Origin of the sequence: Sphaerisporangium album, from assembly GCF_003323745.1 — a bacterium.
Lineage (GTDB): Bacteria > Actinomycetota > Actinomycetes > Streptosporangiales > Streptosporangiaceae > Sphaerisporangium > Sphaerisporangium album.
Genome location: NZ_QOIL01000020.1, coordinates 77,668 through 135,338 on the forward strand (window position 1 = coordinate 77,668; position 57,671 = coordinate 135,338).

The 57,671-nt window shown below is 72.7% G+C and carries 45 protein-coding genes, 1 tRNA gene and 1 pseudogene (2 of these 47 only partly in view); 18 read left to right on the forward strand and 29 right to left on the reverse strand.

The window, feature by feature from the left end; genetic code table 11:
* From DQ384_RS29955 to DQ384_RS29975, 6 genes and pseudogenes are all read right to left on the reverse strand, one after another.
* On the reverse strand, positions 1-1,413 hold the 5' portion of the coding sequence (locus DQ384_RS29955; protein WP_114032237.1) for a non-ribosomal peptide synthetase. It extends 2,700 nt beyond the left edge of the window; 1,413 of the gene's 4,113 nt are visible here — the first part of the coding sequence; it begins with the start codon at positions 1,411-1,413; its stop codon lies off the left edge, out of view.
* On the reverse strand, positions 1,410-2,708 hold the full coding sequence (locus DQ384_RS29960) for a MupA/Atu3671 family FMN-dependent luciferase-like monooxygenase (protein ID WP_220183217.1): 1,299 nt from the start codon (positions 2,706-2,708) through the stop codon (positions 1,410-1,412). The genes DQ384_RS29955 and DQ384_RS29960 overlap by 4 nt, the downstream gene beginning before the upstream one ends.
* Positions 2,701-7,422: a type I polyketide synthase gene (locus DQ384_RS29965; RefSeq protein WP_114032238.1), complete on the reverse strand. Its 4,722-nt coding sequence runs from the start codon at positions 7,420-7,422 to the stop codon at positions 2,701-2,703. Before DQ384_RS29965 ends, DQ384_RS29960 begins: the two co-directional genes overlap by 8 nt.
* Positions 7,419-7,982, reverse strand: a complete 564-nt coding sequence (locus DQ384_RS44295; protein WP_425451532.1) for an AMP-binding enzyme — start codon at positions 7,980-7,982, stop codon at positions 7,419-7,421. The genes DQ384_RS29965 and DQ384_RS44295 overlap by 4 nt, the downstream gene beginning before the upstream one ends.
* Positions 7,965-9,158 (reverse strand): annotated as a pseudogene (locus tag DQ384_RS44300) (amino acid adenylation domain-containing protein); the annotation flags it as partial. The gene DQ384_RS44295 and the pseudogene DQ384_RS44300, both read right to left, overlap by 18 nt.
* Before the next feature lie 73 nt (positions 9,159-9,231).
* Positions 9,232-10,863, reverse strand: coding sequence for a condensation domain-containing protein (locus DQ384_RS29975; protein WP_114032240.1), 1,632 nt, complete (start codon positions 10,861-10,863; stop codon positions 9,232-9,234).
* Between the two features lie 479 nt (positions 10,864-11,342).
* Between DQ384_RS29975 and DQ384_RS29980 the strand changes: the two genes are divergently transcribed.
* From DQ384_RS29980 to DQ384_RS30015, 8 genes are all read left to right on the forward strand, one after another.
* On the forward strand, positions 11,343-11,546 hold the full coding sequence (locus tag DQ384_RS29980) for an MbtH family protein (RefSeq protein ID WP_114032241.1): 204 nt from the start codon (positions 11,343-11,345) through the stop codon (positions 11,544-11,546).
* Positions 11,547-12,056: 510 nt separating this feature from the next.
* Positions 12,057-12,350: a cupin domain-containing protein gene (locus DQ384_RS29985; protein ID WP_181871494.1), complete on the forward strand. Its 294-nt coding sequence runs from the start codon at positions 12,057-12,059 to the stop codon at positions 12,348-12,350.
* Positions 12,351-12,360: 10 nt separating this feature from the next.
* Positions 12,361-12,891 (forward strand): type 2 periplasmic-binding domain-containing protein, encoded by a 531-nt coding sequence (locus tag DQ384_RS29990; protein ID WP_114032243.1) that lies wholly within the window; start codon positions 12,361-12,363, stop codon positions 12,889-12,891.
* A 1-nt stretch (position 12,892) separates the two neighbouring features.
* The gene (locus DQ384_RS29995; RefSeq protein ID WP_114032244.1) at positions 12,893-13,768 is read left to right on the forward strand and encodes a branched-chain amino acid transaminase; all 876 of its coding nucleotides are present in this window, start codon (positions 12,893-12,895) and stop codon (positions 13,766-13,768) included.
* A gap of 17 nt (positions 13,769-13,785) precedes the next feature.
* Positions 13,786-14,490 (forward strand): RraA family protein, encoded by a 705-nt coding sequence (locus tag DQ384_RS30000; protein WP_181871495.1) that lies wholly within the window; start codon positions 13,786-13,788, stop codon positions 14,488-14,490.
* A 3-nt stretch (positions 14,491-14,493) separates the two neighbouring features.
* Entirely contained in the window at positions 14,494-17,841 is a 3,348-nt protein-coding gene (locus DQ384_RS30005) for a non-ribosomal peptide synthetase (RefSeq protein WP_114032246.1), read from the forward strand.
* 38 nt (positions 17,842-17,879) lie between these two features.
* Entirely contained in the window at positions 17,880-19,433 is a 1,554-nt protein-coding gene (locus DQ384_RS30010; protein ID WP_114032247.1) for an AMP-binding protein, read from the forward strand.
* On the forward strand, positions 19,430-20,431 hold the full coding sequence (locus DQ384_RS30015) for an NAD-dependent epimerase/dehydratase family protein (protein WP_114032248.1): 1,002 nt from the start codon (positions 19,430-19,432) through the stop codon (positions 20,429-20,431). The genes DQ384_RS30010 and DQ384_RS30015 overlap by 4 nt, the downstream gene beginning before the upstream one ends.
* Here the strand turns inward: DQ384_RS30015 and DQ384_RS30020 are convergent.
* The 4 genes from DQ384_RS30020 to pgsA are packed head-to-tail and all read right to left on the reverse strand — an operon-like array spanning position 20,419 to position 23,676.
* Positions 20,419-20,955, reverse strand: coding sequence for a hypothetical protein (locus tag DQ384_RS30020; RefSeq protein WP_114032313.1), 537 nt, complete (start codon positions 20,953-20,955; stop codon positions 20,419-20,421). The two genes, DQ384_RS30015 and DQ384_RS30020, sit on opposite strands and share 13 nt — an antisense overlap.
* 5 nt (positions 20,956-20,960) lie before the next feature.
* The gene (locus DQ384_RS30025; RefSeq protein WP_114032249.1) at positions 20,961-22,106 is read right to left on the reverse strand and encodes a glycosyltransferase family 4 protein; all 1,146 of its coding nucleotides are present in this window, start codon (positions 22,104-22,106) and stop codon (positions 20,961-20,963) included.
* Positions 22,107-22,113: 7 nt separating this feature from the next.
* A complete protein-coding gene (locus DQ384_RS30030; RefSeq protein ID WP_245966881.1) occupies positions 22,114-23,016 on the reverse strand; it encodes a phosphatidylinositol mannoside acyltransferase in 903 nt (300 codons plus the stop codon).
* A 60-nt stretch (positions 23,017-23,076) separates the two neighbouring features.
* Complete coding sequence (gene pgsA, locus DQ384_RS30035) at positions 23,077-23,676, reverse strand: phosphatidylinositol phosphate synthase (protein ID WP_114032251.1); 600 nt, start codon at positions 23,674-23,676, stop codon at positions 23,077-23,079.
* Positions 23,677-23,984: 308 nt separating this feature from the next.
* Between pgsA and DQ384_RS30040 the strand changes: the two genes are divergently transcribed.
* The 3 genes from DQ384_RS30040 to DQ384_RS30055 all read left to right on the forward strand — a co-directional run bounded on the left by DQ384_RS30040 (position 23,985) and on the right by DQ384_RS30055 (position 30,737).
* On the forward strand, positions 23,985-26,144 hold the full coding sequence (locus DQ384_RS30040) for an elongation factor G-like protein EF-G2 (RefSeq protein WP_114032252.1): 2,160 nt from the start codon (positions 23,985-23,987) through the stop codon (positions 26,142-26,144).
* Between the two features lie 548 nt (positions 26,145-26,692).
* Positions 26,693-28,285, forward strand: a complete 1,593-nt coding sequence (locus tag DQ384_RS30045; protein WP_114032253.1) for a glycoside hydrolase family 10-like protein — start codon at positions 26,693-26,695, stop codon at positions 28,283-28,285.
* A gap of 280 nt (positions 28,286-28,565) precedes the next feature.
* Complete coding sequence (locus DQ384_RS30055) at positions 28,566-30,737, forward strand: alkaline phosphatase family protein (protein ID WP_147268940.1); 2,172 nt, start codon at positions 28,566-28,568, stop codon at positions 30,735-30,737.
* A 141-nt stretch (positions 30,738-30,878) separates the two neighbouring features.
* Here DQ384_RS30055 and DQ384_RS30060 read toward each other — a convergent pair whose 3' ends face one another.
* The 3 genes from DQ384_RS30060 to DQ384_RS30070 form a co-directional block, all read right to left on the reverse strand.
* Positions 30,879-31,424: an HIT family protein gene (locus DQ384_RS30060; RefSeq protein WP_425451529.1), complete on the reverse strand. Its 546-nt coding sequence runs from the start codon at positions 31,422-31,424 to the stop codon at positions 30,879-30,881.
* Between the two features lie 253 nt (positions 31,425-31,677).
* Positions 31,678-33,645 carry a threonine--tRNA ligase gene (thrS, locus tag DQ384_RS30065; protein WP_114032257.1) on the reverse strand — a complete coding sequence of 656 codons (1,968 nt, stop codon included), beginning with the start codon at positions 33,643-33,645 and terminating at the stop codon, positions 31,678-31,680.
* Positions 33,646-33,729: 84 nt separating this feature from the next.
* Positions 33,730-34,344 carry a glycoside hydrolase family 25 protein gene (locus tag DQ384_RS30070; RefSeq protein WP_147268941.1) on the reverse strand — a complete coding sequence of 205 codons (615 nt, stop codon included), beginning with the start codon at positions 34,342-34,344 and terminating at the stop codon, positions 33,730-33,732.
* 138 nt (positions 34,345-34,482) lie between these two features.
* On the opposite strand from DQ384_RS30070, the gene DQ384_RS30075 reads away from it, so the two are divergent.
* The 5 genes from DQ384_RS30075 (at position 34,483) to DQ384_RS30095 (ending at position 39,717) form a co-directional block, all read left to right on the forward strand.
* A complete protein-coding gene (locus DQ384_RS30075) occupies positions 34,483-36,135 on the forward strand; it encodes a bis-aminopropyl spermidine synthase family protein (protein WP_114032259.1) in 1,653 nt (550 codons plus the stop codon).
* Between the two features lie 28 nt (positions 36,136-36,163).
* On the forward strand, positions 36,164-36,430 hold the full coding sequence (locus tag DQ384_RS30080) for a DUF1876 domain-containing protein (RefSeq protein WP_114032260.1): 267 nt from the start codon (positions 36,164-36,166) through the stop codon (positions 36,428-36,430).
* Between the two features lie 240 nt (positions 36,431-36,670).
* Positions 36,671-37,093: an Hsp20/alpha crystallin family protein gene (locus DQ384_RS30085; protein WP_114032261.1), complete on the forward strand. Its 423-nt coding sequence runs from the start codon at positions 36,671-36,673 to the stop codon at positions 37,091-37,093.
* 160 nt (positions 37,094-37,253) lie between these two features.
* Positions 37,254-37,904: a response regulator transcription factor gene (locus tag DQ384_RS30090; RefSeq protein WP_114032262.1), complete on the forward strand. Its 651-nt coding sequence runs from the start codon at positions 37,254-37,256 to the stop codon at positions 37,902-37,904.
* A gap of 106 nt (positions 37,905-38,010) precedes the next feature.
* Positions 38,011-39,717, forward strand: a complete 1,707-nt coding sequence (locus DQ384_RS30095) for a sensor histidine kinase (protein ID WP_114032263.1) — start codon at positions 38,011-38,013, stop codon at positions 39,715-39,717.
* Here the strand turns inward: DQ384_RS30095 and DQ384_RS30100 are convergent.
* From DQ384_RS30100 to DQ384_RS30120, 5 genes are all read right to left on the reverse strand, one after another.
* Positions 39,708-40,574, reverse strand: coding sequence for a universal stress protein (locus DQ384_RS30100; RefSeq protein ID WP_114032264.1), 867 nt, complete (start codon positions 40,572-40,574; stop codon positions 39,708-39,710). The genes DQ384_RS30095 and DQ384_RS30100 overlap by 10 nt on opposite strands.
* Positions 40,575-40,617: 43 nt before the next feature.
* The gene (locus DQ384_RS30105) at positions 40,618-41,283 is read right to left on the reverse strand and encodes a CBS domain-containing protein (protein ID WP_114032265.1); all 666 of its coding nucleotides are present in this window, start codon (positions 41,281-41,283) and stop codon (positions 40,618-40,620) included.
* A gap of 134 nt (positions 41,284-41,417) precedes the next feature.
* Positions 41,418-42,593, reverse strand: a complete 1,176-nt coding sequence (locus DQ384_RS30110; RefSeq protein ID WP_114032266.1) for a zinc-dependent alcohol dehydrogenase — start codon at positions 42,591-42,593, stop codon at positions 41,418-41,420.
* The gene (locus DQ384_RS43235) at positions 42,590-43,009 is read right to left on the reverse strand and encodes a hypothetical protein (RefSeq protein ID WP_245966882.1); all 420 of its coding nucleotides are present in this window, start codon (positions 43,007-43,009) and stop codon (positions 42,590-42,592) included. Before DQ384_RS43235 ends, DQ384_RS30110 begins: the two co-directional genes overlap by 4 nt.
* Before the next feature lie 1,056 nt (positions 43,010-44,065).
* Entirely contained in the window at positions 44,066-44,398 is a 333-nt protein-coding gene (locus DQ384_RS30120; RefSeq protein ID WP_114032268.1) for a histone-like nucleoid-structuring protein Lsr2, read from the reverse strand.
* A 452-nt stretch (positions 44,399-44,850) separates the two neighbouring features.
* Between DQ384_RS30120 and DQ384_RS30125 the strand changes: the two genes are divergently transcribed.
* Positions 44,851-45,714 carry an NAD(+)/NADH kinase gene (locus DQ384_RS30125; RefSeq protein ID WP_114032314.1) on the forward strand — a complete coding sequence of 288 codons (864 nt, stop codon included), beginning with the start codon at positions 44,851-44,853 and terminating at the stop codon, positions 45,712-45,714.
* A gap of 75 nt (positions 45,715-45,789) precedes the next feature.
* Here the strand turns inward: DQ384_RS30125 and DQ384_RS30130 are convergent, their stop codons facing one another.
* From DQ384_RS30130 to DQ384_RS30175, 10 genes are all read right to left on the reverse strand, one after another.
* Positions 45,790-46,764, reverse strand: coding sequence for an alpha/beta hydrolase fold domain-containing protein (locus tag DQ384_RS30130; RefSeq protein ID WP_114032269.1), 975 nt, complete (start codon positions 46,762-46,764; stop codon positions 45,790-45,792).
* Positions 46,765-46,988: 224 nt separating this feature from the next.
* Entirely contained in the window at positions 46,989-47,621 is a 633-nt protein-coding gene (locus DQ384_RS30135; protein ID WP_220183219.1) for a DUF3618 domain-containing protein, read from the reverse strand.
* Positions 47,618-48,043 (reverse strand): phage holin family protein, encoded by a 426-nt coding sequence (locus DQ384_RS30140; RefSeq protein WP_114032270.1) that lies wholly within the window; start codon positions 48,041-48,043, stop codon positions 47,618-47,620. Before DQ384_RS30140 ends, DQ384_RS30135 begins: the two co-directional genes overlap by 4 nt.
* Entirely contained in the window at positions 48,040-48,621 is a 582-nt protein-coding gene (locus tag DQ384_RS30145; RefSeq protein ID WP_245966883.1) for a hypothetical protein, read from the reverse strand. Before DQ384_RS30145 ends, DQ384_RS30140 begins: the two co-directional genes overlap by 4 nt.
* A gap of 102 nt (positions 48,622-48,723) precedes the next feature.
* The gene (locus DQ384_RS30150; RefSeq protein WP_114032271.1) at positions 48,724-49,212 is read right to left on the reverse strand and encodes an SPW repeat protein; all 489 of its coding nucleotides are present in this window, start codon (positions 49,210-49,212) and stop codon (positions 48,724-48,726) included.
* Positions 49,213-49,415: 203 nt separating this feature from the next.
* The gene (locus DQ384_RS30155) at positions 49,416-52,322 is read right to left on the reverse strand and encodes a ricin-type beta-trefoil lectin domain protein (RefSeq protein WP_114032272.1); all 2,907 of its coding nucleotides are present in this window, start codon (positions 52,320-52,322) and stop codon (positions 49,416-49,418) included.
* A 116-nt stretch (positions 52,323-52,438) separates the two neighbouring features.
* Positions 52,439-53,587 (reverse strand): 3-keto-alpha-glucoside-1,2-lyase-like domain-containing protein, encoded by a 1,149-nt coding sequence (locus DQ384_RS30160; protein ID WP_114032273.1) that lies wholly within the window; start codon positions 53,585-53,587, stop codon positions 52,439-52,441.
* Between the two features lie 559 nt (positions 53,588-54,146).
* On the reverse strand, positions 54,147-54,506 hold the full coding sequence (locus DQ384_RS30165) for a PRC-barrel domain containing protein (RefSeq protein WP_114032274.1): 360 nt from the start codon (positions 54,504-54,506) through the stop codon (positions 54,147-54,149).
* 379 nt (positions 54,507-54,885) lie between these two features.
* A complete protein-coding gene (locus DQ384_RS30170) occupies positions 54,886-55,791 on the reverse strand; it encodes a helix-turn-helix domain-containing protein (protein ID WP_245966884.1) in 906 nt (301 codons plus the stop codon).
* Positions 55,792-56,217: 426 nt separating this feature from the next.
* Positions 56,218-56,289 (reverse strand) — tRNA-Val (locus DQ384_RS30175).
* Between the two features lie 459 nt (positions 56,290-56,748).
* Between DQ384_RS30175 and DQ384_RS30180 the strand changes: the two genes are divergently transcribed.
* Complete coding sequence (locus DQ384_RS30180) at positions 56,749-57,162, forward strand: SsgA family sporulation/cell division regulator (RefSeq protein ID WP_114032276.1); 414 nt, start codon at positions 56,749-56,751, stop codon at positions 57,160-57,162.
* A gap of 42 nt (positions 57,163-57,204) precedes the next feature.
* On the opposite strand, the gene DQ384_RS30185 is transcribed toward DQ384_RS30180, so the two are convergent.
* Positions 57,205-57,671: the 3' portion of a DUF305 domain-containing protein gene (locus DQ384_RS30185; protein WP_245966885.1), read on the reverse strand. It continues 184 nt past the right edge of the window; only the last 467 of its 651 coding nucleotides appear in the window; its start codon lies beyond the right edge, outside the window; the stop codon is at positions 57,205-57,207.

Below are 57,671 nucleotides of genomic sequence, written 5' to 3' on the forward strand. Positions count from 1 at the left end.
CAGCAGCCGCTCCAGCTGCCGGCTCATCCGGGCGATCGTGCTCGGGTCGAACAGGTCGGTGTTGTACTCCAGCATGCCGAAGAAGCGGTCCTGCCCCAGCGACCGGTCGTCGAAGAAGCCGAGCGTCACGTCGTCCTTGGCGGTGAAGTTGTCCAGCATGAGCTCTTCGACCTCCAGGCCCTCCATCGGCGCGGCGTCCTCGTGCAGGAAGTCCACGTAGATGAACGACGTCTGGTAGACCGGGGTGCGGCTCGGGTCCCGTTCGACGTCGAGCTCGTCGAGCAGGGTGCCGAACGGGATGTCGTTGTGGTCGAAGGCGCCCACCATGGTCGTGCGGGCGGCCCTGAGCAGCTCCGCGACGGTCATGCCGCGGTCGATCGTCGTGCGGAGCGGAAGCATGGTGAGGAAGTAGCCGACCATCGGCTCGGTCTCCGGCCGGGCCCGGGTGGAGGACGTGGTGCCGACCACGATGTCGCGCTGGCCGGTCAGCCGGTGCAGCAGGAGCTGCCAGGCGGCCAGCAGGGCGACGTTGACCGTCACCTCCTCGCGCCGGGCGAGGTCGCGGATCGCCTGGGTCAGCCCGGCCGGCAGCCGGAACTGGTGGCGGGCGCCGTGGAAGGTCTGCACCGGCGGGCGAGGCCGGTCGGTGGGGAGCTCCAGCACCAGCTCGGCGCCCTCCAGCCGCTTCTTCCAGTACGGAAGGTGCTTGCCCAGCACCTCTTCGCGCATCCACCGCGGCTGCCACTCGGCGTAGTCGGGGTAGTGGATCTCGATGGCGGGCAGCCGGGGCTCGCGGCCGGTCGCGTACGCCGAGTACAGCTCGGCGATCTCCGCGTTGAAGATGCCCATGGACGAGCGGTCCCAGACGAGGTGGTCCACCGTGCCGGCCAGGACGTGCTCGCGCTCGTCCATGCGGAACAGCGCGACGCGCAGTAGGGGGCCGTGGACGATGTCGAACGGCGTGCGCACCTCCTCGGTGGCCAGCCGCAGCATCTCCTCCTCCCGGAGGGCGGCCGGGACGCCACGCAGGTCCTCGTGCCAGACGGCCACCGACAGGCATTCGTGCACGACCTGCACCGGGGTCAGGCCGTCCAGCTCGAAGGTGGTGCGCATCGCCTCGTGCCGCGCCACGAACGCGTCCACCGCCCGTCGCAGCGCGGCGGTGTCGAGCGGGCCACGCAGGCGCGAGGCGAAGAACACGTTGTAAGCCGGGTCCGCGGGGTCGAACTGGTGGATGAGCCAGATGCGCTCCTGGTCCACGGTGAGCCGGGCACGGCGGGGGTCGCTTCGCCTGGGGATCGAGCTCTGGGCGGCGGGGGGCGGGCTCAGGTCGCGCATCCGCTTGTCCAGCAGGGCGCGCTGGGCGGGGCTCAGCCGGGCCAGCCGCTCCGACAGCTCCGTCGGCTCCGTCACTCCCGGCCTCCTCGCGGCCTGGCCCGGTAGCGGTCCTTGAGCTCGCACAGGTGGTCCAGGCCCTTGAGCACCACCTCGGGCTCCAGCCCGAAGTCGACCAGGCACGCGACCTCGTCGGCGCCGAGGTCCACCAGGTCCTCGATCAGCGCCTCGCAGCGGCCGGGGGTCCCGAGCAGAGCCAGCGTGTCGAAGTAGCGCTCGAAGGTGGCGGCGAGCATGACGTCGCGCTCGGCCTCGTCCAGCTTGGAGAACTGGCTGTCGAAGGTGTCCTGCTGGGCGAGGAAGGTCTTGAGGTAGCCGGTCAGCGGGCCGCGCACCTGTTCCTTGACCTCGGCGTCGTCGGAGCCGAGGAAGGTGTGCACCATGACGGTCACCCGTCCGCGCCCGGGGTCGTGCCCGGCCGCGCGCAGCGCCTCCCGATACGCCTGGATCTTCTCGCGCAGGTCGGCCGGCCGCTGCGCCACCAGGCCGGTCAGGACGTTGGCGCCGATGCGCCCCGCGCCGGTGAAGGTCTCCACGCTGCCCTGCGCCGAGATCCACATCGGCAGCCGGGGCTGGAGCGGGCGCGGCAGCGTGCGGACCGGCTGCGTCGTCCCGTCCGCCCGGGACAGCTCGACCGTCTGCCCCGCCCACAGGCGCTGGACGACCTCGATCGCCGCGAACATGTCCTCCTTGCGCCGCGCGTAGCTCTCGTGGCCGCCGGGGGCCAGGATGAAGTCGTTGGGGTGCCAGCCGGAGGCGGCGGAGATGGCGGCCCTTCCCCCCGACAGGTTGTCGACCACCGCCCATTCCTCGGCGACGCGGACGGGGTGGTGCAGCGGCAGGACCGCGCTGCCGGCCCGGATCTGCACCCGCTCGGTCAGGACGGCGATCGCCGCCGCCAGCACCGACGGGTTGGGGTAGAGGCCGCCGAAGTCCACGAAATGGCGTTCTGGCACCCAGATGCCCGAGAAGCCGTGCCGGTCCGCGTACCGGGCGCTCTCCAGCAGCAGCTCGTACTTGCCCGGCCCCTGGACCGAGCCGTCCCCGGAGAAGAAGAACAGGCTGAAGTCCATCGCGCTGGTGTCCCGGCGGGTCCTGCGCGGCGCGGCGGGCGCCCGGCCCGCGTCCCCGCCGCCGGGCGCGTCGGCCAGGGAGGCGGGGGGTTTGAGGTTGCGCTCGCGCATCGCCTGTTCCAGGACCGCGCGCCGGCTCGGCGTCAGCGAGGACATCCGGGACCGGAGCCGGCTCACGTCCGTCTCACCGGACTCGGCGGACTGGGCGGACTGGGTGGGCTCGTCGGACTCGCTAGACATGGTCCCCCTTCAACTTGGCCTCCGCCTCTTCGAGCGACAGGCTCTCGACCTCTCTCAGCAGCGCCTCGAACTCGTCCAGGCCGATGCTCTCGGCCTGGTGCGCGCGGATGGCGGCGGCCAGGCCCGGCACCGTCGGAGCCTCGAAGACCGCGCTCATGGGGATGTCGCCGTACACCTGGCGCAGGCGCGACACGATCTGGATGGCGAACAGGGAGTTGCCACCGAGGGCGTAGAAGTCCTCCTCCGGGCCGATGCTCGGCACGCCCAGCAGGTCACGCCAGACGGACGCGACGTTCTGGGCGACCTCGTCGCCGGGCCAGGTGTCCGCCGGGTCCCAGCCGGTGTCCGGCCCGCGGCCCGCGCCGTGGGATCCCAGGGAGTCGGTGAACGCCGTCGCCGTCAGCCTGGACCCATCGGCGAGGACGTCCTGGAAGTCGACGGTGGAGACGACCACCTGCGGGAGCCCCGAAGCGAGCACGGAGCGGGCCACCGCCAGGCCGTCGGCGGCCGGGATGCCCTGCTCGCGGCGCAGGCGCTCGTACTGCTCGCGCACCTCGGGCAGGCCGGCCATCTGCTCCTCCAGCCAGTCGTCCCATTCCCACTGGCCCCAGTCGACGGCGACCATGTGACGGCCCCGCGCCGCACCCGCCTGGGCGAAGGCGTCGAGGAACGCGGCGGCGGCGCAGTTGTCGGCCTGGCCGAACCCGCCGACGACGCCGGTGGTCGAGGAGTCCAGCAGCAGGAAGTCGAGGTCTTCACCGTCGAGCAGCTCCCCGAGCAGCAGGGTCGACCGCACGCGGTTCGCCAGGACGGGCTCGAAGCGGTCGCGGGTCTTGAGCGCGACCATGCCCGAGCCCCGCGCGCCGGGCATGTGGAACACCCCGCGGATCCGGCCCAGCCGGGAGCGGGCCTCGGCGACGGCGCGGGCCGCCTCCGCCGGGTCCGACAGATCCGCGTCGAGGTAGGTGACTGCGTCGCCGGAGACCAGCGCGGACAGGCGGGCGATCCCGGCCCGCGTGCGCGCGTCGGTGGCGCCGTCGTCCCAGGTGTCGCGGGCGGGGAAGCCCTGGTCGCCGACCATGACGAGGCGGGCGCCCGAGGCGGCCAGGTGCTCGGCGAAGGCCAGCCCGGTCTCGCCCGAGGCCCCGGTGACGAGGTACCCCCCGTCGCGCCGCCAAACCGTCCCGGCGGGCACGGGGCCGAGCTCGACCGGCGCGAAGGCCCGCCTCCATCGCCGGCCGCCGCGGTAGGCGACCAGGGCGTCGCCGCGCGGTCCGGTCAGCTCGGCGGCGAGCCGCTCGGCCAGCGCCCGCAGGCCCGCGTCGTCGGCGGGGACGGTGACGTCCACGGCGCCGCACGTCAGGGCCGCGTACTCCTGGGGCAGCACGGTCACCGCGCCGTACACGGTCGCGCGCTCGGGCAGCCGCACCGGCGAGCCGGCCACGTCGTGCAGGTCGTCGGTCAGCACGTCCACGCGCACGGGCCGGTCGTCCCCGTTCTCGCCGAGCGCCTGGACCAGGGCGACCATGCTGTGGAAGCCGCGCTCCTGACTCTCCTGGTAACGCCGCACGACGTCCTCCGCGCGGCCACGGTCGCCGGCACGATCTCCGGGCGTGTGGTCGCGCGCGGTGGCCGACGCGGGGCCCGCGACGCTCCAGGCGTGCAGGACACGAGCGGGGACGAAGCCGTCCCCCCGCAGCTCCCGCAGGACGCGGCTCAGGTGCTCCGGGCGCGCGGGGTCGGCGCGGAAGACGTCCTCGGCGAGGCGGGCGTAGTCGCGTCCCATGCGCACCGTGGTGACGGCGTGCCCGCGCCCGCGCAACACCTCGGTCAGCCGCCCGGCGAGCCCGGCCTCGTCCGCCAGGACGAGCCACGCGGCCGGTTCCCCGGCCTGGTGGGCGGCCGGTTCCCCCGGCTTCGGCGGCGCGGAGGGGTGCCAGACCGGGGCGTACGTCCAACGGGAAGGGGCGCGCCGGGAGGAGCCCGCGCCGCTCGCGGCGGCGCCGGGCCGGGGAAGCAGGTGGCGGCGGCGCTGGAAGGAGTAGCCGGGCAGCGGCACCCTGCGGCGGGGCTCGTCCCCGTGGAACGCCCGCCAGTCGACGCTCACGCCGCGCCGCCACAGGGCCGCCAGTCCTTCCAGCACGGCCCGGTCCTCGGCCGCCTCGCCTCCTGGGCGCGGCATCAGCGTCACGGTGGTCCCCCGGGCGCCCGCGCCGGCGCGGTGGGCGTCCCGCGCCTGGTGGGGCTGATCGGCCTGGTGGGCGCGGTGGGCGCGGGCCAGCCCGGCGAGCGCGCTGCCCGGGCCGGTCTCGACCAGGACGGCGTCGGCGCCCTGCCCGGCGAGGGTGGCGAGGCCGTCGGAGAAGCGCACCGGCCGCCGGGTGTGGGACACCCAGTACTCCGGGTCGGTGGCCTGCCCGGCGGTGATCCAGGTGCCGGTCACGTTGGACACGAAGGGGATCCGCGGCGCGCCGAGCCGCACGCTCCGGAAGACCTCGGCCAGGCCGGGCAGCGCCGGCTCCACCAGCGAGGTGTGGAAGGCGTGGGAGGTCTCCAGCTCGCGGACGGCGACACCCCGGCCCTCCAGAACGCGGCGGGCCTCGGCGATCTCCTCCGGGCCGCCGGCGACCACGCACGCGGCGGGCGCGTTCACCGCGGCCACCTGCGCCAGGCCGCCGAGGGCCTCGCGTGCCGCGGACTCCTCCAGCGGGACCGACAGCATGCGCCCCGGCGGCAGGTCGTGCATCAGGCGGGCGCGGGCGGCGACCAGGCGCGCCGCGTCCTCCAGGGTGAACACCCCGGCCAGGCAGGCCGCGACGTACTCGCCCAGGCTGTGCCCGATCATCGCCGAGGGGCGCACGCCCCAGGACATGAGCAGCCGCGCCAGCGCGTGGCCGACGCTGAAGACGGCGGGCTGGGTGTGGAGCGTGTCGCGCAGCCGCTCGCGGGCATCGGCTCCGTCTCCGAAGGCCACTTCCCTGACGTCCCGGCCGAGGTGCGGGCGCAGCAGTTCGGCGCACTCGTCCATGGCCTCGCGGAAGACCGGCTCGGTGCGGTAAAGCCGCGCCCCCATGCCGGGGTGCTGGCTGCCCTGCCCCGGGAACATGAACACCACCGGCGGCGGCGTCTCGTGATGATCGGGCGGCGGGGGGACGGCTCCTCCGGACGGCTCCAGGGCGGCGACGGCGCCCGCGCGGTCACGGCACACGACCGCGCGGCGGTGCGCGAAGGCGGTCCGGCCGACCTGGAGCGTGTAGGCGACGTCCGCGAGCGCGGGCCCGCCGTCCCGCAGTTCGCGGGCGAGCAGCGCGGCCGCGTCCTCGGCGGCGGGCGCGGTCCGCGCGGAGACGGGCAGGATGTGCCAGCTCCTGCGCGGAACGTCCCGCGGCGGCGTCACCGGGGGCGCGGCCTCCAGCACGACGTGGGCGTTGGTGCCGCCGACCCCGAAGGCGCTCACCCCGGCGCGCGGCGGGTGGGCGGCCTCCGGCCAGGGTATCCCCTCGGCGTTGACGCGGAAGGGCGTCTTCTCCAGGCCCAGCTCCGGGTTGGGCGTGCGGAAGTGCGGCGCGGGCGGGACGAAGCGGTGTTCGAGCGCCAGCGCCGTCTTGATCAGCCCGGCCACCCCGGCGGCCGCGTCCAGGTGGCCGATGTTGGCCTTCACCGACCCGAGCAGGCACGACCCGGCGGGTACGTCAGGGCCGAAGGCCTCGGTGAGCGCCCGCACCTCGATCGGGTCGCCGAGCGGGGTGGCCGTGCCGTGCGCCTCGACGTACTGGATGGTGGCGGGGTCGACCCCCGCGACCGCGAGCGCCTCGGCGATCACCTCGGCCTGGCCCTCCGGCGAGGGCGCGGTGAAGCCGACCTTGGCCGAGCCGTCGTTGTTGACCGCCGTGCCGCGGATGACGGCGTGGATGTGATCGCCGTCCGCGAGCGCGTCCTCCAGCCGTTTGAGGACGACCAGGCCCACGCCGTCGCCCGAGACGGTGCCGGAGGCGGAGGCGTCGAACGGGCGGCAATGGCCGTCGGCCGAGAGGATCGCGCCCTCCTCGTACCGGTAGCCGCGCGGTTCCAGCTCGCGCACGGCGGCCCCGCCCGCCAGCGCCAGGTCGGACTCGCGGGCGAGCAGGCTCTGCACGGCGAGATGGACCGCCACCAGGGACGAGGAGCAGGCGCTCAGCACGGTGAAGCTGGGCCCGGTCAGGCCGAGCTTGTACGACACCCGCAGCGCCGGCATGCCCGGGTCGTTGCCGATCGCCCTCTGGAGCTCGTCGGAGACCTCGGCGGACCCGGCGCCGGCCACCCGCTCAAGCAGGTAGGTGCTCGACGAGACGCCGACGAACACCCCGGTGCGCGCGCCGGACTCGCGCGGCGGGTACCCGGCGCGCTCCAGGGCGTGCCAGGCGGTCTCCAGCAGCAGCCGGTGCTGGGGGTCCATCAGCTCGGCCTCGGTGCGGGGGACGCCGAAGAACTCGGCGTCGAAGAGGTCGAACCCCTCCACCGGGCGGCCCGCCGGGACGTACGCGGGGTCGTCCAGCAGCCGCTCGGGCACCCCGGCCTCGGCGAGTTCCTCCCGCGTGTAGCGGGTGACCGCCTCCTTGCCCGCGAGCAGATCGGCCCACAGCTCGTCCACGCCGGCCGCGCCGGGGAAGCGCCCGCTCATGCCGATGATGGCGACGCTGTGGCCGGGCGGCCCGGCGTCCGGTTCGTAGGTCATGGGCTCTCCCCTGTGCGCGTCTCCTCCAGCGCCGCGGCGAACTCCCGCACCGTCGGGCCGTCGAACAGCAGCCGGAGCGACGCGGGGACGCCGAGCCGCTCCCGTGCGGCGATCACGACCTGGGCGGCGAGCATCGACTGGCCGCCCAGCTCGAAGAAGTCGTCGTCGAGCCCGACCTGGTCCACCGGCAGCGCCTCGGCCCAGATGTCGGCCAGCGCCTTCTCCATGGGCTTGGCCGGGGCGGCGAAGGCCACGTCCAGGTCCGGCCGCGCGGCGCCGGGCGCGGGCAGGGCGGCCCGGTCGACCTTGCCGTTGGCGGTCAGCGGCAGCCGGTCCAGCGGGACGTACAGGCTGGGCAGCATGTACTCGGGCAGGGTGCGCCGCAGGTGGCCGCGCAGCGCGGACGGCCCGGGCGGCTCGCCGCCGGCGGCCACCCAGTACGCGACCAGGCGCGGCTCCCCGGCCTCGTCGCGGCCCACGACGACCACGGCCTCGCGGACCGCCGGGTGCCGGGTAAGGGCCGCCTCGATCTCCCCCGGCTCGACGCGGTGGCCACGGATCTTGACCTGGTGGTCGAGCCGTCCCAGGTACTCGTGGTCGCCGTCCGAGTGCCGCCGCGCCCGGTCGCCCGACCGGTACGTGCGGGACCCGGGCACCGGCGAGGACGGGTCGGGCACGAAACGCTCGGCCGTGAGGCCCGGCCTGCCCAGGTAGCCGCGCGCGACGCCCGCGCCCCCGACGTGGAGCTCGCCGGGCTCACCGGCGGCCGCGTCCCGGTCGCCGTCGAGCAGGCGCATCGTCCAGCCGGGGATTGCCTCGCCGATCATGCTGCCCGGCGCGGTGTCCGGATCGCCCGCGGTCATCCGCCGGTAGGTCGAGTGGACGGTCGTCTCGGTGATGCCGTACATGTTCACCAGCACCGGCCGGTCGTCCGGGTGCCGCGCGAACCAGGGGCGCAGCGTCGCGGGGGGCAGCGCCTCGCCCGCGAAGACGACCAGGCGCAGTGCCGGGCCGACGCGGGCGCCGGAGCGTTCCGCGAACCGGACGAGCTGGCGGAACGCGGCCGGGGTCTGGTTGAGGACGGTGACCCCCTCCCGGCCCAGCAGCGCGTGGAAGTCCTCGGGCGAGCGGCGGACGTGGTCGGGGACGACGACGAGCCGGCCGCCGTGCAGCAGCGCGCCCCACATCTCCCAGACCGAGACGTCGAAGGCCGCCGGCGCGAACAGCGACCACACGTCGTCAGGGCCGAAGCCGAACAGGTCGCGGGTGCCGCGCAGCAGGCCGGTGAGGTTGCGGTGCTCGACCATCACGCCCTTGGGCGCGCCGGTCGAGCCGCTGGTGTAGATGACGTAGGCGAGGTTGTCCGGACCGGTTCCGGTGCCGTCCGGGGCGGTCACCGGGTACGCGGACAGGTCGGGCCCGCCGCCGCCGAGGTCCACGACGTGCCGGGCGTCCAGGGGGCGGAGGGCGTCGTCGGTGAGCAGGACGCCCGCGCCCGCGTCGGAGATCATGTACGCCAGCCGGTCGTCCGGGCTCGCCGGGTCGAGGGGGACGTACGCGCCGCCCGCCCTGAGCACCGCCAGCAGCGCGACGACCAGCCGCGGCGTGCGCCGCAGCAGCACGGCGACCGGGACCTCGGGGCCGACGCCGAGCGCGCGCAGGTGGTGGGCCAGCCGCGCCGACTCGCGGTCCAGCTCCGCGTAGGTCAGCGGCTCGCCCTCGCCGGTCACCGCCACGGCCTCGCCGCGGACCGCCGCCTGGCGGGCGAACCACGCGTGGATGGTCCCGGGGCCGCCGCCGGGCAGTGCGTCAACGGTCAACGTACGCGCTCCTCTCGGTACGGGGGACGCCTGAGCCGATGGCCGCCAGGCGTGAGAGCGGCGTGTCCGGGTCCGCGGCGGCGCCGGCCAGGGTCGCCTCGTAGGCGGCCAGCAACGCGGCCGGGGTCCGCGGCTCGAAGAGGTCGGTGTCGTACTCCAGCGTCAGCGCCAGCCCCTCGCCGCTCTCCTCGGCGTACAGGCTCAGGTCGTACTTGGCGGTGCCCTGCGGCCCCTGGCGATCGAGCACGGCCCGTTCCAGGCCGGCGAAGGCGAGGGGCGGCGGCTCTTTCAGATAGCTGAACATCACCCGGAAGACGGGCGCGAAGCCGCGGCGGCGGCCTGGCGGCACCAGCGCCTCGACCAGCTTGTCGAAGGGGAGGTCCTGGTGGGCCGACGCGTCGACGACGGCGGCGCGCACGCGGGCGGTCACGTCCCGGAAGCCGGGGTCCCCCGCGAGGCCGACGCGCACCGGGACCATGTTGATCAGGCACCCGACCATGTCCTGCAGCTCGGGGCGGGTGCGCCCGGCGACGGGGCTGCCGACGGTGACGTCGGTGACGCCCGCCCAGCCGGCGAGGAGCACCGCGAAGCCCGCCAGCGTGGTCATGGCGGGCGTCGCCCGCTCGCGTGCGCCGAAGCCGCGCAGGCGGCGGACCAGCGCGGGATCGATCGCGCGGGTGGCGAGGGCCCCGCGGTACCGCGGGGCCGCCGGGCGCGGGCGGTCGGTGGGGACCTCCAGCGCCACGGGGTCCTCGCCGAGTACGCCGCGCCAGTGGTCCACCAGGCCGGCCAGGACGTCGTCGCGCAGCCACTCGCGCTGCCACACGGCGTAGTCGGGGTATTGCGGCGCGGCCGGCAGCCGGGGTTCGGCACCGGCGACCTCCGCGCCGTACAGCGCGGCCAGCTCACGGAAGGCGACGTCCAGGGACCAGCCGTCCACCACGATGTGATGGAAGGTGACGAGGAGCCGGTGCTCGCCCGGCGCGAGCCTGACCAGCCGGGCGCGCAGCGGCGGCGCGGCGGCGAGGTCGAAGGGAAGGGCCGCCTCCTCGGCGGCGACGCGGGCGGCCTCGCCCTCCGGCTCGGCGTGGCCGGTGAGGTCGGTCCACTCCAGGCGCAGGCCCGAGGCGGGGGCGACCCGCTGGTGCGGCCGTCCGCCGGGGGCGGGAAAGCTCGTCCTGAGGGACTCGTGCCGGCCGACCAGCCGGTCCAGCGCCCGCTCCAGGGCGGCGCGATCCAGCGCCCCCCGCAGGTGGAGGATCGCCGGCACGTTGTAGAGCGTCGTCCCGGGGTCGATCTGCTGCATGAACCACATGCGCTGCTGGGCGAAGGACAACGGCGGCGGCCCCTCGCGGGTGCGCGCGGCGGCGACCGGCGCGGGCGGCGGTTCCATGGCGGCCCGGACGCGCCGGGCCATCTCCCCGAGGTCGCCGGCCTCCAGCATCTCGCGCGCGGACACCTCCACGCCGAGCGCCTCGCGCACCAGGGAGGCCAGCCGCTCGGCCGCGCGCACGTCGCCGCCCAGATCGGTGAAGCGGGCGTCCATGGTCACGCCGGTGACGCCCAGAAGCCCGCGCCACAGCTCGGCGAGTTCTTCCTCGACGAATCCCATGGGCGTCATGGACGCGCTTCCGCCGACTTCATGAATTCCCCCAACCGCATGATGCGAAAGTCGAATGACGATGACACCGGCCCGCTGGATCACCTGATCCGGATCATCCGGCAGGTATTACCGGCATTCGCTGGACGCCCCCGCGTGTAGCTTCAGACCGCACTCGCCCGGACGGACCGTAGAGGTGTTTCTTCACGTCGCGGGCTATTGGCGCTGAGACTACCCCGGCCTCTCCCCGCCGTGTCAACGCGGTATTTCGGACTGATCGTGACTCTTCGTGAAGCCACCTGTTCAACAGGGGAATAATCGGGCAGTCCAGCTCCCCAGACAGGCCGTTACATGCCGGACAGTGCACCGGAATGCCCTTCGGAGTTGAATGTCCGAATCGTTTATCGATAGCACCCTCCGACGACCGGATCGCCGTTGACGCACGCGGATCCGGTGGGTCATAGTGGCCACGGGGCCAGACATAAAGGGGATAGTTAAAAATGGTCAGTGAAACCCTCATGCGGGTGGTCGTGAACCATGAGGAGCAATATTCGATCTGGCCGGACGGGCGTGAACTTCCCGCCGGCTGGACGGACACGGGGAAGACCGGCACGAAGGCGGAATGCCTCGCCCATATCGACGAGGTCTGGACCGACATGCGCCCGCTGAGCCTGCGCCGGCGGCTGGAAAAGCATGCGGTCTGACCTCACAGCTCGTAGACGCTCCGAAGGGGACGGGCGTTGAACGGCGACGTGGCGTCCAACGGCGAATCCGCGTGGCTCCTCCCGATCGGGGACGTCCCGCACTCCCCTCATTCCACCTTCATGACCGCTTCCGCACGCGGGCGGCGCGGCGCATTCCTGCGCGGCGGGCCGAAGTGATCGACGGCCGGGTCGGAGGGCACTTCGCCGTCCACGAGACCCCCCGGGCCGTGGCCCGGCTGCTACGGGGGCTCGTACCCGACGCCGGGTGAGCCGTCGCCCCGCCCGGCGCGCGTCCGTCCGCGGGCTCCGGCGTCACCGGCCGCCGCTCGTGATGGGCGTCCCGCGACCCCGGAAATCCGTTTCCGGCGATCACCGGCGACCCCCGCGGGCCCGGCTCCGGGCCCGGCATCGCCCTACGACCAGACAACGCGCCAGACCAACACGAACGGGCCCGGCCCGGGAAGGTAGCGGATGTCCATGGACAGGCACGTCAAGGAAGCAGACGGCCCGATGACGGAGATGCTTCCCGGCTGCCACGCGCGGTTCGTGCACAGCGACACCATGACCGTGGCGCACTGGAAGATCGACGCCGGCGGCGAGATCCCCCCGCACACCCACCCGCACGAGCAGATCGTCAACCTGCTCGAAGGCACCTTCGAGATGCGCGTGGGGGACGACGTCTTCACGATGGCCCCCGGCGACAGCGTCATCGTCCCCGGCGGCGTGGAGCACTCCGCCCTCGCGCGCACCGACGTGCGGTGCATCGACGTCTTCCACCCGGCACGGGACGACTACCGGATCTGAGGAGGGCGACATGGTGGAAGACCTCGAACTGCACACCCTCGGCCCCACCGGGACCAACTGCGAGGCCGCGGCCCGCCACTGGCTGCGCAGCCGCGGCGCCGACGACACGCGCGTCGAGCTGCATCCCACGCTGGAGGACGCCGTCACCGCCGTCCTCGCCGATCCTGACCGCAGCGCGCTGCTGGCCTGCGTGGTGTACCCGGACCTGCACAACATCGTCTTCGGCAACCTCGACAGCCTGGCGCTGCGTGACTGCTTCGTGATGCCGACGCACTCGATGGTGCTCGCCTCCCGGGGGGGCGAGGCCCCGCGGACGGTGGCCAGCCACGCCGCCCCGGTGAGCCTGATCGACCACATGGACGTGCGGATCCGGCTGGTCGACAGCAACGCCCAGGCGGCGCTGGACTGCGCCGCGGGCGAGGTGGACGCGTGCGTGACCACGTCCGTGGCCGCGGAGGCGGCCGGGCTCACCGTGCTGAAGGACTTCGGCCCGGTGCCGATGGGCTTCAGCGTGCACGCCCCGCACGAGATCGAGGTCTGAGGTGCGTGAGCCGTCGACGACCCACGTCTACTTCGACGGGCAGATCACCGAGGCGGACAAGGCACGGCCCTCCCTGTGGAGCTACTCCCTGCACTACGGGTACGGCGTCTTCGAGGGCCTGCGCGCGTACGACCACGGGGGAACGGCCCGGATCTTCCGCCTGGACGAGCACGTCGAGCGCCTGTACGCCTCGGCGCGGACCCTCGGGATACCCCTGGAGCACGACCGCGCCGCCCTCGCCGAGGCCCATCACGAGGTGCTGCGGGCCAACGGCCTCACGGCCGGGTACATCCGGCCGATCGTCTTCGTGGGAGACGGCCTGTCCGGGCTGACGACCAGGGACCTGGACGTGCACGTGGCCATCCTCGCGTGGAGCTGGGAGGCCGGCCACGCCGTGCCGCCGCCCGGCGTGCGGCTGTGCGTGTCGGCACGCCGCCGCCCGCCGGCGGACTCCTTCCCGCCGCACGCCAAGGCGACGGGCAACTACGTCGTGTCCAAGCTGGCCCACAACGAGGCGGTCGCGCGCGGGTACGACGACGCGGTCATGCTCGACGCCGACGGGCACGTGGCCGAGGCCACGGCTCTGAACATCTTCGCCGTCCGCGGCGACCGCCTGCTCACGCCGGCCCCGCACGCCTGCCTGCCCGGCATCACCCGGGCCGCCGTCATGGAACTGGCGGCCGGCGCCGGGCTCGACGTCCGCGAGGCGGTGATGGACGTCCCGGCGCTGACCGGCGCCGACGAGGTGTTCCTCACCAGCACGGCGGCGGGCGTCCGTCCCGTATGGCAGGTGGAGGAGCGGCCGATCGGCTCCGGGACGACCGGCCCGGTCACGCGGCGGCTGGCGGAGCTCTACGACGACCTGGTGAGCCGATGAAGAGGAGTGTGCGAGAAGTGGCCAACGACAAGCTCGGCGCCGTGGAGGAGCTCGTCACGCGGGCCGGGGTGACGACCTGCACGATCGTGGACGTCCTCGACGGGCTCGGCGTCGTCAACGCCGTCCTGCCGAGCGCGCTGCGGCGGCTGTCGGGCGGCGGCGCGATGGCGTTCGGCACGGCCTACACCGTGTCCTGGGCGCCGGTGCGCAAGGGTCCCCAGATCAAGGCGGCCTCGCCGAGCACGTGGGAGCAGGTGCGCGACTTCCTGGTGCCCGAGGTCTCCGACGGGACCGGGCGGATCTACGTCGCGGGAGCCGGCGCCCTGCTCACCGAGGCGGCGCTGGCGGGGGGCATGTCGGTCACCTACCTGCTCCGGCAGCTGGGCTTCAACGGCGTCGTGCTGGGCGGGGCGGTGCGCGACCTGGCCGTCATCGAGTCCATGCCCCTGCCCGTGGTGGCCGCCAACGTGGTGCCGACCGACACCCAGGGGGCCTACCGGGTGCACGAGACCGGAGCCGAGTGCCTGATCGGCGAGGTCCGGGTCCGCACCGGCGACTGGGTCTTCAGCGACGGCAACGGCGTCGTCGTGGTGCCCGACGACCTGGTCCTGGACGTCCTGAAGCTGTCCGCCGAGATCGAGGCCACCGAGCAGGAGATCCTGCGCCGCCTCGGCGCCGGTGAGCGGCTTCCCGGCCTGATAGACGCCCTCGGCCGCATCTGACCCATGACCACCGAAACCCACCGCGCCGTCCCCCTCTCCCACGCCCAGCGGCGGCTGTGGACGCTGGCGCAGCTACGGCCCGGGGACCCGTTCTTCAACATCCCGTTCACCGTCGACGTGGACGGCCCGCTGGACATGCCGTCGCTCCGCCGCGCCGTCGAGGAGGTCGTCCGGCGGCATCCGGCGCTACGGACGACGATCCGCCGCGTGGGCGACGTCCCGGTGCACGTCACCGGCGATGCCCCTGACCTGGGCGGCTTCGAGCTCGTGGACCTTGCCGACCTTCCCCGGGGCTCCCGCGCCGCCCGGGCCGGCGCGCTGGTCCACGCGTTCGCGCAGGCGCCGTTCGACCTGGAACGCGGCCCGCTGATCAGGACGCGGCTGCTGCGGCTGGACGAGCGCACGCACCGGCTGGCCGTGAACGTGCACCACATCGTCTTCGACGGGCTGTCACTCGGCATCTTCACCCGCGAGCTGGCGACCCTGTACGGCGCGTTCGCCCAGGGGCTGCCCTCCCCGCTGCCGGAGCCGGGGGCCGACTACCTCGCCCACGCCGCCCGGCGCGCCTCGCCCGACTCCCCGGGGACCGGCGCCGAGCTGCGGTACTGGACCCGGCGCCTGGCCGGAGCCCCCGAGACGATCGAGCTGCCCGCGTCGCGCCCCCGGCCGGCCGCGACGCGCCACGCCGGCGCGCTGCGGTCGCGGCTGATCCCGAAGGAGGTGGTGGAGCCGCTGCGCCCGCTCGCCCGCAGGAGCAGGGCGACGATGTTCATGGTGCTGAAGGCCGCGTTCGACGTCCTCCTCGCCCACTACGGCACGCGCGACGTGCTGACCGGCGTGGCGCTGTCGGGGCGTGACAGCGGCGAGAGCGCCGGTCTGATCGGCTACCTCGCCAAGCCGGTGGTCCTGCGCTCCGACCTGTCGGGCGACCCGGCGTTCCGGGAGCTGCTCGCGCGGGTGCGCGGCGACGTGCTGGACGCCCACGACCACGCCGACCTGCCCTTCGAGGCGGTGATCGAGACGCTCGGCGTGGCGCTCGACCCGAGCCACCACCCGCTGTACCAGGTGATGTTCGCCTACGAGGCCGAACCGGCGCCCCACGCGGCGGCGGGGGCCTCGTTCACGGTGGTCCCGCTGCGGCCCGAGACGATGAAGGTGGAGCTCAGCCTCGCGCTGACGGACACCAACGACGGGCTGCTCGCCGAGATGGACCACCGCACCGACCTGTTCGACGCGGCGACCGTCGACGCGATGCTGGCCCGGCTGGAGACGGTGCTGGAGCGGGCGGGCCGGGACCCGGACGCGCGGGCGAGCGAGCTGACCGCCCTCGACGCGGCCGAGCGCCTCCGGGCCGCCGCCGAGTGGGGCGCCGCCGAGTGGGGCGCGGCCGGATGGAGCGCGGGCGGACGGGACCCCGGCGAGGCCACCCGTCCGGCCGAGAAGCCGCTCCCCCCTCCGGGCGCGGAGCCGGTCCACGCGCGGGCCGGGGAGCCGGTCCACCGCCTGGTCGAGCGCCAGGCCGCCGCCACCCCGGACGCGGTCGCCGTCGAGGCCGCGCCGGACCCGTGGACCTACCGCGAGCTGGACGCCGCCGCCGGCCGGATCGCCGACCACCTCGCCGGGCTCGGCGTCGGGACGGAGACGCGGGTCGGCGTGAGCCTGCCCCGCTCGCCCGAGTGGGTGGCCGCGATCCTGGGCGTGCTCAAGGCCGGCGGGACGTGCGTGCCGCTCGACCCGTCTCTCCCCGCGTTCCGAGTGCGCACCACGGTCATGGACGCCGGGATCGAGGTCGTGCTGGCCGGGCCGCGCACGGAGGCGCAGTTCGCCGGCGCCCGGACACGGGTCGTGCGGTGCGACCTCTCCGACGAGACGATCTTCGGCGGTCCGCCCGCGCCCCGGCCCGACGTGGCGCCGGGCGACGCGGCCTTCGTCCTGTACACCGCGGGGGTGACCGGCGAGCCGAACGGCGTGGTGCTCGAACACCGCAATCTGGCGAACCTGCTGCGCTGGGCGCGTCGCGATCTGCCCGCCGGGACGTGGGAGGCGACCCCGCTGCTCGGCTCACCCGGCTCGGGCGCGGCGCTGATCGAGACGCTCGCGGCGCTGACCGGCGGCGGCCGGGTGGTGGTCGCGGACGGCGGCGCCGCGCGGGCGGCGTCCTCGGCGACGGTGATCTGCGCGACGCCGTCACTGCTGGCCCGGATCCTCGCCCAGGGGGGCCTGGGGCCGTCCGTGCGCACGGTCCTGGCCCATGGCGAGCCGCTCGCGCCCGCCCTGGCGCGTGCCGCGCTGGCCGCCGGAAACGTCGAGGAGGTCCGGTCGGTGTACGGCACGACCGAGGCGTCCCTGTGGTCGCTCACGGGCCGGGCGGACGACGGCGAGGCGTCGATCGTCCCGGCGGGGCGGCCGCTGGACGGCACGGCGGCCTACATCCTCGACGACCGGCTGAGACCCCTGCCGCCGGGCGTCACCGGCGCGCTGTACATCGGCGGGGCAGGGGTCGCCCGCGGACACCTCGACCCGCGCCAGGCCGCCGAGCGGTTCGTCCCGGACCCGTTCTCCGAGGTCCCGGGCGCGCGCATGGTCGCGACCGGAGACCTGGCACGCCGGGGACCCGACGGCCGCGTCCACATCGCCGGACGCGCGGCGCACGCCGTGTACCGGCGCGGGAGCAGGGTGGAGGCCGGGCAGATCGAGGCCGTCCTGCTGGAACACCCGGGGGTCGCCGCCGCGTACGCGCTGGTGCGGCCCGCGGACGATCCGCCGGCGGACGAACCGGCTCCGGGCCCCGGGCCGTCCGCCGCGGACGGCGCCCTCGTGGCCGCGGCCGTGGTGGCCCGGCCCGGGACGGGCCTGACCCCGGCCGAGCTCATGCCGCACCTGCGCGGTCACCTCCCCGGCGCCCTGATGCCCGAGCGGGTGGTCGTCACCGAATCGCTTCCGCTGCTGCCGAGCGGCCGGCCCGACCCGTCGTGGGTCTTCGAGGCACTGGCGCGGGCCCCGGTCGCGACCGGGGACGAGCCGCCGGCGAGCGCCGGCGAACGCGCTGTCGCCGGCGCCTGGGCCGCCGTGCTCGGGCGCGGGGTGGGGGTCAACGAGAACTTCTTCGACGCGGGTGGCAACTCCCTGCTCCTCGTCCGGCTGCGCGACCGCCTGCGCGACTCCCTGGGCAAGGACGTGCACCTCGTCGACCTCTTCCGGCACACGACGATCAGGGCCATGGCCGGCGCCCTCGGCGACCCTCTGGGCGACGCGGACACGCCGGCGCCGACCGGCGGGACGGATCGCGGACGGGAGCGCCGGGAGGCCGTGGAGGCCCTGCGCCGCACCCGGCGGCCGGGCCCTCGGTAGCCGCCGGCGGACCCGGACGGTCACGAACTGGAGATGACGTGGAGAATCGCACGCTGTACCAATGGTTCGCCGCCTCGGCGGAGCGGTACCCCGGCGAGCCCGCCCTGGAGATCGGGGATCAGATCCTCACCTACCGGGAGCTGGAGGAACGGGTGCTCGCGCTGAGCGCCCGCGTCGCGGTCCCGCTCACGGCGGCCCCGGGCGTGGACGGCACGCCGCGGGTCGCCCTGGTCGCGTCGCGCACGCTCTCGGCGTACGTCGGTTACCTGGCGATCCAGCGCGCCGGCGCCGCGGTGCTGCCGCTCAACCCCGACCACCCCGAGCAGCGCAACCTGGACATCGCCCAGCGGGCGGGCGTCGTCATGGCGCTGGTGGACGGGCGCCGCGCCGATCCGTTCGCCACGCTCCCCCGGCGGTTCCGCCCGCCCGTGCTGACCATCGGGGACGATCCGGAACCGGCCGGGGCCGAGGGGCCGCCGCCGGTGCCCACCGACACCGAGGCCGAGGCGTACATCCAGTTCACCTCCGGGTCCACGGGCCGGCCCAAGGGCGTGCCGATCCGCCACCGCAACATCTCGCCGTACATCGCCCACAACATCGCCAGGTACGAGGTGGGGGTGGGCGGCCGGTTGTCGCAGGTCTTCGGGCTGACCTTCGACGTGTCCGCCGCCGACCTGTTCGTCACCTGGGGCGGCGGAGCCACGCTGGTCGTGCCCGACCAGCACGACCTGTACCACCCGGTCGAGTTCATCACCGGCCGCCGGCTGACGCACTGGTTCTCGGTCCCCTCGTCGGCGCGGGTCGCCCAGCAGATGGGGAACCTGCCCCTCGGACGCGCCACCGGCCTGCGGCACAGCCTCTTCGGCGGCGAGGCGGTCACCATGAAGCACGCCGAGCTATGGCGGAAGGTGGCGCCCAACTCCGACATCCATAACCTTTACGGGCCGACGGAGACGACGATCAACTGCACCGAGCACCGTCTCACCGGCGACCCGTCGACGTGGACGCCGGGCTCCAACGGGACCGTGCCGATCGGCGTCATGTACCCGGGCATGGAGGCGCTGGTGCTGGACGACCAAGGGCGGCGCGCCGACGAGGGCGAGCTGTGCCTGCGGGGAACGCAGCGGTTCGACGGCTACCTGGACCCCCAGGAGAACGTCGGGCGGTTCGTCCTGTTCGAGGACGACGGGCCCGCCGTCCTGTACGACGGCTCCGAGCCGCTCACCGCCCGGCACTGGTACCGCACCGGCGACCGGGTGCGCGTCGAGGGCGGGTACCTGGTGTGCTCCGGGCGGCTGGACCAGCAGGTGAAGATCCTCGGTCACCGCATCGAGCTCGGCGAGGTGGAGGCCGCGATGCGGCGTCACCCCGACGTGATGGACGCGGCCGTGGTCGGGGTCTCCGACGACGGCGAGACCCGGCTGTACGCGTTCTACACCGGCACCGAGCTGCCGCCGGCCGAGTTCGACCACTGGCTGCGCCGGGAGATCCCGATCCACATGGTCCCGACGAAGATCACGTACCTGGAGAAGATGCCGTTGAGCGAGAACGGCAAGACCGACCGCGGGAAGCTCGCGGAGATGCCGGCGTGAGGCTGCTCGTGCTCGGCGGCACCGAGTTCCTCGGACGCGCCGTCGCCGAGGAGGCGCTGTCGCGCGGCGCCGAGGTGACCATCCTCAACCGCGGCCGCCACGAACCGCCGCCCGGCGTCACGGCGCTGCGCGGCGACCGGACGGCGCCGGACGGGCTCGCGGCCCTCACCGGCGGCGAGTGGGACGCCGTGGTCGACACCTGGTCCGGGGCACCCTTCGCCGTGCGGGACGCGACCCGGCTGCTCGCCGGGCGCGCCGAGGGGTACGCCTACATCTCCAGCCGGTCGGTGTACACCTACCCGCCCGCGCCCTACCTGGCCGAGGACGGGCCGGTCGTGGACGGCTCGCCCGGCGACGGGGAGGACGGCGGCGAGGTCGACTACGCCCGGGCCAAACGCGGCGGGGAGCTCGCGGCCGAGGCCGTCTTCGGCGATCGGGCGCTGCTGGTGCGGGCGGGCCTGATCATCGGCCCGCGCGAGAACACCGGCCGGCTGCCCTGGTGGCTGGGGCGGATCGCCCGGGGCGGCGTCGTGCCCGCGCCGGGGCCACGCGACCTCGACCTGCAGTACGTCGACGCCCGCGACCTCGCCGCGTGGACGCTTGACGCCCTCGCCCGCGGGCTCGGCGGCCCGTACAACGCCGTCGGCCCGCCCGCGTCCACGACGATGGGCGAGATCCTGGAGATCTGCGCGCGTGTCACCGGCGCGGGCGCGGAGCTGCGGTGGATTCCCCCCGAGACGGTGCTGGCCCGCGGGGTCGCGCCCTGGACGGACCTGCCGATGTGGCTGCCGCCGGGAGACGAGCACGCGGGCCTGTTCCGGGGTGACGTCTCCAGGGCGATCGCCGCGGGATTGCGCCTGCGGCCGCTCGAAGACACGGTCGCCGACACCTGGGCGCACATGCGCGCGGACGGCGACCCGCCCCGGCGGAAGGTGGGCCTCACCGACGAGCAGGAGGCGGCCCTGCTCGCGGCCGCGCCCGGCGATCAGGCCTGCTGAGCGAAGGAGGCGGGCTCGGCGTCGTCGATCTCGAAGTAGGACGGCGGGTCGGTGTGGCCCGCCAGGCGCAGGGTGCGCGCGAGCCAGCGGCGCTGGGCGCGCCGGGTGACGTCCACCGCGTTGTTGTAGAACCGGCGCGAGTAGATGACCTTGGTGACGGCGGTGTCCAGCTCGGCCACCAGCGCCGCGCCTCCGGGGGCCTCGGCCAGGCGCTCCCGGAAGCGCTCCTGGTCCATCACGGCCCTGACGGTGCGCGACAGGTCGCTCTCGGCGTGCTCGCGCTCGTCCGGCCCCGCCGTGCGGGCCTCGTGCGTCGCGGCGGCCAGCACCAGGCTGGTCGCGGGGTCGAGCACCCGTGAGGCGGCCAGCTCCATGCAGACGGCGGCGCGGTGGATCAGCGCGGCGTCCAGCGCCGCCCGGGCGGTCTCCAGGCGGATGTGCATGCGGTCCAGCCGCCCGGCCCGCCAGGAGATGTAGACGGCGGCCAGCACGATGATCGCGCCGACCAGCAGGATGACGGTCATCGTGTTCACAGCACGGCCCCGCGACGCTCCTCTTCGACGCCGCCGGACCCGGTCGCCGCCACCGTCTCGTAGACGCGGACGACGTCGCGGGCCACGGTGGACCAGTCGTACCTGCGGACGGCCACGCGGGCCTCGTCCGAGAGCTTGGCGCGGCGCTCGGGGGCGTCCAGCAGGGCGGCCGCCTCGCGGGCCAGCGACGCGGCGTCGCCGGTGGTGAACAGCGCGCCCGCCTGGCCCTCGCCGAGCACCTTGCGGAAGGCGGGGATGTCGCTGGCCAGCACGGTCGCCCCGGCCGCCATCGCCTCGGCGAGGACGATGCCGAAGCTCTCGCCGTGGGTGTTAGGCGCGCAGAAGACGTCCACGGAGTGGTAGGCGCGGGCCTTGTCCTCCTCGCTGACCATGCCGAGGACGCCGACCCGGTCGCGCAGCGCCGCGGGCACCTTGGACAGCACCTCGTCCGCGTCTCCCGGCCCGGCGACGAGCAGCCGCAGACCGGGACGCTCGGGCGCCAGCAGCGTGAAGGCCTCCAGCAGCACCGGCAGGCCCTTGCGGGGCTCGTCCATGCGGCCGAGGAACCCGATCACGCCGCCGTCGGGGCCCCAGCCCGGGAGCGGCTCGGCCTGCGCGTACCGGCTCACCGTGACGCCGTTGGGGATCAGCACCGCGTCGCCGCCCATGTGCTCCACGAGGGTCTTGCGGGCGGCGTCGGACACGGCGATCCGGCCGGTGATCTTCTCCAGCGCGGTGTGCAGCACCGGCGCGGTGACCGACACGGCCCGCGAGCGCTGGTAGGACGCGTGGAAGGTCGCCACGATGGGGCCGCGGGCCGCCCAGCAGGCCAGCAGGCCCACGGACGGGACGGCGGGCTCGTGCACGTGCAGCACGTCGAAACGGCCCTCGCGCAGCCACTTGCGCACGCGGCCCGCCGACAGGAAGCCGAACGCCAGGCGCGCGACCGAGCCGTTGTAGGGCACGGGGACGGCGCGGCCGGCGGAGGTGACGTAGAACGGCAGCGGCGCGTCGTCGGAGGCGGGGGCGATGACCGAGACATGGTGACCGTCGGCGATGAGCGCCTCGGCGAGGTCGCGGACGTGGGCCATCACGCCGCCGGGGACGTCCCAGGTGTACGGGCACACCATGCCGACCCTCATGGCGCGGTCACCGGGGCTCCAGGTCGTCCAGCCAGATGCGCTGCAGCATGTGCCAGTCCTCGGGGTGCTCGGTGATGCCTTCCTCGAAGGCGCGCGCCATGGCCTGGGTCATGGCCTTGACCTTCTCCTGCCGGGAGCCCTCGGCGGGGACGGGGACCTCGTCGTGGATGCGCAGCCCCCAGCCGTCGCCGTCGAACCACAGCGTGGCCGGGTGCAGCGGCGTGCCCGTCTGCAGGGCCAGGAGCGCGGGACCGGCGACCATGCGCGTCCTGCCGTCGAAGAAGTCGACCTCGACGCCCTTCTCGGTGAGGTCGCGCTCGGCGGGCAGGCAGATCGCGCGTCCCTCGCGCAGACGGCGGGCGAGCGTGCCGAAGGCGTGGGCGGTGCCGCCTCCCTTGGCCGTGAGCGGCAGCACCTCCATGCCGAGGCTCTCGCGGAACGCGACGAACCGCTCGTACAGCGACTCGGGCTTGAGCCGCTCCATGACCGTGGTGAACGGATGGCCGTTGTGGATCAGCCAGGCGCCCGCCAGATCCCAGTTGCCCATGTGGGGCAGGGCCAGCACGATGCCCCGCCCGGAGGCGATCGTCGAGAAGATCTTCTCCCCGCCCTCGGCGCGCGTGCCGGCGAGGATGCGCTCCTTGCCGATCACGGGCAGCCGCAGCGCCTCCATCCAGTAGCGGAAGTAGGAGCGCAGGCCGGCCCTGCTGAGGTCGCGTATCGACGGGTCGGCGGCGTCCTTGCCCGTCACGCGCGCGAGATTGGACTCCAGGCGGCGGACGGACTTGCCCTGACGCCGCCACATCAGGTCGGCGATGAAGCGGAACGCCCACTTGGCCACCGGCTCGGGCACCCTGGGCACGAGGACCCAGCCGAGGTGGAAGGCCCAGACCACGAGCCGATCAGCCAATGCGAGGCTCACCCCCAGAAGTCGTCGGACGTTCCATTACATGTGAAGAACGCCGTACGTTCATATTGGCACCGTCTGGCGGTAAACGTGGAGAATCCGCTGCCCGGCGGTGAACGCGCTGGCCGCGGCGAGCAGCCACAGCCCCGCCGCCAGGATGTACGGCACGCCCAGGCCCGACAGTCCGGCGGCGACCAGCACGACGAGCAGCCGCTCGGACCGCTCGGCGAGGCCGACGTCGCAGGTCAGGCCGAGCCCCTCGGCGCGCGCCTTGGCGTACGAGACGACGGCGCCGGCGACCAGGCAGAACAGCGCGACGCACGCGAGGACCGTGTCGCCCGTGGACATGAACCAAAGGATCAGCCCGGAGAAGATCGCGGCGTCGCCGACGCGGTCCAGTGTGGAGTCGAGGAACGCCCCCCAGGTGCTGCCGGAGCCGAGCATCCGCGCGAGCACGCCGTCGAGCAGATCGGCCAGGACGAACACGGTGATGACCACCGAGCCCAGGAACAGCTGCCCGCGGGGGTAGAAGCCCAGAGCTCCCGCCGCCACGCCGAGCGTGCCGATGACAGTGATGACGTTAGGACTGATCCCCCGGCGGGCCAGCGCCTGGCCCAACGGGGTCAGCGCGCGGGTGACGGCGGGGCGCAGGAGCTTCAACATCGCGGTCCGATCGTAGGACACGTGGGGACCCGGATTCGAACGAGACCTGGTGAGGCGGCCCATGACCTGCGAAATGGGGTGCGTTCACCGCGTGGGAGGGGTAAGGGAAGGAGACGGGAGGGCGACCACCCGGCGAACACCGGGGCAAGACCAGGCGTCGATTCGCAAGCACAATTGCCCGAGCCCTCTTGTGATCCGCGCCACAGAGGTAAAGGGTGTAGGGCACCGCGCTCTCTCGGGCGGCGGGCGCGGCGGCGGACGATGTGGCCGCGCGCGGCCGCATCTCACGGCGAGACGCGGGAGGCGACGTGCCGGAGAAGACCACGGGCGGACCAGCAGGAGCCGCGGGCAGGGCACCCTCGGCCGACCGGCCGGATGCGGTGCGCAATGTCGCGCTGGTCGGCCATTCCGGATCAGGAAAGACGACGCTCGTCGAGGCCCTGCTGGCCGCGACGGGGACCATCCAGCGCACGGGCCGGGTGGAGGACGGCACCACGGTGAGCGACTTCGACGAGGTCGAGATGCGCCAGCAGCGCTCGATCAACCTCGCGCTGGCCCCGGTGACGTACAACGGCATCAAGATCAACCTTCTCGACACCCCGGGGTACGCCGACTTCGTCGGTGACCTGCGGGCGGGCCTGCGCGCGGCCGACGCCGCGCTGTTCGTGGTGTCGGCGGCCGAAGGCATCGACGGGCTGACCCGCATGCTCTGGGAGGAGTGCGCCGCGGTCTCCATGCCGCGCGCGGTCGTCATCACCAAGATCGACCACCACCGCGCCGACTTCGACGACGTGGTCGCCACCTGCCAGGACGTCTTCGGCGACGGCGTCGCCCCGCTCTACCTGCCCGTGGTCGACGACGGGCACGTCAAGGGCCTGATCGGGCTGCTGTCGCAGAAGTTCTACGACTACGCCTCAGGCGCCTGCGCCGAGACGGAGCCGGGCCGGGCCTACCGGGAACAGATCGAGACCTACCGGGGCACGCTGATCGAGGGCATCATCCAGGAGAGCGAGGACGAGTCGCTCATGGACCGCTACCTCTCCGGCGAGGAGATCGACACCAAGGTGCTGATCGACGACCTGGAGAAGGCGGTGGCGCGCGGCGGCTTCTACCCCGTGCTCGCCACCTGCGCGACCCCGTCCGCCGGCGTGGTCGTCGGCATGCGCGAGCTGCTGGAGGTCATCACCCAGGGGTTCCCCTCGCCCATGGAGCACCCGCTTCCGGAGATCACCACCATCGAGGGGCGGCCGGCGCCCGCGCTGACCTGCGACCCCGAGGGCCCGCTCGTCGCCGAGATCGTCAAGACCACCAGCGACCCGTACGTCGGGCGCATCAGCCTCGTCCGGGTGTTCTCCGGCACTCTGCGCCCCGACATGGTCGTGCACGTCTCCGGGCACGGCATGGCCGACCGCGGCCACGAGGACCACGACGTCGACGAGCGCATCGGCGCGCTGTCCTCCCCGCTCGGCAAGACGCAGCGGACGACGACCCGGTGCGTCGCCGGGGACATCTGCGCCGTGGCCAAGCTCGCCCGCGCGGAGACCGGCGACACCCTCTCCGACAAGGACTCGCCGCTGCTCGTGCGGTCCTGGACGATGCCGGAGCCGCTGCTGCCGGTCGCCGTCCGCGCCCGGTCCAAGGCCGACGAGGACAAGCTGTCCCAGGCCCTGGCGCGCCTGGTCGCCGAGGACCCGACGCTCCGCCTGGAGAACAACGCCGAGACCCGGCAGCTCGTGCTGTGGTGCATGGGAGAGGCGCACGCCGACGTCCTGCTCGACCACCTGTCCAAGCGCCACGGCGTCGAGGTCGAGCGCGTTGATCTGCGGGTGCCGCTGCGCGAGACCTTCGGCGGCAAGGCCCAGGGCATGGGCCGCAACGTCAAGCAGACCGGAGGGCACGGCCAGTACGCCATCTGCCACGTCGAGATCGAGCCGCTGCCCTCGGGCGGCGGGTTCGAGTTCGTGGACAAGATCGTCGGCGGTGTCGTGCCGAGGCAGTTCATCCCGTCGGTCGAGAAGGGCGTGCGCGCGCAGATGGAGCGGGGCGTGCTCGCGGGCTACCCCGTCGTGGACATCCGGGTGACGCTGTACGACGGCAAGGCCCACTCGGTGGACTCCTCGGACATGGCCTTCCAGATCGCGGGGCAGCTCGCGCTCAAGGAGGCGGCGGCGAAGGTCCCGGCGCTGCTGCTCGAACCCGTGGACGAGGTCTCGGTGCTCGTCGAGGACGACCACGTCGGCGCGGTCATGTCCGATCTGTCCTCCCGCCGGGGACGGGTCCTCGGCACCGAGCCGGTGGGCGTCGGGCGCACCCTGGTCAAAGCGGAGGTGCCCGAGCTGGAGATGACCCGGTACGCCATCGACCTGCGGTCCATGTCGCACGGCACGGGGACCTTCCACCGGTCCTTCCTGCGGTACGAGCCGCTGCCGTCGCATCTGGCCGGAAAGCTGCGGTCGGCGGCCGAATAGCCGGGACGTGGTGATCGGGTCCCTGCGTCCCGGTCGCCCACGTGGTCCGGGATCCGAGCGATCGGTGGGCGGACGGCGGACCCGGGGGCCGGGAGCGTGTACGCGCCCACCCCGGCCTCCGGCGATGCCGTGGCCGCGTCGGGAGGGGTCGCCGTGAGCCAGATGGCCCGGTCAGGCGATCGGGCGCCCTCCAGGGCCGGGGGTGCCGGGTACGGGACGTCCACGGCCGGCGGTGACGCGTGTCGCGGCCTGGGCTGTGGCGGCGTCCGTCGTGGTGTCGGCCGCGGCCGCGGTAAGCGATATGTCACCGGCGCGGTGCGGCCCTCGGCCCGTAGGTCGCCCGTCCCCGCGGCACGGGATCACAGGAGGCCGCGCTTCCGCAGGTGGCCCGCCGGTGGACGGCCCTGGCGGCGTCCCGGTGACCGGCGGTGGTCCGCGATCACAGTGGTCACACATGCCACGCGAGCCCCTGTGATCACGATCACATCACAAGACGATTTCTTTTATCCGGCCTTACCATCTCTTTGCCGATGCCAGACTGCTGTCTCATGCGAAACGGACATCGGCCTCTGGCGGCGGCCGCCGCCATCGCGGTGGTCACCACCGGCCTCGCCTACTTCTTCGGCCCCGGCGCCGCCCCCGCGGACAGCGAGACCCGGCGCGCGCCCGCCTCGGGAAGCCGGGCCTCGGGCAAGGTGTCCGCGGAGGCGTGCGAGGTGAGCGCCAAGTTCCCCAAGCGTCAGCTCCGGGGCGTGTGGATCGCGACCGTCCACAACGTCGACTGGCCGTCGAAGACCGGCCTCACCCCCGAGCGGCAGCAGGCCGAGTACACCCGCATCCTGGACGAGGCCGTCAGGCGCAACTTCAACGCGGTGTTCGTGCAGGTCCGCCCGGCCTCGGACGCGATCTACAAGTCCCCCTTCGAGCCCTGGTCGCAGTGGCTCACCGGCACCGCGGGCAAGGACCCCGGCTGGGAGCCGCTGCCCTTCCTGATCGCCGAGGCGCACCGGCGCGGACTGGAGTTCCACGCCTGGTTCAACCCCTACCGGGCGTCCGACAAGGACAATCTGTCCAAGCTGCCGGCGACCCACCCCGCGCGGGTGCACCCCGACTGGGTGGTCAGGCACGAGGGCAAGCTGTACTACAACCCCGGCCTGCCGGAGGTGCGCGCCTACACGACGCAGGTCGTCACGGACGTCGTGCGGCGGTACGACATCGACGGCGTGCACTTCGACGACTACTTCTACCCGTATCCCGGCAAGGGGACGAAGTTCGGCGACGCCGCCGCCTTTACAAAGTACGGCAACGGCAGGTCGCTGGCGGCCTGGCGGCGCGCCAACGTGAACAAGCTCGTCGCCGAGGTCGGCCAGGCCGTCCACGCGGCCAAGCCGTACGTCAAGTTCGGCATCAGCCCGTTCGGCATCTGGCGCAACAAGTCCAACGACCCCACCGGCTCCGACACCAAGGGCCTGTCGGCCTACGACGCCATCTACGCCGACGCGCGCGCCTGGATCAAGGCCCGGTCGGTCGACTACGTCATGCCCCAGCTCTACTGGCCGCGCGGGTTCGCCGCCGCGGACTACGCCAAGCTGGTGCCCTGGTGGGCGGACGCGGTCAAAGGGACCGGCGTTCACCTGTACATCGGGCAGGCGCTGTACCGGGTCGGCACCAAGGACTCGCCGGCCTGGACCAAGTCCGGCGAGCTGCCCGCCCACCTGGCGCTCAACCGCAGGTACCCCGAGGTCCGGGGGGACGTGTACTTCAGCGCGGCCCAGCTCGGCAGGAACCCGCTCGGCGTGCTGGACAAGATCGTGAAGGACCACTACCCGCGGCCCGCCCTTCTGCCGCTGGTGGAGGCGCGTGGCGGCGCCGCCCCCGCCGCGCCCACGGGGCTGCGCCGGTCGGGCGACACGCTGGTCTGGAAGCCCTCGGCCGGGGCCCGCGCGTACGCCGTCTACCGTGTGGCCGGCGCCGCGCCCGACCCGTGCGCCACCGCCGACGCGCGCAACCTGCTCGCGGTGGTCCCCGCCACGGACGCCCCCGAGCAGTCGTACCCGGTCAAGGCCGGCGGCACCTACCTGGTCACCGCCCTGGACCGGCTGACCAACGAAAGCGCCCCCACCACCGCCGTCCTCCCCTGACCCCGGTCGCCGGACCGATCGGCGGGCCGGCTCGACATCGCCCGTGGACCCGGTTCTCCACAGGTCCCGCCCGGGTGGCGCGGGTTTTCCACAGATCCCGTCCGCGTGGACGTCGCGGGTGGCCGGGCGGTCTACTGTGGGACCCGCGGACGCCCCGGCGGGTGCCATCGGCCTATGGCCCGGCCCGCCGCCCGGGCATCCGGCCGTCTCCTGGACCGGACGGCCGGCTTTCCCGTACGGTTCCAAAGGCTCACGGGAAGACGATCATGGGAGGTCATCGGTGAGGCGGGCGCTCGGCGCGTTGGCCGTGATGATGTTGGGGCTGCTCATGGCCCCCGCCGCCGCACGGGCGGACTCCCCGGCGCGGGCGGACTCCCCGGCGCGGGCAGGCTCTCCGACGCGGGCTGACTCCCCGGCCCGGGTGGCCCTGATCGGCGTGCCGGGCCTTCACTGGCACGACGTGAACGCCACCGACACCCCGAACCTCTGGCGGCTGGCGGGCCAGAGCGCGCTCGGGTCGCTGTCGGTCCGCGCCGTCGGCAGGGTGACCTGCCCGTACGACGGCTGGCTGACCGTCTCCGCCGGGGTCCGCGCGTCGGTCGGCTCCCGGTGCGGTTTCCCGCCCGCCCTTGAGCGGCGGGACGCGGGCGCGGTCATCCCCGACTTCAACTGGCTCTGGACGGTCCGCGACGTCGAGGACGCCGGGGCGCTCGGCGAGGCGGTCCACGCGGCGGGTCAGTGCACCTCGGCGGTGGGCCCCGGCGCGGTGCTGGCACTCGCCGACCGCTCCGGCCGGGTCGACCGCTACGCGCCCTCGCCCGACAAGGTCACCGACTGGTCGGCCTGCCGCGTGCTCGCCGTGGACGTCGATGATCTGATCCGTCCCTACATCCAGGCCGACCGGGTCGCCGACGTGCCCGAGAAGCTGTCTCCCGCCCAGCGCAAGGCCGCGCTGAAGGCGGCGGACGCCAAGGCGGGCGCGGTGCTCTCCCTCCTCCCGGCGGACACCTCCGTGGCCGTCGCGGGCCTGTCCGACCACGGGTCCGAGCCGCATCTGCGCGTCGCCATGTGGCGCGCGCCGGGCGCGCAGGGCCGTCTCCTCGGAGCCGCCTCCACCCACCGCGACGACATGGTCATCCTCCCGGACGTCACGGCCACCATGCTCACCGCCGCCGGCGTGGCCGTCCCCCCGACCGTCATCGGCGTCCCGTGGGCGCCGAGCAGCGCGGCCTCCCTGCAGGACGGCACGACGTCGCTGCGGCGGGCCGACGTCGCGGGCCAGACCATCCGCTCGATCGGCGGTCTGTTCTTCACGGCGCTCGCCGTGCTCCAGGTGGCGTTCTACGCCGTGGCGTTCCTCCTGCTGCGCCGCCGCCGCGGGCTGGAGTCCGTGCGCGTCGCCGCCCTGGCGCTGGCCTCGGTCCCCGTCTCGACCTATCTGATCAACCTCACGCCGTGGGACGCCGCCGAGGCGCCCGCGCCGGCGCTGGTCGCCGGCGTCCTGGTCTGCGCGGGCACGCTGACCGTGCTGGCGCTCACCCTCCCGGCCCTGTGGTCGCGCCTGCGGGGCCGGCCGCGAGCGGCCGGCGTGCTCGGCCCGTCCTCGGTGGTGGCGGCCGTCACGGCCGCGGTGCTCCTCGCCGACCTGCTGACGGGCACGCCGTTGCAGCTCGACAGCGTCATGGGCTACACCGGCGTCGTCGGAGCCCGTTACTACGGGCTCGGCAACATCCCCTTCGCCCTGCTCGCCACCGCGGTGCTCCTGGTGGCCACGGCGGTCGCCGACAGGCTCGTCCGGGTGGGCCGCCGGCCCGCCGCGGTCGCGCTCGTGGCGGCCCTCGGCGGCTTCGCCATGATCCTCGACGGCTGGCCGGGGGTCGGCAGCGACTTCGGCGGGGTCATCGCCTTCGTGCCGGGCATCGCGGTGACCGCGCTGCTGGTGGCGGGCAAGCGCGTCTCGATCGTCAAGCTGGGGGCCTTCTGCGTGGCCGGCGGGGTGCTGGTGATGGGCATCGCCTACCTGGACCACCTGCGGCCTCCCGGGTCGCAGACCCACCTCGGGCGGTTCGCCGGTCAGGTGATCGACGGCACCTTCCTGCCGGTGATCATGAGGAAGCTGGGCGCCATGCTCAGCACGCTTCTCTCGCCGAACCTCATGCCGATCGTGCTCGCGGCCTTCGCCTTCCTGGTCTTCGCGCTGCTGCGCCCGGGGGCCGCCAGCGCCGGCGTGCTGCCCGTGGCCTTCGAACGCGCCCCGATGCTGCGCGCGGGTCTGATCGGCACCCTGGTCAGCGGTGTGGTGGGCATGCTGGTCAACGACTCCGGCGCGGCCGTCCTCTCCATGGCCCTCGCCCTGGCCGTCCCCTTGGTCCTCTCCGCGGGCATCGCCGCCCTGGCCCCCGCTCCCCCGGCCACGCCCGCCCCCGTCCTCCGTCCGTTACCCACCAGCTGACCGGCCGGTCACCCACCCGGCCGCCGGAGCGGTCCGCCTGATCCTGCGCACGCGACGAGCAACCGGGCCACCGCCTCGCCGGCCCGGCCCCGGACGCACCGGTGAACGGACGCGGCCGCGGCCCGGGCGTCCCGCAGCAGGTCAGGCGGCGGGCCAGGCGTCGGCGAGCAACTCGCGGGTGTCCTGCAGAAGCTGCGGGAGGACCTTGGTGTGGCCCACCACCGGCATGAAGTTCGTGTCACCGCCCCAGCGGGGGACGACGTGCTGGTGGAGGTGGCCCGCGATGCCGGCGCCGGCGACGTGGCCGAGGTTCATGCCCACGTTGAAGCCCTGGGCGCCGCTCGCCTTGCGCAGCGAGAGCATCGCGCGCTTGGTGAAGTCGGCCAGCTCGACGGTCTCGGCGTCGTCGAGGTCGGCGTAGTCGGCGACGTGGCGGTACGGGCAGACCATCATGTGGCCGGAGTTGTACGGGTAAAGATTGAGCACGGCGAACACGCTGGAGCCACGGGCCACGATCAGCCCCTCCTGGTCGCTCATCTTCGGGATCTCGCAGAACGGGCAGCCGTCGCCCGGCCCCGTGCCGGTCGGCTTGTTCTCCCCTTTGACGTAGGCCATCCGGTGCGGGGTCCACAGACGCTGGAAGTTGTCGGGTTCTCCGGCACCGGACTGCTCAATGGGCTCCTGCATGCCTTGCAGCATAGGCCGACCCGCCACCGTGCCGCCCGCCGGGATCGTGCGCGGCCCCACCGGCGGTAGGCCCTCCATCCCGGCGCGTTGCCAAGCCCAGGCACCCACCCGACCCGGCGAGCACGCGGACCATCCCCTCCGTTCACGAACAGGAGGCCACGGGGAACACGGCGCACCCGGCGCTGCCAGGCCGTCCGCCCCGCACGCCCGGTCGTGGCCTGGTGGGATGTGCGGGGCCGGGGGCCGGGGCGGGTCAGACCTGGAGGCGGTTCTCCACGGCGGTGGTGATCTCGGTGATGGCCTCTTCGAGGGGGATGCCGTTCTTCTGGTCGCCGTTGCGGTAGCGGAAGGAGACCGCGCCGGCGGCGATGTCCTCGTCTCCGGCGAGGAGCATGTACGGCACCTTGGCCTTCTGGGCGTTGCGGATCTTCTTCTGCATACGGTCGGCCGACGAGTCGACCTCGACGCGGATGCCCCGCTCACGCAGCCGCTTGGCGACGTCGTTGAGGTAGGGGACGTGGGCGTCGGAGATCGGGATGCCGATCACCTGCACGGGCGCGAGCCACGGAGGGAACGCGCCGGCGTAGTGCTCGACGAGGACGCCGAAGAACCGCTCGATCGACCCGAACAGTGCGCGGTGGATCATGACCGGCCGCTGCCGCGACCCGTCGGCGCCCTGGAACTCCAGCTCGAATCGCTCGGGCAGGTTCAGGTCGACCTGGATCGTGGACATCTGCCAGGTGCGGCCGATCGCGTCCCTGGCCTGAACGGAGATCTTGGGGCCGTAGAAGGCCGCGCCCGCCGGGTCGAGGACGAGATCCAGGTTCTCGGCCTGGGCCGCGACCCGCAGCGCCTCGGTGGCCTCCTCCCAGACCTCGTCGCTGCCGATGGACTTCTCCGGGTTGCGGGTGGACAGCTCCAGGTAGAAGTCGTCGAGGCCGTAGTCGCGCAGGAGCCCGAGCACGAACCGCAGCAGGCTCTTCAGCTCGTCCTGCATCTGGTCGCGGGTGCAGTAGATGTGCGCGTCGTCCTGCGTCATGCCGCGCACGCGGGTGAGGCCGTGCACCACGCCGGACTTCTCGTAGCGGTAGACGCTGCCGAACTCGAACAGCCGCAGCGGCAGCTCGCGGTAGGACCGCCCGCGCGAGCGGAAGATCAGGTTGTGCATCGGGCAGTTCATGGGCTTGAGGTAGTAGCGCGCGCCCTCCAGCTCCATGGGCGGGAACATGCCGTCGGCGTACCAGTCCAGGTGGCCGGAGATCTGGTACAGGTTCTCCTTGGTGATGTGCGGCGTGTTCACGAAGGAGTACCCGGCCTCCTCGTGCCTGCGCCGGGAGTAGTCCTCCATGAGGCGGCGGACCACGCCGCCCTTGGGGTGGAAGACCGCGAGCCCCGAGCCGAGCTCGGTCGGGAACGAGAACAGGTCGAGCTCGGCGCCCAGCTTGCGGTGGTCGCGCTTCTCGGCTTCCTCCAGCAGGTGGAGGTAGTCGTCCTGCTTCTCGCGGGACTCCCAGGCGGTGCCGTAGATGCGCTGGAGCTGGGGGTTCTTCTCACTGCCCCGCCAGTAGGCGCCCCCGGAGCGCATGAGCTTGAACGCGGGGATGGCCCGGGTGGAGGGCAGGTGCGGCCCCCGGCACAGGTCCTTCCAGCAGAGCTCGCCGGACTTGGGGTCGAGGTTGTCGTAGATGGTGAGCTGGTCACCGCCGACCTCGACGCTCTCTTCGTCGGCGGCGCCGCCCTTGAGCCCGATCAGCTCCAGCTTGTACGGCTCGGCGGCGAGCTCGTCGCGGGCGGCCTCGTCGGAGACGGCGCGCCGGGAGAAGACCTGCCCCTGCTTGACGATCTCGCGCATGCGCTTCTCGATGCGCTTGAGATCGTCGGGTGTGAAGGGGTGCTCGACGTCGAAGTCGTAGTAGAAGCCGTTCTCGACGGGCGGGCCGATGCCGAGCCGGGCGTCCGGGAAGATCTCCTGCACCGCCTGCGCCATCACGTGCGCGGTGGAGTGGCGCAGGATGGCGCGGCCCTCCTCGCTGTCGATCGTGATGGGCTCGACGACGTCGCCGTCGGCGACCTCGGCGGCCAGGTCGCGCGGCTGCCCGTTGATCGTGGCCGCGACGATCGCACGGCCGTCGGCCTCCAGCGCCTCGCCCGCCGTCGTGCCGCCCGCGACCACACGCTCGGCTCCGGCGAGGGTGATGCGTATCTCCAGGGCGGCAGGCACGATGACTCCAAGGAATTCGCGGGTTCTGGTTTCTCCGTTGTCGTGCCGATGCTACCGGGAACCGCCGTCGATTTTCGCCGCCGCCTACGCCTTGCCGCGGCCGTCGTCGGGCTGGAAGCCGAGGGCGGTGAGCTGGGCGCGGTCGCCCCGGAAGACGTTGCGGTCGATGCGGCCGTGGGAGTACTGGTGGATGGTCCACCGGTTCCAGGGCGGCGGCACGGCCGGGCGTCCCTTGGGGTGGCTGGGCGCCGCGATCCACAGCGGGTAGTCCTCCAGCCCGTGGCAGTAGCCCTTCCTGGCGAAGGACAGGAAGGTGTAGATGATCGGCCGCACGCCGGTGACCAAGGTCATCACGCGGCACCAGCGCCGGGCGAACGCGGCGACCTCGTGCGGCGGCAGGTGCGCGGAGCGTTCCAGGTCCAGGGCGATCAGGTCGCCCCGGCGCAGCCCGCCCGCCATGTCGATCACGTCCAGGAAGTGGCGGACCTGGTCGTCCGGGTCGCCCTTCGGATGCCCGAAGTGGTAGGCCCCGCAGACCATCCAGTTCTCGCGCATCGCCGCCCAGTTGCGGGCGAACCACTTGTCGGTGAAGCCGGTGCCCTCGGTGGCCTTGGCGAAGCCGAAGTCGACGCCGTCGATGGCGTGGTCCGCCCAGTCGACGGCCCCCTGCCAGTTGGAAACGTCTATGCCGTGCAGCATCAGGGCCACACTCCCCCCGTCGGTCGCCCCGGGGGATTTTAGCCACAGGATGGCCCTCGGCCGGTGCGGGACACGCCCGCCGGTCGCGAGCGTCCGCGACTCGACGGGGCCGTCGCGGGCCGCCGATAGGGTTGCCGCATGGAGCCCGACGGAGTGAGCAGGCTGCTGGCCGAGGCGGGGGTGGACGCGCGCCGGCTGCGCGCGGTGCTGGCGCTGCTGTCCGACGGCGGGTGGTGGACTCTGGCCGATCTGGTCCGCGAGACGGCGACCTCCCGGCGGGCGGTCGAGGCCCTCCTGCGGGAGGTGGGGCCGCAGCGGTCCGGTGAGCGGTTCCGGCTACCCCCCGAGCGGGCGCGCGCGTACGGCGAGCCGCCGGGCGACGCCCCCGCCGACCCCGTCGCGCACCTGCTCCCCGGGCACGCCGGCATGGTGGAGCGCATGGCCGAGCTGGTCGCGGGCGGTCCCCGCGGCCGTCACGTCCTGGACCACGTGTCCGCGACGCCGGAGACGGTCGTGCGCCGGGCGCTCCTGCTGGGCGCGCGGTTCTGGCTGCCCGGCGCGCGGCTGCTGTGCGTGGGCGACCACGACCTGACGTCGCTGGCGGTCGCGATGATCCACCCGGGCGTCGAGGTGACGGTGGTGGACGTGGACGACCGCATCCTCGCCTACATCGACGACCGCGCGGGGTCGCTGGGGCTGGACGTGCGCACCCGCTGGGCCGACCTGCGCCTCGGCCTGCCGCCGTCGGCCCGCGAGCAGGCCGACCTGGCGATCACCGACCCGCCGTACACGCCGGAGGGCGTCGGGCTGTTCGTGGCGCGGGCCGTCGAGGGGCTGCGCGATCCGGAGCACGGGCGGGTGCTGCTGGCGTACGGGGCGAGCGAGCGGACGCCCATGCTGGCGCTGAAGGTGCAGCGGTCCCTCTTCGACCTCAACCTCGCCTTTGAGGCCATATATCCGGACTTCAATAGGTACTCCGGCGCGGAGGCCATCGGCTCGGCCGCCGACCTGTACGTCCTGCGCCCCACCACCAGGACCCGCCCTGCCGTCGCCGCCAGGGTGGAGGGCTACGGCACCGCCATCTACACCCAGGGTCCGCAGTCGGTCGAGGCGCGCCCGTCCGCGGCCCCGGACGCCGCGTCCCTCCTGAACTCCGGGCCCTCGGGCGAGGAGTTCGAGGTGCTGGTGGGCGACTGGCCGAAGGACGTGGCGTCCCGGCTTCCGAGAGCCCGCCTGTCCACCTGGCTCGCCAAGCCGTACGCCTCGTCCCCGGCACGGGTGGCGATCGCCGTGCCGGCCGGCCTCGGCGCCGCGCTCCCCCGCCTGCTGCTGGCCACGCGCGCCCGCCACGTCCGCGTCCTGGCCGAGAGCCCCGCGCCGGGCCTCGGCGCGCTGTCCGCCCTGTACGCGATCACGGCCGAGGGCGGGGTCGCCGACGCCGTGCGGCTGCCGCCCCCGGCCGCCCCGGAGGACCGCCTGCTGCGCGCCCTGCTGGACAACGCGCACGGCCGCCTCGCCAACGTCTGGCGGGAGGGGCTGATCCGGGCCCACGGCCATCTCACCAAGAAGGGGGCGCGGGCGATCGTCGACGAGGTGGCGCCCTGGGCCGCCGACGTCACCCTGCTGGAACTGCCCGAGCACCGCCTGCGCGCGTTGCCGGAAGCGGTCGCCCGATCGCTGCGCCTCGCCGCCCAGGAGCACGCGGACGGGGACGCCCGGGACGGCCGGGACCACGCGCGAGACGACGCCCGGGGCGGCGTCGAGCCCGTGCGCCCCCTGAGAGATGGTTGAGGAAGGAACACCGCAGGGAGGTGGCGTCATGCGCCACAAGCAGTGGACGGTGGAGATCCACATCCTCGAGGACGACAACGACGACCTCACCAGGGCCCGGGCCGTCCTCATCACCCGCACGGGCAGGCGGCACGAGAGCGTCGGGTACGCGCGGCGCAACCCCGCCGACCGGCCCGTACCGGAGATCGGCGACGAACTGGCCGCCGGCCGCGCGCTGGCCGACCTCGCCGACAAGCTGACCGGCGACGCGGCCGACGACGTCGCCCAGCTGGCCGGCCAGAGCAGACAAGGCTGAGCAGACAAGGCTGAGCGGGCAGGGCCGAGCGGCAAGTCTGAGCGGGCAGGGCCGAGCAGCGAGGCCGGGCAGGCGGGGCCGACTCGGCAGGCCGAGTGTGAGCGGGGCCGGCCCCGGGGCCTCGCGCCGGACCGGTGGGGCCGAAGGGCCCGGGCGTTCGGGACCTACGGCCCCTCCACCGGGAGCCCCCGCCCGGCGTCAGATGGAGGTGAGCGACCCGACGAGCCAGGGAGGTTTCCCATGTCTGTGCCAACGCGCCGCGAGCCACGAGGCCTGGTACCCGATCTGCTGGACTGGCTGGAGGCACCGTTCTCCGGCAGCAGGTCGTACACCGGCGGGCGCATGGTCCGGTTCGAGGACACGGTGAAGGACGGTCACTACATCGTCCGCGCCGAACTGCCGGGGATCGACCCCGAGAGCGACGTCGAGGTCACGGTGGACAACGGCGTGCTCACCGTGCACGGCGAGCGCAGGGAGGAGCGGTCGGAGCCGCACCGTACCGAGTTCGTGTACGGGGAGTTCAGCCGGTCGATCTCGCTGCCGCCGAACGCCGACGAGCAGCATGTCAAGGCCGTGTACCACGACGGCATCCTGGAGGTGGACATCCCGCTCAGCGAGGACCAGCCGCAGGCCCAGCGGGTGCCGATCGAGAAGCAGGGGTAGCGGCGCCACGAACGACGGCGGGCTCCGCGCCGATCCGTGCCGATCCGTGCCGATCTGTGCCGGCTTCACCCGCACCGGCCGCGGCCCCGTCCGAACGACACGAGCACGGCCGGGACCTTCGGCCCTGGCCGGGAGCATCGCGGCCGGTTACCGTCCGTCTATGATCCGCGTGTTCCTGGTGGACGACCACGAGGTGGTCCGGCGCGGCGTGGCGGCCCTGCTGACGGCGGAGGGCGACATCGAGATCGCCGGTGAGGCGGGGACGGCCGAGCAGGCCGTGGCCCGCATCCCGGCGCTCAGGCCGGACGTCGCCGTCGTGGACGTGCGCCTGCCCGACGGCAGCGGGATCGAGGTCTGCCGGGAGGTCCGCTCGCGGACGCCGGGGCTGGCGTGCCTGATGCTGACCTCCTTCGCCGACGACGAGGCGCTGTTGGACGCGATCATGGCGGGCGCGGCGGGGTACGTCCTCAAGCAGATCCACGGGTCCGATCTGGTCGGCGCCGTACGGACGGTCGCGTCGGGCCAGTCGCTGCTGGACCCGCAGAGCACCGCCTCCATGCTCCGCCACCTGCGCGACCAGGCCACCGCGCGGGATCCGCTGGCGTCGCTGACCGGGCAGGAGCGGCACATCCTCGAGCTGATCGGCGAGGGGCTGACCAACCGGCAGATCGGCGAGCGGCTGTTCCTGGCGGAGAAGACGGTCAAGAACTACGTGTCGAACCTGCTGGCCAAGCTGGACATGCAGCGCCGCACGCAGGCGGCTGCCCTGGCCGCCCGCCTCAGGTCGGGCCGCCGCGACGGGGCCGGGTGAGCCCGGGAGCACGGCGGCGGTCAAGCTTGTCCCGATCCATACGCAAATGTCCCATGCGCCGCTTTCATCCGGATTCGGGTGGGTCGTGGCGTGGGAGACTCCTTGTATGGCGGTCCAGCCGCGTTCGTTGATGCCGCATATGCGCCTCGACGAACTGCTGTCGGAGCTCCAGGTCCGGCTCGACGCGGTGCTCGCGACCCGCGACCGGGTGCACGCCCTGCTCGACGCGGTCGTGGCGGTGGGCAGCGACCTGGATCTCGAAACCGTGCTGCGCCGCATCGTGGAGACCGCCACCACCCTCGTCGACGCGACCTACGGCGCCCTCGGCGTCATCGGCGAGGGCGACACGCTGATCCAGTTCGTCCCCGTGGGCCTGTCCGAGGACCGGATCGCCAGGATCGAGCACTGGCCGCACGGCCTCGGCCTGCTCGGGCTGCTGATCAAGGAGCCGAGCCCCCTGCGGCTGCACCACATCGCCGACCACCCCGAGTCCTACGGTTTCCCGCCCGGCCACCCGCCGATGGGCTCGTTCCTCGGCGTGCCGATCCGCGTCCGCGGCGAGGCCTTCGGCATCCTCTACCTCACCGAGAAGCGCGGCGGCGGCGCGTTCGAGGAGGAGGACGAGGCCATCATGATCGCCCTGGCCACCGCGGCCGGGGTCGCGATCGAGAACGCCCGCATGTACGAGGAGACCCGCAGGCGCGAGGCCTGGCTGCAGGCGTCCTCCGAGGTCACCACCAGCCTGCTGTCGGGGGCCGACTCGCGCGACGTGCTGACGCTGCTGGCCCGCCGTGCCCGCGAGATGGCCGGCGCGGACGTCGCCGTCGTGCTGCTGCCGGCCGCCGGGGGCGAGAAGCTGCGGGTCACGATCGCCGACGGGGTGGCCGTCGAGGACGTCACCGCCGTCGAGGTGGTCGTCGCCGATTCGTTGTCCGGCCGCGCCTTCACGGGCGGCGAGCCCGTCGTGGTCACCGACCTCGCCGACTGGGAGATCCCGGCGGTGATCTCCGGCGAGCTGCGGATCGGCCCCGCCGTCGCCGTGCCGCTCGGCGCCGCCGGAGTGGTGCGCGGCGTGCTGTCCCTGGGCAAACGGTCGGGCCGCGTCCCGTTCAGCCGCTCACATGTGCGCATGCTGCACTCCTTCGCCGGGCAGGCGTCCATCGCGCTCGAACTGGCCGAGGCCCGCGAGGACGCCGAGCGGCTCGGCCTGCTCGAGGACCGCGACCGCATCGCCAAGGACCTGCACGACGTGGTCATCCAGCGGCTGTTCGCCGTCGCCATGACGTTGATGAGCGCGGTACGGCTGGTGGAACGTCCCGAGGCGTCCTCGCGGATCCAGCACGCCATCGACGAGCTGGACGGCACGATCCGCCAGATCCGCTCGACGATCTTCGCGTTGCAGACCCCTCCCGACGAGCCCGCCACGACGCTGCGCGCCCGCGTCGTGGAGCTGGTGGAGGCGGCGCGCGGCCATCTCGGCTTCATGCCAGGACTACGCATGGAGGGCCTGATCGACACCGAGGTCTCGGCGGAACAGGCCGAGCACCTGCTGGCGGTGCTGCGCGAGGCGCTCTCCAACGTGGTCAGGCACGCCCGCGCCTCCTGCGCCGAGGTCGCGGTGGAGGTCCGGGACCACCGGCTCACGCTCGTCGTCGAGGACAACGGGGTCGGCCTGCCGCCGGAGGGCCGCCGTAGCGGCCTGCGCAACCTCGCCGGCCGCGCCGCCCAGCTCGGCGGCACCTTCGAGGTCCACCCCGCGGCGCCGGCCGGCACCCGCGTGACCTGGCGGATCCCATTGGATCCTCAGGCGTGACGGCGCGGGCGGACGATCGCGACGGGGCAGCGGGCGTGGCGCAGGACGCCCTGCCCGACCGAGCCCGCGAACGCCGAGCCGGGCGGCCCCGCGGGCGGGGACCCGACGACGACCAGGTCGGCGTCCCGGGAGGCGTCCGCGAGGGCCGGGACCGGGTGCCCGCGGACGGCCGTGCCGGTCATGCGCACATCCGGGTAGCGTTCCTGCCAGGGCGCCAGCCGCAGGCGGACCCGCGCGGACTCCTCGGCGAGCGCCTCTTGCACCCCGCCCGCGCAGACGTTGGCGTACGGCGTGAAGGGCGGGGTGTGCCAGGCGTACACGACGTGCGCGCGCGCCCGCCGCGCCCGCGCCTGCGCGAGGGCGAACTCCAGGGCGGCCTCGGACTCCTCCGATCCGTCGAAGCCGACGACGACCGCGCCGTGCCGGGCGGGGCCGGAACGGCGCACGACGATGACCGGGCCCTCGGCGCGCCCCGCGACCGAGCGTCCCACCGAGCCCAGCACCATCCCCGGCAGGCCGCCGAGCCCCTTGCTGCCGAGGATCAGCTCGTCGGCCCCCTCCGACTCGGTGGCGAGCCTCTCGGCGGCCGCCCCGACGACCAGGGCCGCGCTCACGTCGACGCCGGGGGCATGGCCGCGCACCCGGTCGACGGCGGCGGCGAGCGCGCCCTGCCAGAACTCCGTCAGGGAGTCCGGGTCGCGGGCGCCCGCCCGGGGCGGGAGCTGGTACGACCAGGGCTCGCGCACGTGGACGATCCTCAGCCCGGCCCCCGAGCGCCGGGCCTCGTCGGTGGCCCAGTCCACGGCCGCCGCCGCCGACGGCGAGCCGTCGATGCCGACGACGATCGTTCCGGACATGGCACACCTCCGGCGCGTCTCGGATCCGTCACATGTAGATCCGTCACAGGTAGAGAGGAGGAACGGTGACGAGGTCGTCGGTCTCGTAGGACAGCCGGTCGTCGACCTCGATCACGCCGTCGACCGCCCGCACGCCGTCGACCACCGCCGCGATCTGCGAGCGCCTCGGCACCATGCCGCGCAGCGACACCAGGCCGGGCTCGATCGCGGCCGTCAGCGCGCGCGGGTCGACGCCCGCCCGCGCGAGCGCGGCCTCGACGTCGGCGCGGACCTCCTCGGGCGGGCGGGCGAAGACCTTGAGCAGGTCGGACTGGTGAACGGTGCCGACGATCTTCCCGTCCTCGCCGACCACGGGGAGCTGCCGGACGTGGTGGTCGTGCATGATCCGGGCCGCCTCCCTGACCGTCGTCCGCCCGGTGACGGTGATCGGGGGCGTGGTCATGAGCTGGCCGGCCGTGCCGCCGGCGGCCTTCGCCCGCTCCGCGCGGCGCGCGCGGCCCTCGAACACCCTGCGGTGGCCGGGCTCCTCGATCTCCTTGAGCAGCAGGTCGTGGGCCGAGACCATCCCCACCGGCCTGCGGTCGGCGTCGATCACCGCCACCGCGCCCACCTTGAAGCGGCGCATGGTCGCGACAAGGTCGGCGAACGACGTCTCCGGACGCACGGCGATGGCCACCCTGCCCATGACGTCCCCGACACGCATGACCATCGCCGCCTCCCCGGCTCGCCCCTGGTTCGAGCATCTCGCCGGGAGCGGGGGCACCGTCAGCGCCGAAGGTCCCGGGCCGTGGGGACCTTCGGCTCGGCCGCCGGGCTTCTCAGCGCAGCACGCCCGGCGACCCCCTACGCCCAGGGGCGGAAGACCGCCCGCACGCAGCCGTCCTTCTTGTTCTTGAACAGGTCGTAGCCCCGCGGCGCCTCGTCCAGCGTCATCGTGTGCGTGGCGAGGTGTGCCGTGCGCAGCTCTCCCTTGTCCATAAGGTCGAGCAGCCTCGGGATGTAGCGCTGCCCGTGCTGCTGCGCCCCCCGGAGGGTGAGCCCCTTGTTCATGATCGCGCCGAGCGGGAACTTGTCGACGAGCCCGGCGAAGACGCCGAGCACGAACACCGATCCGCCCTTGCGGCAGGCGTAGACGGCCTCCCGCACCGCGAACGGGCGGTCGAGCTCCAGGCCGAGCCGCTGCTTGGCCTTGTCGTAAACCCTCTGCGGGCCGGTGGCGTCGGCCTCCAGGCCGACGGCCTCGATGCAGACGTCCGGTCCGCGCCCGCCGGTGCGTTCCTTGAGCTCGGCGATGACGTCGGTGCGGGTGTAGTCGATGGTCTCGGCCCCGATGTGGCGCTCGGTCATCGCCAGGCGCTCGGGGTACTTGTCGATGGCGATGACGCGATCGGCGCCGAGCAGGATCGCGGCCCGCGCCGCCATCTGGCCGACCCCGCCGCAGCCCCACACCGCGACGACGTCTCCGGGACGCACCCCGCCTAGGTCCGCGCCCATCCACCCGGTGGGGGCGGCGTCGGAGGCGAACAGGGCGTTCATGTCGTCGACGCCGTCGGGCACCGAGAACGCGCCGTAGTCCACGAACGGGACGCGGACGTACTCGGCGTGGCTGCCGCGGTATCCGCCCAGGGCATGGGAGTAGCCGAAGATGCCGGCGGGGTCGCTGCCCCACATCATCTCGGTGAGGGCGGGCTTGACGTTGCTGTTCTCGCACAGGGACCACATGTCGTGCTCGCAGTGCCAGCACCGGCCGCAGCCGATGATCGAGCACACGACAACCCGGTCGTCCACCTTGTGGCGGCGGACCTCCGAGCCGACCTCGACGATCTGGCCGAGGAACTCGTGGCCGATCACGTCGCCGGCGCGCATGGACGGGATGTAGCCGCCGAGCAGGTGCAGGTCGGATCCGCAGGTGGTGGTCAGCAGGACCTTGACGATCGCGTCCTGGGCGTTGAGGATGCGCGGGTCGGGGACACGCTCGACCGTGAGCTCGTTCACGCCCTGCCAGCACAGTGCCTTCACAGCCGTCCCTCCCCACCGGCGCGCTGGGCGGCGAGATCCACGATCCGCCCGGTGGGCGTGGGCCGATCGGGCTGCTCGTCGGGGCGCAGCACCTCCCCCGTCTCGATCAGGCACTTCGCCTGGCGCAGGGCCCGGCGTACGGCCTGGCGCGGGTCCTCGCCCTCCAGGCGCGCCAGGACCTCGCCGACCCCGGCGGGCACCGGCCTCAGCGGCCTCGCGCCGAGCTCGGTCCCCCGGCCGCCCGGCGCCTCGCGGACCTGCACCTCGATGGTGTCGCCGAGCCGTGCCAGGGGCTCGGGCAGGCGGCCGTCCGGCACGACCTCGTCCGGGTCGCGGTTGATCGTCACCATCATCCACCGGCCGGCCTCGCGGACGGCCCGGGCCTTGGTGCGGCGCGAGGTGAGCCATCGCGTCACGCCCACTCCGATACCGCCGACGGTCACCGCCCCCAAAACAGCACGATTCATGCCCCTCCCCCCCTTGATGGGACAACTGCTGGGATCGCTACCCATCCCGATCCGCCGCTACGTCAGCCCCAGAGCACTTGGGGAGGAGTTGACAACCCCTTGACCGGTAGCGGCCATCTCCTATCGCTTATAGGAGCGAGAAAGATACGACATACCGACATACACCGCTTACACAAGGTCACAAAGGGTCGCCCGGGATTCGCGGTAGAGGAGAGCCGGAACAGCCCAAAACGCTCCCTCAAGGGCATTGACTTATCGTTCTGACATGCGGCGTCCAGCATTGGCGGGCACGTCGGCCCCCGGCGAATGGCCGGTACCGGTCACGCCGGCGGTCCCCGGAGGGCATGATTGTTGCGGTCCAGCGAAATGAACCGGACAATCGGCTACTCGGACGGCCATTAGATTGCGGATCAGGCGGCGTGGGCGCCCTTCGGCCGAACTCGGCCACCGGCGCACGGCCATGCCGGCTCATGTCGGCGAGTGCACGGGGCAGGGGGCCCGATACTGGCGTACATCCGCCCGCCCGTCAAGTACCGCACCGCCTCCATGATTTCTGGATGGACCTCCCCGCATACGCCGCGACCGGCGCCGGGAACCTCTTGTGAACACGTGATCGCCCGGCGCGGCGGGCGTTATGCGAGGGAAACAGCGGACCGCGCCGATGCGCGATGCCCGCTCATGTTTTCCGGGAACTACACGGAGATCGGCGGCCGGCGTGGTAACACACCGGCCAGGTAAGGAAAAGTGCTCATCACGACAAATTCGGTGAAGTCAGCACTACATGGCGGAAGATCACCCCGGGCGCCCTCACCCGGAGCATCGCAACCCCGCAGGCCAGAAGGGTGGCCGGCCGCGGAGAGCGAGAGCCGCGCTCGGCCGCCTCGTTGCCTCGGCGGCCATCGCCCGACGTGAGCACGGCCGCACAAAGGCGGCCCGCGAGACATGTACCCGGTGGAGGATCACATGCTCGCCGGATGGCTAATGACGGTGTGCGGGGTTAATCATTCACTGTGCCGCTTCGTACTGGGCCACGATGTGGGAGGCGATCCGCCCCCGCTCGCTGACGTTCAGCCCACGCGCCTTGGCCCAAGCCCGGATCTCGGAGCTTTTGTCGCGAGAGGGACGCTGGGCGGCGCCGCGCTTCCGGCCCCGGGCGGGCGTGCCCTCGGCCCGGCGGGCGCTGGAGACGAAAGGCGTAAGGGCCTCGCGGAGATTCCTGGCGTTTTTGTCGTTCAGATCGATCTCGTAGCTCGTGCCGTCAATCGCGAAGGACACGGTCTCTTTTGCTTCGCCGCCTTCCAGGTCGTCGATGAGTAGCGTCTGGATCTGTGTGGCCATCTCCCACTCCTTTCACAGGGCTTAGTTTGACACCTCAAGAATATACCCGGTTTCCCCCGCATCCCACTCAGAGAACAGGGCGATGCATTGGCGGACCCTTGACGTAACTTAGCCGTTTCAGGCGGCGGGCCGATTATCAGAGCGCCTACCAGCGCGTGACGAGGCCGCGGGGCGGCTCCGGCCTCGGAAAATTGGTGCCCGGACCACGCCCGACGGCGCGCCGGGGCATCGCCGACTACACGGATCGCGGCCGAGGTGAGCGTCCTCGCGTCAAGAGGCAGGGGCCGGAAAGGGTGTTCGGCCCTCAGATAATGACCGCTTCCGGACAGTGCGGGGCTCGCGCGGCCCGTTCGTGGCACCTGCTCGCGAAAGTCCGGCCTGCGCCCTCCATCGTAGGTGAGCGCCCCGTCCGCCGGCGTTCCATGCCGCTCGCGGACCCGTACAGTGGCCTCATGGGCATGGTCAAGACCGTCGGGCTGGTGCTGCACCCCCAGCGCGACTCCAAGGAGGCCATCGACACCATCGTCGAGTGGGCTCGCGCCAGGGAGGTCACGGTGCTCGGCCTGCCCGACGAGGTCGGCCGCATCGACTGCAGCGCACAGGCGGTCGACGCCCACGCGCTGGTCGACCGCGCCGACCTGCTGGTCAGCCTGGGCGGCGACGGCACGATGCTGCGCACGATGCGCCTGCTCACCGGGCGCTCCACCCCCGTGCTCGGCGTCAACCTCGGCAGGCTGGGCTTCCTCGCCGAGATCGACGTCGACGACCTGCCCCCGGCGCTGTCGGCGATCGACGACCACCGGTTCACCGTCGAGCCGCGCATGGCGGTGCGGGCGTCCCTGCCCGGTGGCATGGCGGTCACGGCGTTCAACGACATCGCGCTGGTGCGCATCCCCGGCGACCGCCTGGCGGCCGTGTCGATCTCCGTCGAGGGCCACCCGTTCGTGCGCTACTCCTCCGACGCGGTGATCGTGGCGACGTCCACCGGGTCGACCGCCTACAACTTCTCGGCCGGCGGGCCGATCGTGTCCCCGCTGGTCGAGGGCTTCCTGGTCGTGCCGTCGGCGGCGCACTCCTCGTTCAGCCGGGCCCTTGTGCTCTCGGCCGACGAGCACGTCGTGCTGGAACTGCTGCCGTCGAGCGGGGAGCTCGCCGTCGAGGTCGACGGCGCGGTGCACGGGCACCTCACCGCGGGCGACCGCGTGACCGTGGGCGCCGTGCGCGCCGCCGGTCATGTCGTGCGGCTCGGCACGACCACCTTCTACGAGCGCGCGCGGCGCAAGCTGCGGGTCAGCGGCAGCGCCGAGGTCGAGTGAGGGGCGGGCGCGCCCCTCAGCCCGGACCGCTCAGCCCCGGACCGCTCACTGCCGCCCCCTCGGCCCCCGGGCCGCTCAGCCCCGGCCGGTCAGCGCCCGGCGCAGCGCGGCCACCCGTCCCGCGACCGCGCGCACGCTGACCCCGGCGTCGGGCAGTAGGGCGTCGAAGCCGTGGAAGGCGCCCGGGAACAGGTGGAACTCCGTCGAGACGCCCGCCCGCGCCAGCCTCTGGGCGTAGTCGGCGCACTCGTCGCGGAAGACCTCCAGCTCGCCGACGTCGATGTAGCACGGCGGCAGCCCCGACAGGTCGGCGGCGCGTGCGGGCGCCGCGTACGCCGGCACGGCCGCGGTCCCGACGGCCTCCCCCAGCAGCGCCGTCCACCCGAAGATGTTCTCCCCCCGGCTCCACATGACGGCCTCGTCGAACTCCCGGCTGGAGGGGGTTTCGTTGCGGTCGTCGAGCATGGGCGAGAGCAGGAACTGGAAGGACACCGACGGCCCTCCCCGGTCGCGGGCGAGCAGCACGGTCCCCGCCGCGAGGCCGCCCCCGGCGCTGGAACCTCCGACGGCGACGCGGTCGGGGTCGACGCCGAGCTCGCCCGCGTTCTTCACCGTCCACATCAGGCCGGCGTAGCAGTCCTCGACGGGCGCCGGATGCGGGTGCTCGGGGGCCAGCCGGTACTCGACCGACACCACGACGCAGCCGACGTCGCGGACGTAGCGCGACAGGACGGCGTCGTCCATCTCGACCATGCCGAGCACCATGCCGCCGCCGTGCATCCAGTACAGGACCGGCAGCGGCCCCCCGCGCCCGGCCGGGCGGTAGACGCGCACCCGCACGTCGGGGTCGCCGTCCGGCCCCGGTACCGTGCGGTCCTCGATCTCGACACCCGGCACGGCGGCGGGCGGCATGGCGGTGAAGGAGGCGCGCATGCGGCCGCGCACGCCCGGCAGGTCCCGCGGCGACATCCGGGCGAGGTCGACCGGCGGCAGGAACGCCTGTTCCAGGCCCTCGGCGAGCTCGGGGTCGATGTTGGGGTGAAGCGGCATGTCACTCACCTCATGAAAAGGCGGCGCGGCCGCGCGGGCCCCCGGGCCGCGCGCCGCCGTCACCGCGACGTGACGGGCGGTACACCCGGACCTGTGCCCGTCACGAGGCGCCGCCAACGGCGACATGCCATCGATGACCTGCTGTTTTCCTCGTCTTGAGCTACCTGGGCCGCTTCATGGCGGCGGCGCCGGGGATTCCGCGCCCCCGGCGCCGCTTCTGGAACTCACCGATAACGGCGTCTCAGGCCCGCGGGCGGGCGCCGCCGCGTCAGGTTCACCCAGCCCACTCCGATCATGGTGGCCGCGCCGACGGCGATCAGCACTGCGGGGCGGCGCCTGGCCTCGTCGGTGACCCGGTAGGCGACGCTCTTCACCGTTCCGGGCATCGCGGCCGTGCCCGCCCTCTCCGCGTTGGCGCCGCGCAGCCGGTCGGCCATACCGGACGCCTTCTGCCTGGTCGCGGCCATGGTCCGCCGCGCCCGCGCCTTGACGTCGACCTTCTGCGCGAGGGCCTCGACGGTGAGACCCAGTTCCTCCCGGGTTCGGTAGATCTCGTCGCGCAGCCGGTCCTCCTCCGACCAGTGGACCGGCGGATGGTGGGCGTACTCCTGGTGCGGATGCTCGGGCGGCGCCTCCGGGCGGGGCCCGAGCGACGACTCCGACAGCCCGGCGAGGGGGTCGCCCCTGCCATGGCTGACCACGGGCTTGACGTACGGCTTCGGCGGCGCGTGCACCTGCGGGACGTTCAGCGACTGGCCCATGGAGTCGAGGTTGGCCGTGCCCGGCTCCTGCCGGTGCAGGCCCACCTCTCCGGCCGTGGGACGGTACGGGGCCCCGATCGGGTCGTGTTCGGTCATCGGTGCGCACTCTCCTTCAGGACGTCGACATCGGCCTTCAGGCTTCTGATGGCCTCCTCGGGGAGGGGCGGCGTGGCCCTGCTCATCTGCTGCTTGCCGATCAACGCCATCATGGCGGCCACGATCAGCAGCGCGACCCCCACGATGAGGGCGGCGAGCCACCCGGGGAGCACGAGCGCGAGCGCCAGGATCGCCGTGGCGACCAGCGCGCCGCCGCCGTACAGCGCCATCACCCCTGCGCCGCCGAACAGGCCCGCGCCGAGGCCGGCGCGCTTGCCCTTGCGGCCGAGCTCCAGGGACGCCAGCCTGATCTCGTCGCGCACGAGCCGGGACACGTCCTCGGACAGGTGCTTGATCAGCTCGGCGGTCGAGAGCGTCGTGTACGGGTTGGTGACGGGCCGGGCTTCCTTCAGGTCGGTCATGGCGTTTCCCTTTCTGTGCTCGGCGGGGTGCGGCGCAACAGCGCGATGACCGCCCGCTCCACGCCGCCGTGGGAGTCCGAGCCGTCGGTGTAGCGCAGCAGGTCACCTTCCTCGCCGGTCCGGTGCAGCGCGGTGATCACCCGGCACACGTCCGCGTCGATGATCTCCACCTCCCGGATCTTGCCGCCCTTGGCCGGGTAGACGCAGCTGACCATGCCCTTCTCGCATCTGACGTGCTCCATGCGGAGCGTCGCCAGGCCGTAGGAGTCGTATTCCTCCCCGCCCACCCGGAAGAAGCCGATGTCCAGCATGCGCGCGGCGGCGGCCAGCACCCGCTCACGGGTGAGCCGCCTGCCCTCCAGGTCCTTGGCGACGCGGTCCCGGAACGCGGGGAGCCGCCGCGCCATCTCGCACACCCGGTCGAACTTCGCGCGGTCCTGTTCCTCGCGCCACACGTCGTGGTAGCGGTACTGGCGTCGCCCGGCGGTGCCGGCCCACTCATAGCTGAAGCCGCGCCCCCGGCGCCTGCGGCGGATTCCCGGCTCGGCGGGGTTGCTCTCGCGCAGTTCGACGGTCACATCGACCCCATACCCATGAGCCGGGCGGCAAACGGGCCGCTCACGCGCGGCCCCCGTGCCACGGGTGTGGCGGACGCGCCGCCACACCCGGATCACGCCGGCTCACCCCCGGTGGGTCCTGCCGCCCGGCATGCCGCCGGTCATGCCGCCGCCGGTCATGTGTGTGCCGGCACCGGGCATCTTGCGGTTCCCCACGGCCATGGCGCCGAGTCCCAGGAGCAGGATGACGGCTCCGGTGACGACGTTGTTCCAGATGGATCCGGTCGTCGCCGACCGTATGACCCACGGGGTGATGATCGTCCAGATGCCCAGGATGGGCAGCATCCAGGTCAGCCCGTACGTGCGACCGTACGCGGACGCGAACCCCAGGGCGAGGGCGGCCACCACCAGCCCGGTGATCAGGTTGTTCACCGAGAGCCGGGGCAGGCCTGTGAAAAAGCCCACCACCCATGGCGATATCGCGAGATAGAGCCCCGCGAGCAGGGTCAGCCCGTCGATCACCTGAGCGACCGCGCTGGACCCCGCCCTTTCGTACTTGGCTCGCATCGCGACGATATCGGGATGCGCCTCCAGGCCGGTCGGTCTAGTCATGACCTCACCGCCTTCCGACTTCCTTCGCGGAACGGATCAATGTGGCCATACCCCTGCGGAAATCGCAGGTCACGGAGGGCTGAGCAAATATTTCGGCTGATGATGGCCGATCTTCTGGTTTGACCGGAGGAAAATCAGACGGAAAAGCCCGGGGCCCGGGACGCTGCGGAGGCGTGCCCGGACCCCGTCCTCACGCGCTCAGATCACGGCAGGGTCCAGGTCTGCGCGCCCGTGCCGTTGCAGTCGTAGATCTGGAGTTGCCGCCCGTTGGTGGTGTCGGACGCCGGGATGTCCAGGCACCGTCCGGACTGCGGGTTGCGCAACGCCCCGTTGCCCTGCGCCGACCACTGCTGGGCGCCCGAGCCGTTGCAGGTGTAGAGCTGCACCAGCGTGCCGTTGGCCGTCCCGCTGGCCGTGACGTCCATGCACTTGCCGAGGCCGCGGATCGTGCCGTCGGTGCCGATGGTCCAGCGCTGCGCGGTCGAGCCGTTGCAGTCGTAGATCTGCACCTTGGTGCCGTCCGCGGTGGAGCTGCCGTTGATGTCGACGCACTTGCCGAGGCCGCGGATCTCACCCGTGCGGGCCGCGGGAGGCGTGCCCGCGCCGGCGCCGGTGAAGGTGTAGCCGTCGACGTCGTACAGCGCGCCGGTGCCGCTGCCGGTGAACACCAGGTAGAGGTCGTGGGTGTTGTCGTCCGGCTTGTTCACCGGCGCGGTGACCTCGGTGTAGTTGTCCCAGCCGCCGGTGCCGGCCACGGTGACGCGCGCGACCTCCGGGCCGGTGGGCGAGTCGAAGCGGAAGGACAACGTGCCGCCGGCGTTGGCCGAGCTGACGCGCGCCTTCACCCCGGTGATGCCCTTCAGGCTGACCCCGTGGTGCCTGACCCACTCGCCGTTCTGGATGTCACCGAGGCGCTTGCCTCCCTCGGCGGCGGCCTGGTCGATCACCTTGGGACCGTTGAGCTGGACGAAGTGCTCGGCCTGCCACTGCTTGGGCCAGAGCGTGATCTCCTTCTCCCCGGTGAGCGGGACCGTGCCGGTCGCCCCCTTGTCGGTGTAGGAGGAGCGCAGGACGAAGAACTGCACCGCGTCCAGCCCCGCGTGGATGGGTCCGGTGTTGAAGGTCGCGCCGCAGCCGGTGCCCTGTCCCATCTCGTGCGCGTGCTCCTGGTGGCCGAGCGCCGCCCGGACGACCACGCTCGCGCACGGGACGGTGCCGTCCTGCGGGTCGGTGGCGCCGGCCGTCGCGCTCAGGTCGTCGCCCCAGCCGAACATGCCTCCGTTGGGCAGGCCGTTGAGCGTCACCGTCGGCCGGTTGTTGCCGACGACGATCGGGACGAGCACCGTGCCCGACCGCCCGGTCCCGTCGTTGACGGTGAGCCGGGCCCGCTTGTCGCCGTTGGTCGTGTAGGTGTAAGCGGCGTTGGCCGCGGTGGAGTCGGTGGTGCCGTTGTTGTCGAAGTCCCAGGCGTAGGTCAGGGGGTTGCCGTCGGGGTCGGAGCTGCCGGCGCTGGAGAACGCGACGGTCAGCGGCGCGAGCCCGTTGTCCTTGTCGGCGGTGGCGACGGCGATCGGGGAACGGCCGCCCTGGACGTAGTTGATCTTGTAGAGGCCGGCGTCCGCCGCGCCCGAGAAGTAGCCGCTGCCGTACTCCAGCAGGTACAGCGACCCGTCCGGCCCGAACTCCATGTCGATCGGGTGGACGAAGCTCATGCCCGACAGGACCGGCTCGATGACGGTGGGCGTGCCCGTGGAGGGGTTGCCGTTGTTGAACTGCACCTCCTTGATCCAGTTACGGCAGTACTCGGAGATGAGCCACTTGTTATCGTAGTACTGCGGCCACTTGACGTCGGAGTTCAGCGCGGCGTCGTAGTGGTAGACCTCGGTGTGGTTGGGCGAGCCACAGCCGCCGGGGCTGTCCAGCGCGGGCCATTCCTTGCTGCCGCCGTGCTGCTCCCACACCAGCGCCGGCTTGGTCGCGGGCAGCTGCTGAAGGCCGGTGTTGCGCGGGGAGTTGTTGACCGGGCCGGTCGTGCCGCCGCAGGGGAACCAGCCACGGGGCGCGTTGGCGGCGAAGTCCCAGTCGTTGTAGGCGACGTTCGGGCCGCCGCAGTAGGGCCAGCCGTAGTTGCCGGGGCCGGTGGCGCGGTTGAACTCGTCGTAGGCCGCAGGGCCGCGGTTGGGGATCGTCGCCCCGGCGTCCGGGCCGACCTCGCCCCAGTACAGGGTGTTGTTCGCCTTCTTGTCGACCCACACGCGGTACGGGTTGCGCGTGCCCATGATGTAGATCTCGGGCCGGGTCTGGGCGGTGCCCTGCGGGAACAGGTTCCCGGCGGGGATGGTGTAGGTGCCGTTGTTCTCGGGGTGGATCCGGTTGATCTTCCCGCGCAGGTCGTTGGTGTTGCCCGACGTGCGCTGCGCGTCGTACTGCGGGTTGCGGCTCGTGCGCTCGTCGATCGGCGCCATGCCCGCCGAGTCGCCGCCGGAGTTGGTGTTGTCGCCCACCGCGAAGTACAGGTTCTCGCCCGAGTCCCAGGTCATCGAGCCCGCCGAGTGACAGCACAGGTCACGCTCGGTCGGCCATTCGATGATCATGTCCTCGCTGGCCGGGTCCAGGACGTTGGTGGAGGTGTTGAAGGTGAACCGGGAGATACGGTTCACCAGCGGCGTCACCTTCGGCGAGTAGAAGAGGTACACCCAGTGGTTGGTGGCGAACCTCGGGTGCAGGGTGATGCCGATCAGCCCGTCCTCGAACCGCGCGTCCAGCTGCAGGGTCAGGGCGACGGTCGTGGCCTTGGTGACCGGGTTGTACAGGCGCACCTGGCCGCCGCCGGAGCTGGTGCCCCGGTTGATGTAGAGCACCTTGCCGTCGGGCAGGACCGACAGCTCGATCGGCTCGCCCATGGACAGGCCGCCGTCCAGCTTGACCTTCTCGAACCCGCTGGTCGGCGGGGGCGCGAGGGCGGCCTGCCCGGCGGTGACGGACTTCACGGCGAGGGGAGGCGCGGCGGCCGGGGCGGCGGAGGCGGCCGTGGCCCCTTGCAGGGCCGTCGCGGCGAGGGCGAGGATCACGGCGCCGACGACCGTGCGTAAGCGCGCGGAAACTGACACGGAATCTCCTGGGGGGTGGGAGGGAGAGGAGAGCCCGGCACGGGGGCGCCGTACCGGGGAGAGCGGCCCGCGCCGCCGGGAGCGGGCGCGGGCCGGTATGGCGTGGGGGCCTCGGGTCAGAAGCCGAGGATGTTCAGGTCCCAGAGGGAGTAGCCCCACTGGGTGGCGCGCTGGGTGCCGTACACCCGCACGCAGCGGCCGCTCACGTTACTGAGCGGGATGTCGTCGATGCCGCCGTCGCCGTTCACGGTGGAGTACACCGTGGTCCACGCCGAGCCGCAGCCGGGCGCGACCTGGATCTGGTACGCCCGCGCGTAGGCGACCTCCCAGTTCAGGCGGACCAGCCTGATGATCCGCGTCTGGCCGAGGTCCACCTGGATCCACTGCGGGTCGGAGTACGCGCTGCCCCACCGGGTCGCGAGGTCGCCGTCGACGGCGCGCGGGCCGGCGTGCTGGCTTCCGGGCTCGACGCTGGAGACGGTGACCGTGCGGTTACGCGCGTAGTCGACGAGGGTGGGGGCGTCGGTCTTGATGCGGATGTCGCGGTAGTTGATGTCCATGCCGTCGCCGTCGTTCTGCACGCCGATGTAGCCGTTGGCGATGTTCCTCGTGCTCATGTAGTCGTTGATCTTGACGTCGTTGAGGACCACCTCGACGTGCTGGCCGTGCACCCTGATCTCGTAGGTGTTCCACTGGCCCGGCGGGCGCAGCGCCTGGGCGCGCAACGCGGCGTCGGGCGCCTTGAAGCTGTAGACGCTGCCAGTGGTACGGCTGGGGTCGGCGTCGGTGGCGTCGATCTGGATCTCGTGGCCCTCGTTGACCGGCTTCCACGGGTCGCCCTGCGGGTCGGAGAAGCCGATGAACACTCCCCCGTTGTCGTCGCCGGGCATCATCCAGTCGAGCTTGAGCGAGTAGTTCGCGAACGTGCTGACCGGGTACCACAGCAGGCCCATGCCGCCGAAGGACTTCAGCGTGCCGTCCACGATGGTGAAGCCGCCGGGGCCGGCCTGGCGCCACCGGTTCAGGCTGGCCTGGGTGCCGTCGAACAGAGAGGTGTACCCGGGCTCGGCCGCCAGGGCGCCCTTGGCCGTGCCGTTGGCGACGCCGGCGGTGGCCGCCGACGCAGTAAGGGGGGTCGCGAGGGTCGCCGCCACGGCCGCCACGGTCACGGCGCGCCGCAGGAGGACGGCGGAGCGTGCGAGGGCGCGGCGCAGGGCCGTACGCGGAGCGGGGGTGCGGTCGGGAAAGCGCGCGTGCTCGTCCATCACGGATCCTTTGGGAGGGGATCGAGGGATTCGAGGGGATAGGAGCGCGCCGCCGCACCTGTCCGATAAAAGTCGGAGCTATTTGGACCTAACTTTCGCCGCTGTGGACGAAACTTTGACACGTACGAACGGAAGCGTCAAGGCGATGGACGGCCACGATCTCGCCCGGATGTCCGCCCCACAGGGCCGTTTCGCCTCCTACCAGGGCGGGTGGCGTGCGACGGTACGGTATGGCGGCACCGCCTCCTGACCGTGCGCCTGCCCCAGGGGCCCTCTCACTTGGGACCGCCCGCGAACAGGTCATCGGATGTATTTCGCCCCCCGGGCGAGGAAAGGCGTGCTCACCGGAGCGCTTCCTGCCCGTGCGGCCTCGCACGGGCAGGAAGCCTCGGATGTGCGGCCGGTCCCTCGCGGGATCGCGCCCGTCCCCTCCGCTCCCGCGTCCCCGCCGTTGGCCGCGGAAATCGCGGCGGCCGTCCATGGAAAGGCCATGAGAAAAAGCGGACGGGCCGCCCGCGCTCACGCGGGCGGCCCGTTGACCGCTTCACTCCGGTGACGTTCAGACGGCGCCCGGAAGGTTGGCGTAATATCCGGCGATCCTCTCCCGGTATCCGGCGCCCTTGTATGCCTTCTCGTCGAACTCGGGGGCGTTCTTGATTTCCTGCTTGGTGCGCGCCACGTAGACCTTGCGGTCGGGCATGTTCACCTCGGTGACGACGAGCGCGGGGAGGATGACCTTCTTGCCGAAGATCCACGGCCCGGTGTCGACGACGATGTAGCTCTCGCCCACGACGTCGCTCGCCTCGTCCACCGAACCGATCTTGCCGTCGGCCGCCTCGACGTCGAAGCCGACGATGTCCATGGTCTGACCGCTGCCGCACACGTCCGGCCGGTAAGTCCAGAGGTTGTCACTGATCATGCTTGGCCTCTCCTGTTCGCTCGTACGCCGGGCGCCGCATCCCTCACCGCCCCGCCGTCACCGCTCACGGCGGCGGTAACACGACCTCGGTTCGCAATACAGTCGGTACCCGGCCGCCGGACAGGCCACCTCAGCGGAGGGTAAAGCATCGGAATTCGGCTCCGCGCGTGAGGACGGATTCTCCGATTCTCTGCCGGAGAACCTCGCGGCCGCGGACGGGGAAAAGTTCCGGATATCGCGGTCATTTCATGCGTGGCACGCCCGGTAGGCCGCGCGTCCGGCGCCGATTTCTCCGTGCGGCCACGATGGCCGCCCGGCGGAATCGCCGGGCAGGCCGCGCGGAATCGCGCCGAGGTCCGGGAAAAAGCACCGGAAACCGTCAGAATTCGTCGCGTATTCCCTGGATCATGGCGGTCGTGCGGGCGACGGACTCGGCGTCGACCACGAGCGCGTTCATCACGGCGTAGTAGCGGTCCAGGTCGGCCTGCTTGTCCGGGAAGATGACTCCGACCAGCTGCGGAAGGCACACGACGTCGCTGAGCTTGGTCGCCGGGGGCCGCATGATCGCCATCGGGCCGCCCATCGCGCCATGCTCGCCACGGCTGAACGGCAGCACCTGGATCGTGACGTTGGCGCGCCGGCCGACCTCGATGAGGTGCTCCATCTGGGCGCGCATGATGGCCTCGCCGCCGACCCGGCGCCGCAGCGCCGACTCGTCCAGGACCGCCCACAGGCGCACCGTGCCCGGATCCACCAGGATGCGCGCGCGCTCCATCCTGAGGCGGACGCGGCGCTCGATCTCGTGCTCCGAGACGCCCCGGTGCAGCCCGCGGACCAGCGCACGGGCGTAGTCCTCGGTCTGCAGGAGCTCGGGCACGCACAGCGGGTCCCAGGTGCGGATCACCGCGGCGCCCTGTTCGAGGCCGATGTAGGACTCGAACGAGGGCGGCGTCACGTCGTTGTAGGCGTGCCACCAGCCGGGGACGCTGGCCTGCCGCGCCATGGTGAGCAGGGTCTCGCGCTCGGCGTCGCCGGTCACCCCGTACAACGTCAGCAGGTCCTGCACGTCGCGGGGCTTGAAGCCGGTGCGTCCGAGCTCCAGGCGGCTGATCTTGGTGTCGGAGGCGCGGATGCGGTAGCCCGCGTCGGCCCGGCTGATGCCTCCGGCCTCGCGCAGACGGCGCAGTTCGGCGCCCACGAGCATGCGCAGCACCGTGGGACCTGCCTGCCGGTGGTCCAGGACCTGGTCCTCCTCCAAGTCGTCCTCAGCCTGAAAACGGCTCAATGCTCCCCCTCGGTCACCGAAACCACCGGCCATTCTCACCGCAGCCCACACCACAGCGTCTCACGCTGCCGGCACACCCAGTACCCATACCTGATAGCGGTGACGCCCCTCGCGGAGCCCACGCCGGGAACGCGAGACGGCCTGAAGTTGGATCGTCTTCCCTGCGCCGGACGCTGTCAACATACGACGGAACAGACCATGACGAAATCCGTCAGAAGGTCCGTACAGGTCCGTCAACTCGGGACGGTCGGCGCGCGTCCGGTCCGGGTGGCGGACCATCGCGCTGCGCGCCGTGCCCGTCCGGGATCACAGAGCCCGCGCACGCCTGCGCGTGCCCCTGGACGCCGCGACGACGGTCCGGGCGTCGTCGACCCTGAAGATCGAAAAGGCCGCTTCCGACGAATCGGAGGCGGCCTACGATGTGTGTGGGCGATACTGGGATCGAACCAGTGACCTCTTCGGTGTGAACGAAGCGCTCTCCCGCTGAGCTAATCGCCCTTCCGTGCCGGGCTTCCCGTGCTGACCAGGTTGGCCCGACGCGGAAAACCATACCTCACTCCGCGGTGCGCTGGCGAACCGGCGGACGAAACCGATCACGAAAGGTTCGCCGGAGTCCGGCGGGGTGGTGCCCTGTTGTCATAGCATCGTCATGCCCCATACTCATCCGAATCGCACCACTTATGATCTTTACCCCGAGACACCCGTAGATGCCCCGTAGGACGGCCGGAACGACACGCAAAACCCTTGCAAACAGGCGCCTCTAAGCGATGTTTGACCAGGTAGAGGCATAAATGTCGCGCTGTGATATGCGTTACAGAAGGCCTCAGGAGCGGAATCTCTCCTGCAGTGCCTTCGTTCCGCAGACATGGCTCCGGACGAAGTCCTTCAGAGCACCTCAACGAACACCGCAACCCGAGCCCCGCGCAGGGGACCCACCGACGAAAGGGCTGGCTGACGATGAATGCCACCGTCTCTGCCGAGCTGGGCCTTCGACTTGTGGTCCCCGACCGTACGACCGTCCCCCTGCTCGCCGGCCTGAGCTACACGGCCGACGACCCGTACGCCATCCGGATGGCCTTCCACGTGGGGAACGACGAACCGGTCGAGTGGATCTTCGCCCGTGAGCTGCTGACCGTGGGCATCGTGAGACGGGTCGGAGACGGTGACGTCCAGGTGTGGCCCGCACGAGCCGACGGCGAACGCACGCTGAACATCAGCCTCACCTCACCCTTCGGGCAGGCCCTGTTCGAGGTGCCCCTCCACCCGCTGACCGAGTTCCTGCACCGCACCTACGAGCTTGTCTCCGCCGGGCGCGAGACCGACTTCATGGACCTGGACGAAGAGCTGTCGAACATGCTGTGGAGTTCCTGACCCTCCGGGCCGCCCCCGGCTCGCGAAGTTCCTCCCCCGGCCTCACCTCAGGAGCGCGCGCATCCTGCCGATCTCCACGCGCTGCCCGGACGCGACGTCCGTGGCCATCGTGCGCATGATCTGATCCGTGCCGCCCGCCAGCTCCTCCCCCGCCATCGTGATCGCCCCCTCGTGGTGCCTGATCATCAGCCGCAGCAGCAGCGCGTCGAAGGCCGCCCCGCGCGAGGAGCGCAGCCGGTTCATCTCCTCCAGGCTCGCCATGCCGTACCCCTCCTGCCCGGCCGGTGCCGTGCCGCCCCCGTGGCCGGAGTGATCGGCGGGGACCTCGCGGCCGAGCGCGCGCAGCCATCGCGCCATCACGTCGATCTCCGGGCGCTGCCCGGCCGAGATCCGCTCGCACAGTCCCCTGATCCGCGCGTCCGACGTGCGCGCGGGAGCGAGGTCGGCCATCTCCAGGGCCTGCCGGTGGTGCGGGATCATCCGCTCGGCGAAGAGCACGTCGGCGGCGG

Bases quoted from the DNA above. Each gene is read 5' to 3' on its own strand.
- DQ384_RS30160 (WP_114032273.1), bottom strand. From the start codon at position 53,587: ATGGACGAGCACGCGCGCTTTCCCGACCGCACCCCCGCTCCGCGTACG.
- DQ384_RS30090 (WP_114032262.1), top strand. From the start codon at position 37,254: ATGATCCGCGTGTTCCTGGTGGACGACCACGAGGTGGTCCGGCGCGGC.
- DQ384_RS30070 (WP_147268941.1), bottom strand. From the start codon at position 34,344: ATGCTGCACGGCATAGACGTTTCCAACTGGCAGGGGGCCGTCGACTGG.
- DQ384_RS30125 (WP_114032314.1), top strand. From the start codon at position 44,851: ATGGGCATGGTCAAGACCGTCGGGCTGGTGCTGCACCCCCAGCGCGAC.
- DQ384_RS30120 (WP_114032268.1), bottom strand. From the start codon at position 44,398: ATGGCCACACAGATCCAGACGCTACTCATCGACGACCTGGAAGGCGGC.
- DQ384_RS30165 (WP_114032274.1), bottom strand. From the start codon at position 54,506: ATGATCAGTGACAACCTCTGGACTTACCGGCCGGACGTGTGCGGCAGC.
- DQ384_RS30150 (WP_114032271.1), bottom strand. From the start codon at position 49,212: ATGACTAGACCGACCGGCCTGGAGGCGCATCCCGATATCGTCGCGATG.
- DQ384_RS30075 (WP_114032259.1), top strand. From the start codon at position 34,483: ATGGAGCCCGACGGAGTGAGCAGGCTGCTGGCCGAGGCGGGGGTGGAC.
- DQ384_RS29985 (WP_181871494.1), top strand. From the start codon at position 12,057: ATGACGGAGATGCTTCCCGGCTGCCACGCGCGGTTCGTGCACAGCGAC.
- DQ384_RS29965 (WP_114032238.1), bottom strand. From the start codon at position 7,422: ATGACCTACGAACCGGACGCCGGGCCGCCCGGCCACAGCGTCGCCATC.
- DQ384_RS30045 (WP_114032253.1), top strand. From the start codon at position 26,693: ATGCGAAACGGACATCGGCCTCTGGCGGCGGCCGCCGCCATCGCGGTG.
- pgsA (WP_114032251.1), bottom strand. From the start codon at position 23,676: ATGTTGAAGCTCCTGCGCCCCGCCGTCACCCGCGCGCTGACCCCGTTG.
- DQ384_RS30180 (WP_114032276.1), top strand. From the start codon at position 56,749: ATGAATGCCACCGTCTCTGCCGAGCTGGGCCTTCGACTTGTGGTCCCC.
- DQ384_RS30025 (WP_114032249.1), bottom strand. From the start codon at position 22,106: ATGAGGGTCGGCATGGTGTGCCCGTACACCTGGGACGTCCCCGGCGGC.
- DQ384_RS30135 (WP_220183219.1), bottom strand. From the start codon at position 47,621: ATGACCGAACACGACCCGATCGGGGCCCCGTACCGTCCCACGGCCGGA.
- DQ384_RS29960 (WP_220183217.1), bottom strand. From the start codon at position 2,708: ATGTCTAGCGAGTCCGACGAGCCCACCCAGTCCGCCCAGTCCGCCGAG.
- DQ384_RS30100 (WP_114032264.1), bottom strand. From the start codon at position 40,574: ATGTCCGGAACGATCGTCGTCGGCATCGACGGCTCGCCGTCGGCGGCG.
- DQ384_RS30105 (WP_114032265.1), bottom strand. From the start codon at position 41,283: ATGGTCATGCGTGTCGGGGACGTCATGGGCAGGGTGGCCATCGCCGTG.
- DQ384_RS30080 (WP_114032260.1), top strand. From the start codon at position 36,164: ATGCGCCACAAGCAGTGGACGGTGGAGATCCACATCCTCGAGGACGAC.
- DQ384_RS30005 (WP_114032246.1), top strand. From the start codon at position 14,494: ATGACCACCGAAACCCACCGCGCCGTCCCCCTCTCCCACGCCCAGCGG.
- DQ384_RS30130 (WP_114032269.1), bottom strand. From the start codon at position 46,764: ATGCCGCTTCACCCCAACATCGACCCCGAGCTCGCCGAGGGCCTGGAA.
- DQ384_RS29980 (WP_114032241.1), top strand. From the start codon at position 11,343: ATGGTCAGTGAAACCCTCATGCGGGTGGTCGTGAACCATGAGGAGCAA.
- DQ384_RS30060 (WP_425451529.1), bottom strand. From the start codon at position 31,424: ATGCAGGAGCCCATTGAGCAGTCCGGTGCCGGAGAACCCGACAACTTC.
- DQ384_RS30085 (WP_114032261.1), top strand. From the start codon at position 36,671: ATGTCTGTGCCAACGCGCCGCGAGCCACGAGGCCTGGTACCCGATCTG.
- DQ384_RS29990 (WP_114032243.1), top strand. From the start codon at position 12,361: ATGGTGGAAGACCTCGAACTGCACACCCTCGGCCCCACCGGGACCAAC.
- DQ384_RS30095 (WP_114032263.1), top strand. From the start codon at position 38,011: ATGGCGGTCCAGCCGCGTTCGTTGATGCCGCATATGCGCCTCGACGAA.
- DQ384_RS30020 (WP_114032313.1), bottom strand. From the start codon at position 20,955: ATGACCGTCATCCTGCTGGTCGGCGCGATCATCGTGCTGGCCGCCGTC.
- DQ384_RS30140 (WP_114032270.1), bottom strand. From the start codon at position 48,043: ATGACCGACCTGAAGGAAGCCCGGCCCGTCACCAACCCGTACACGACG.
- DQ384_RS29975 (WP_114032240.1), bottom strand. From the start codon at position 10,863: ATGACGCCCATGGGATTCGTCGAGGAAGAACTCGCCGAGCTGTGGCGC.